The sequence below is a fragment of the Vibrio sp. 2134-1 genome (assembly GCF_033339495.1).
Window position 1 is genome coordinate 1 of the sequence record NZ_JAWOUS010000024.1, and the last position, 48,991, is coordinate 48,991.

The window sequence follows — 48,991 nt, forward strand, 5'->3', positions numbered from 1 at the left end:
TGAGTAGTTTTACAGGCAAAGCCGAAACGGATGATAACCACCTACTGAAGTAGGTGGTTTAGGGCTGAAAACAAAAAGGCTCCTAATTCAGGAGCCTTGTTTATTCTTAAATCTATCTGAGCATTTGTTACGCTTGCTTTGCAACAATCGCGCGCACGGCTTCTAGGTCTTCGGGCGTATCAACCCCTGCCGCTGGTGCTTCTTTCGCTACCGCCACATGAATTTTTTCACCGTACCAAAGCACTCGCAGTTGCTCAAGACACTCAATCTGCTCTAATGCACTTGGTGCCCAATTGACATACGTATTAATGAAACCAGCTCGATAAGCATAAATACCAATATGACGCATTAATGGGTTGGCAATGGTTTTGTCTTGTTTAGCAAAGTTATCGCGATCCCAAGGGATGGTTGCTCGACTAAAGTACAACGCATAGCCTTGCTCATCTGCGACAACTTTAACAGCGTTCGGGTTGAACACTTCCTCTTCCGAGTCTATTTCTACAGCTAACGTCGCCATCGGGGCTTCACACCCAGATAAGTTATCAGCAACCTGACGAATGATGGACGGCGGAATCAAAGGCTCATCCCCTTGCACATTAACAATAATGTGGTCTGACGGAATAGCCATCTTTTCAACAACTTCGGCAAGACGCTCCGTACCTGATTCGTGGTGGGGAGAGGTCATACAAACTTTACCACCAAATGACGAAACCGCTTTCGCAACACGCTCGTCATCAGTTGCAACGATGACATCTTCCGCACCCGCTTGTAGCGCTTGTTCATAAACCCACTGAACCATAGGCTTACCACCAATATCCGCTAGCGGTTTACCAGGCAAACGGCTCGATGCGTAGCGCGAAGGGATGACAACCGTAAAAGACATTAGCGTCCCTCATCCATGCTCATAGTGCGAGCTTCAGGCTCTAGCAGAACTGGAATACCCTCTTTGATCGGGTAAGCAAGGCGATCCAATTTGCAGATCAACTCTTGATTATCTTTATCGTACGTCAGCTTACCTTTGCAAACAGGGCAAGCTACAATCTCAAGTAGACGGTGATCCATAAGCCGCTTTAACCTCTTTTATTCTATTTAAAATTTGCTCTGCATCGTTTGACTCAAACTGGGCAGATACAGGCAGATACCACCAATTATCTTGCGCATAATGGCTGCACTTGACGGCATCTTTCTCGGTCATAATCACATTGGTCCCTTGTTGAGCCAATGCTTCTAATTCTTGTTGATCAAAGTCTTGATGGTCAGCAAAACCTTTTGTGACTTTAACATTTGCGTTCATCGAGTTTAGTGTATGAAAAAAACGCGGAGGATGCCCAATGCCCGCAAATGCGACCAGATCTCTCAACTCCGAGACATCCACATGTTGCTTAGTCTTAAGATTAATAGCTTTAGAGGGTGCTAAAGCCATTGCGATTTCGCCCGTATGCGCTTGACCGCCATTGGTGATGATAAAGTCGACTTCTTTAAGTCGCTCAATACCTTCACGTAAAGGACCTAATGGAATCAGGCTTTCATTCCCAAACCGGCGATTCCCATCCACAATCACTAACTCAATATCACGGCCTAACGCATAATGTTGTAATCCATCATCCGTAATTATGATATCCACATCCAAATCTAGCAGTGCTTTCACAGCATTTGAACGCACAGGATCTACCGCAACAGGTGCTCCCGTACGGCGATGAATCAACTTAGGTTCATCGCCACAATGCTTCGCTGGCGTATCTTCTTTTAGCACTAACGGATAGGCAGGAGCCTTTGCCCCATAACCACGAGAAACAACCCCCGGCTTAAAGCCCATTTGCTGTAGTTGCTCAACAAGCCACACAACAACTGGTGTTTTACCATTGCCACCAGCAGTGATATTGCCAACCACAACAACAGGTATAGGCGCATTATAAGCTTGCTTGCGGCCAGTTTGGTATTGCTTTCGCTTTGACTTGCTTATCGCTCCAAATAATAAACTCAGTGGCCACAAAAGCGGCCACAAGAGGTATTTTATTGGATGGTTTTCAAACCAGATTTTTTCAATCACCGCGCTTATTCACCAAACTGAATACGGTGCAATTGTGCATACGCACCATTTTTCTTAATAAGCTCAGCGTGGTTGCCACGTTCAATGATGGCACCATCATCAACCACAAGAATTTCATCGGCTTTCTCGATTGTGGATAAGCGGTGCGCTATTACAAGTACCGTTTTGTCTTTTTGCAGCTCATCAAGTGCAGCTTGAATAGCTCGCTCGGATTCGGTATCCAAAGCCGAAGTTGCCTCATCAAGAATCAGCACTGGAGCATCACGCAATAGAGCTCGCGCAATCGCAACACGTTGGCGTTGACCACCAGACAAGCTAGCACCATTTTCACCAATCATCGCATCTAGTCCGCCATCCATCTTACTGATGAACTCCATCGCATGCGCGAGTGTTGCCGCTTTCTCGATATCACTGCGCTCGTATTGGCCATCCGTTGCGTACGCAATATTGTTTGCTATCGTGTCATTAAACAAATGAACATTTTGCGATACTAGTGCAAATTGCTGACGTAAATTCTTTAGCTCGTAATCACGAATATCATGCCCATCTAATGTGATAGATCCACTGCCAACATCATAGAAGCGGTTGAACAAGTTCGCGATGGTACTTTTACCTGAGCCAGAACGGCCAACTAGCGCCACCGTTTTTCCTCTTGGAATATCGAAGCTGACATTTTCCAATGCTGGTTTTTCTGCGCCAGTGTAAGTAAAGCTTACGTTTTTAACCGAAACATCGCCATTTGCGCGTTCAACTGTCAACTTACCTTCGTTTTTCTCAGGCTCGAGGTCAATTAACGCGAAGAGCGTTTGGCTCGCGGCCATACCACGTTGGAACTGAGAAGTAACGTTAGTCAGCGCTTTAAGTGGGCGCATCAGACCAAACATTGCAGAGAAGACAACAGTAAATGTCCCTGGAGTCAACTGCTCTTTAATCGAATCAATACTTGCTAAATAAAGAACGGCAACAATTGCAAGTGATGCAATCATTTGGATGATAGGGTTAGCCGCCGCTTGAGCCGTCACCAACTTCATGCTTTGTTGACGCATTTGGTTGCTGACTTTTTCAAATCGTTTACGTTCGATGTCTTGGCCGCCATAGCTCAGCACAACTTTATGGCCTTTCAGCATCTGCTCTGCTGATGCAGTTACGTTACCCATCATGGTCTGCATATTTTTGGATATTTTTCTAAAACGTTTAGAAACAACACCAATACCCCATGCTACAACGGGAGCAACAGCAAACAGCACTAGCGACAATTGCCAGCTGTTGTAAAACATCAAGACTAACAGACCAATGATACTTGCGCCTTCACGGACAATGCTCACCAACGCTTGGCTAGTTGCCGCTGACACTTGCTCTGAGTCGTAGGTTATACGCGACAATAAATTGCCCGTCTTTTCCTTATCAAAGTAAGACACCGGCATATGCATAAAGTGATTGAACACCATGCGACGGACTTGCATAACTACGTTGCCAGATACCCAACTCAAACAGTAGGTGGAGACAAATCCACTTATGCCACGAATGAACATCATAGCAAAAATAATCAATGGAAGCGTGCGTAAAAAATCAGACTCAGCGTTCCCAAAACCTTCATCGAGTAGCGGTTTTAGCAAGGAAATCATATAAGTATCTGATATTGCATTAATAACTAATGCTAAAACAGCAACGATTAGGCCAGATTTATAAAGGCGTATAAATTGCCAGAGACGCTTAAACGTCTGCCAAGTCGTTTCATCAGTATTTGTTGACATAGAAGTGCTTTGTTTTCTTACATTAAGGCATTCATTCTACTCTGTTAGCGCTCATATGCCTATCCCTAGAACGTACACTAAGTTTGCTAACGTATAAGACTGCCACTTTTACCCAGTAGATCTCCAATGTGTCATTGGCTAACCTACTCTGACTCAACTGATATTCAATCTTAAATATGAAAATTGGGGGATCAAGCCTCATCGTGAAGCAAACTTGACCATCGTACCTGTTCATCTACTGATAAACATTAATAAATGTGTTATGTCCACTTAGAGAAAGTCTTTTAGTCTTTTATATTTCGCTCTATACTCTTGATATGTTCATTCTTATTTACAATAAAAAATATGCAAGTCATTCCCATTGTTCATTGCTTTGATAACAACTATGTTATTCCAGCTGCAGTAGCATTCTATTCTTTGCTTGAGAAATCAGATAAAAACTACAAATACCAGATATATGTCTTACATGAAGATATTACGCTGCTAAATCAAGAAAAATTAAAAAAAACCATACAAAAATTCAAAAACTCAGAGCTTATTTTCATTAATTTCGATGAAAATGTCGACTTTGAAAATGATTGGAAAAACATAAAGACAAAAGGTCATTACTCTAAAGCTATGTTTTACAAACTTAGTATTTCAAGTTTAATTAAAGAACATAAAAAAATGATCGTATCTGATGTCGATGTTATTTACTTAAATGACATTTCAAAAGATTTTATAGAATATAATAACAACGATGATAATAATTATATATCAGGGGTATTCTCTGTAGATAAGATCCTAAGCTATAATGATGTTTATAAAAAGAGTTTTTCTAATGAAGAGATTAGCCAACTGAAAATAGGTGCTGGATACTTTTTTATGAATGCCGATCTCATTAGAAAAGATAATTTAGAGAAAAGGTTTAAAGACTACCTCGAAAAAAACTCTCACAGATTAATACAGCCAGAACAAGACGTTCTAAACTTCTGTTGTCACCCTAGAGTTGGAAAATTACCCTTAAGAAACATGGTTTGTAACTATGTGTATAGTATGTATGACAGAAAAGAGTTTGTGGATGAGGTTAACTATACTAAAGAAGAATTATTGGATGCATATGATAATCCGATTCAACTCCATTACGCATCAAGAGTAAAACCATGGAACAAATTAGATTCTATAAAAGCTAACTTGTGGTTAGAATGTATACTTAAGACCGAGTTTTTCGAAGACTACTTTTCTAGCTTAGAGCAACTAGCCAGACCAAATGGTGAAAAGAAACTATTTAGTTTTACACTACCATTAAAAAAGAATAAAAAATTCAGGTTGGATATATTAAAAATAAAAAGCTAAAACTTACAGACCTAATTCGACATTAGGTCTTTTTATATTAGTTCCGCTACGCAGCATTTGCCTATACCAAGGCTCAAATGTATCGCTACGTTTGGTTTCTGAGCGCCAATTATCACGGTGAATAAAGAAGCTTACCTGACCACCCTCACCAGTATCAAGCCAAGTAACGCCAAGCTTTCGGTATGAAGCAACGACATTTTCCGCTGGCATTCCCCATCGATTGTTTTTTGCTAAAGAAGCAACTGCCACACTCGGGCTCACCGCCTCAATAAATCGAGGATTCGATGAACTTTTACTCCCGTGGTGAGGGACTAGCATCACATCGCTTTGTAACTTTCCGGGTTCTCTAAGCAAAATCCACTCGCTAATGGCCTCAATATCACCAGTAAAAAGCATACTAAAGTTAGAAATAGGGTCAGTAAGTCGTAATACACAGGAGTGCGGATTATACGCACGTTGAACAAGTGTAGGAGGCCAGAGCACTTCCATGTTTAATCCTTGCCATTTCCATTGGTCGCCTCTAGTGCAAGGCTCATATTCGATAAAGAATTGACTACTAAGTTTACGCTGTGGAGAAAAGGCATCTTCAATGAAAAAGCGGCCGCCTGCGTGATCATTATCGGAATGGCTTAGAATCAGTGTATCTATGCTTTCATAACCTCGTTGATGCAAAACCGGAGTGACGACCTGCTCTGCGATACTGCCGCTTTGCCATGCTTTACCAGTGTCATACAGCAACACCTTGTCGTCTTTTTCTACAACCACTGCAAGGCCATGACCTACATCTAATACATCGATACGCCAATGCGGTTCATACTCCGATGCAAGCTTGATACTAATAACGATGCCGAGTAACAAATACCACGCGTACTGAGACATGAACCGTTGAAATATTAAGCAAACCACTATCGCCATAACCAGCATTGTCATTTCCATGCTAATAGGTTGCCAAGAACCTATTGCGTACTGTATTGACGTGCTCAATGGCTGTAATGACCAGTCCACCAAATGCCACAGAGGCTTCGCTATCATTTCAAGAAACAAAGATGAGAACAGGGCTAGAAACATCAAAGGTACAACGATAAATCCGAACCAAGGAATAAATACCAAGTTGTAGGCTATTGAGGACAAACTAAAACCGGAGAAGAAATGGCCACTAACAGGTACGATTAAAGCGCTCAACATCAATTGAGTAAGCAATAACGCTTTTAATCGCGCTTTCCAACCTCCCCTTTGATGTCGAATCAAATTAATTGCGAACAATACCGCACAAACGGAGAGGTATGATAACCAAAAGCTCATGCTGTAGGATGCAAAAGGTTGGACAAGCAGTTGTAGAGATACTGCAAGCAAAAGAACTCGCCAAGAAGTCCAGTGCACCAGAGTATACTTCAGGAGAACGTAAACAACGCATACCGACACTGCTCGCGTAGTAGGCAGAGAGAAATCCGCTAACCAAGCGTAGGCAACAGCGAAGATCAGCCCATATAAGCTAGGTAACAACTGGTATTGGGGTAATAGATAACGAACGGTACCGCCCACGACTAGCCCAAAAGTAAACGCCATACCAATATGTAAACCAGAAATGGAGACCAAATGCAGTAAACCACTGTCCCTGAGCGCTTGCCAATCTTCCTTAGACAACCAAGAACGGTCAGCAAAAACTAACGCACTTATTAACGAGAAATGATGAAGGGAAGACACATCATCAGCGACATCGGCAATAATGGATTGACGCAGAGATACATTAGAACGAACAATCCACTTAGCATCTTTGTTAACAACCGCTCGGGCGATAATATTTTTACCCATCGCGTGCTTTTCAGCATCAAAGCCAGCTTCGTTGCGTAGACCTGTAATCGGCTTTAACAAGATGGATGTCGTAAACTCACTGTTAACATCGAGTGGAAAAGGCGTAATAAGACGGATTTTAGGTTTAAGAAAAGGTAACAGAGTTTGAGAATTTACCGCTTCTATAGCGACAATACCTTCATAACCGTGACTTATTTGCGTAAAAGGGCTGTCAACTTTACCAATTATGGTAATATTCTCCCCTGCTTGAAAAAGGGCTTGTCTCTGAGACTCCAATACATTGCCGTGGACGATGACAACCGTAAAGCCCGCAATTGCGCCTATGCTAATTAAGCCACGACGTAATTTGATTATTGAGCCAGTGGTTATTATTCCCAGCAGCAACCAACGCCAATCTGGTATTGTCGGCCACCAAGCCGACGAGATTACGCTCGCTACAAATAACGCCAAGGTCCAACTTTTTTCTGAGAGAGTCATGCTGTCCTATGCCTAGAAAGCTGATAAAACGCTTCATGCCAGATCATGAATTGATCAAACGCCAAAAAGCATTGAAGGTCTTCGGCAATGTGTTGTACAACCCGAACTTGTGGTGCTTAAACCGCCGCTCGGCATCAGGGGCTTTTGCTGTCGGGTTATTTATGGCTTTTGTTCCGCTGCCGAGCCAAATGATCATGGCCGCTGGCTTGGCCATTATGTTGGGTGTCAATCTGCCCCTCTCCGTCGCTTTGGTATGGATCAGCAACCCTATCACTATGCCTGTGCTATTTTACTTTGCGTACAAGCTAGGTGCTCTAGTGATGCGTCTTCCCCCGCAACCTTTTCACTTTGAACTATCGTGGGAATTCATCATGCAGCAAATGAGCACCATTGGACCTCCATTTCTATTGGGCTGCGCAATTTGTGGGGTTGTATCCGCGATTATTGGCTACTTCGGAATTCGAGGGCTTTGGCGCTACTCAGTGGTACGGAGCTGGCAAAAACGCAAAATAAGATAAGACCTTACTGCGTAAAAATCAGCATTTGAGCTATCAGTTGAGGGGCATCTAACAGTTAGAATGAAACGCGATGTTACTCAAGTCGGATAAATACAAAAAAGGACCGAATTCGGTCCTTTTTGTTTTCGCATATTGTAAAACAATCCGCTATTTAGAACTCAGTACAGCCGCCGGATTCAACCTTGCGGCACGCGAAGCAGGATACCACGTCGCAAGTAAACTAAGCACTATCGCCGTCACTGACACCAATGCCACATCTGGCCAGTGTAGTTGTGATGGTAAGAAGTCGACGAAGTAAATATCACCCGATAAAAACTGATGACCAATTAAGCTCTCTAACCCTTTAATTAACGGAGTCAGGTTTAACGCCACTAAGACACCGATAACACTGCCGACGAGACTACCAAATACACCAGAGAATACACCTTGCCAAACAAAGATCCGTTTGATTAGGCTATCTTTTGCTCCCATTGTTCGCAAAATTGCGATTTCCGCCGCTCGGTCTTTCACTGCCATCATCAACGTAGACACAATATTAAAACATGCCACGCCAATCACCAGTACCATCACCAAGTACATAATGGTGCGCACGAGCTGAATATCGCGATACAAAAAACCAAACTTTTGCTGCCAGCTTTTCAAATACACATAAACATCAACCATGCTACCAACCTCGCGAACAATAGAAGGCGCATTGAGAACATCGTCAGTTTTTAGTGAAATGCCAGTGACCCCTTCCCCTAATCTCGCGTATTGCTGAGCATCCGCTAATGGTACTAACGCTAGAGAGTGGTCGATTTGGCCATTCAATGTTAAGAACCCTGACACCTTCACGCGCACTCGCTTAGGAGCCTGCACTTTATTTGCGCCGCCTGTTTGCGGAATCATCAACGTAACGTAATCCCCCACGGCGACATTTAGCTCGTTTGCTACACCTCGTCCTAAGATCACTTGCTGCTGACCGGCATAAAAGTTTTGCCAAGCTTCTTGGTCAATAAAATTCGATAAGCTCGACACCGCTTGCTCGAAAGTAGGCTCTACACCACGAACTTCTATCGCTTTTAGCTTACTGCCTTTTTCTGCCAAGCCCGTAAAACGAACGTACGGTGCTGCCGCAACAACATGTTCATGTTTTAGAGCTTGATTCATCGTTTTGGTGTAGTCATGAAGTGGTCCATTAACACCTTCTAACTCTCCGTGTGGGATCACAGACAACACACGCGATTGCAGCTCGCGCTCAAAGCCATTCATTGCAGACAAACCGATAATGATCACAGCAACGCCAACCGCAATACCAATAGTCGAAGAAAGCGATATGAAAGACACCATCTTGTTGCGCTTTTTCGCTCGACTGAAGCGACCACCAATCATCAAAGCTAAAGAGGTAAACAAAACTAGCCCTCCGCAGATGCTGTATCATTCACAAAACGATCTACGAGCAAACCATCTTGCATGTGCATTTGACGATCCATTTTTGCTGCCAGCTCTTTGTCATGCGTGACAACCAAAAATGCAATGTTTGACTCTTTATTGAGCTCGCGCATCAAATCATAGATAGACAGTGCCGTATTGTGATCTAAGTTCCCCGTAGGTTCATCAGCCAAGACCAGATCAGGTTTATTCACCAATGCACGCGCAATCGCAACACGCTGACGCTCACCGCCCGATAACTCGGAGGGTCTATGTTGCATCCGATGACTCAAACCAACTTTATCTAACAGCGCTTTAGCCGCCTGTTTTGCATCCGCTACTTTAGCACCGCCAATCATCAGTGGCATCGCCACATTTTCAAGCGCAGTAAAGTCAGCCAACAAGTGATGAAACTGGTATACAAAACCAAGGTGCTTGTTGCGTAATGCCGCCTGTTTGTTCGAGCTCAAAGCTGATAGGTTTTGCCCTAGAAAATCAACTTCACCATGAGTTGCGTCATCTAACGCACCTAAAATATGCAATAAGGTACTTTTTCCCGAACCAGAAGAGCCAACAATAGAAACCAACTCCCCTTTGTCGATATCGAAACTTACGCCTTTCAACACTTCCGTATCTAACGAACCCTCTCGGTAGACTTTACGAATATCACGACATTCTAATAGCTTATTCATAGCGAAGTGCCTCAGCAGGTTTAACAGAAGATGCTCGATAAGAAGGATAAAGCGTAGCAGCAAGGCTAAGAGCAATCGCCAACACCACCACTAAAAGAATTTGCAGTGAATCAATCAAGATGGGTAGATGACCACCAAAGCTGAATAGCGCCACACCAGCAGATTCAAGAATCGCATTTAGATTAAGTGACAAGATCACGCCCGCAGCGCCACCAACAATCGCGCCAATTACACCACTGCTTGCACCTTGCACCATGAAAATGGTCATCACTTGAGATTGAGTCATGCCTTGAGTTTTCAATATTGCGACTTCTGATTGCTTCTCCATTACCACCATGATTAAAGCGGAGATAATATTGAATGCAGCGACACCCACAATTAGACCTAGCATAAGTCCCATCATGTTCTTTTCCATTTTCACCGCTTGGAAAAGCTCACCACGCTGTTCGCGCCAATCACTCCATTCCCATCCATCAGGCATGGGTTGGTCAGCAAAATCCGTCACCATAAATGGGTCAGAGAAAAAGACACGCCAACCAGAAACCGTGTCTTTAGGGAAACGCATCAGCTTAGATGCATCCGTCATGTTCACAATCATTAATTGACCATCAACGTCCGATCCCGTATTGAAAATGCCTGAGACAGTAAAGTTTCGCTGGCTAGGAATACGGCCAAGTGGGGTAAACTGCGTTGCGTTGGTCACCATCAAGCGCACTTTATCCCCGATTGAGACCTTTAGTGAACGCGCCAAACTGTGACCCAAAAATACATTGTAGTCACCTGCTTGAAGTGACGATAATCGTCCGGCAATCAAATGGTTGCTAATCGGATCGCCTTTCTTAGGTTCAATACCGATGAGGTAACCAGCCGTCAGCTGTGCAGAACTCTGAATAACAGCCTCTCCTCTAACGATAGGCTCCGGCTGAGATTCACTCGACATCGCTTGAACAAATGGAGGGGCAGACTCGGTCATAGGCGTTTTTCCATCGTGTTGCGAAACAACGGCATGAGGTAGCACACCTAAAATGCGTTCTTTTAACTGCGATTCAAACCCGTTCATCACAGAAAGAACCGTCACCAACGCCATTACACCGATCGTAATACCCGCCGTCGACATATAAGAAACAAATCGGCTGAACCTATCTCCAGAGCGTCCCCGAAGATACCTTAAGCCAATAAACAATGAGATAGGATGATACATATAAGACAAACCAACTGGTTGTTTTGATATAAAGCTTTAGCGGATTATCTTACCTTACTCTTCTCATTAAGAAGACAAGAGAATCGCTAAATTTGTCAACGACATGCAATAAGTCTGTATTTAGGGCAAAAAGTTCAAGGACAAATCGGCTAAACTTGATAACTTCATTCAGTTAGCGATAATCAGTGCCCTATTTCTCTTTGTTTGTTGAGTGAGCAAGGAGCGCTCGCTGGCAAAAGGATCGACTATATGACAGAGCAAGAATACTTTACCGTCCATCATAACCTCACCATCAACGTCGAAACGTTGAGTGCGGACTTTGCTTTGCCAGATGAAGAAACGTTTGTCTCCGAAATTCCAGCACCATTTATTGTCGCCAGTGAATTTAGTCACTTAGATATGTTGGCAGACAACGCGCGTCTAGAGCTGAAAAACAAAGAGTTAAAGCATGTGATCAACTTGCTTGATACGCAAAACGCGAAACTTAACCTCTTGTTGAGCTTTATGCTTTCACAACAAGATGACGCCTCCATTCGCTATCAAACGACGCAGTTTGGTGCTAGTCAACTCAGTTTCCGCTCAGATACAGCGTTAACTACTCAACAACTCGTTCGTGTTAAACTGTTCCTCGATCACCCTGCTGCGGCGATTTACTGTTACGCTCAAGTAGAAGAATGTGATGCTTCAGAGCAAGATTTCATTATCACGCTTAGATACAAGATGCTCCGAGAATCTGATCAAGATTTACTGATAAAGGCGGCACTGTATCAACAACAAAAACTTTTACGTCAGCGCTCGATGGAGCGAGATAAAAAATAATTCCTATGACAAAAGCAACGATTCTTTCCGTCACCAACCCTTCAGAGCGTGGCGACAAAAAACAGCTAGGTAATTTGCCGGGCGCAGCTCTACCTCTAGCCATTGCAGAGCTAGCCAAGCAGCATTCGAGTCACTCTCTACTCGTTGTGCCTGACCCGCAAATTGCTTTAAAACTTCAGGCAGAGATTGAGCAATTCACCGACCAAACGGTAAGCCTGTTCCCCGACTGGGAAACGCTGCCTTACGATAACTTTTCTCCGCATCAAGAAATCATCTCTGAACGTATCGCACGCCTATACCAACTGCCAAGTCAGCGTGATGGCATAACCATCGTCCCGGTCAGTACAGTATTGCAACGCCAATCGCCACGTGATTTTCTGTTGCAACACACTTTAATGGTGAAAACTGGTGATCGAATCTCGCTAGAGAAGTTACGTGTACAACTTGAAAATTCAGGCTACCGCCATGTAGATCAAGTATTTGGGCCAGGTGAATATGCAAGTCGTGGGTCTATTCTGGATCTCTTTCCTATGGGCAGCAATGACCCGTACCGCATCGACTTCTTTGATGATGAAATAGATACCATTCGCACGTTTGATCCAGAGAACCAACGCTCTATCGACGATATTCAGCAAATCCAATTGCTGCCTGCACATGAATTCCCAACCACTAAAGAAGCGATTGAAGATTTCCGTACACGTTGGCGTACCCAGTTCGACGCACGCCGCGAGCCTGAATCAATCTACATGCAAGTGACCAAAGGCACGTGGCCCGCTGGTATTGAGTATTGGCAGCCGCTGTTTTTTGACCATACCGAGACTTTATTTGAATATTTGCCAGAAGACTCTCAAGTCATCACATATGGTGATATCGAATCTGCGGTCGATACTTTCTTAACCGATGTCGAATATCGATACGACCAGAAAAAAGTTGATCCGCTGCGTCCTCTTTTGACTCCTGAACAGCTTTGGTTGAAAAAAGACGAACTTTTCAGTCAACTAAAACAGCTCCCTATCGCTCAATTGAGCCTAGATAAAGTGGTTAAGCGTGCCGGTCGTCAAAACCTACCCGTACAATCGTTAGCCGAGCTTGGCGTTCAGCAACAAAATAAAGAGCCGCTCTCGCGCCTTCGTCAGTTTAGTGAGCAATTCAGCGGAAAAATCGTTTTCTCGGTAGAGTCAGAAGGTCGTCGTGAAGCACTAACGGAGCTGTTGCAAGGCATCAAAGTTCGGCCAGTCGTACATGGCTCACTTTACCAAGCTCTAGACTCAGGTGATCGATTCAGCTTGATCTTAGGCGCAGCAGAGCATGGTTTCATTCACGAAGAGCTGAACTTCGCTCTGATCTGTGAAAGTGATCTACTCGGTGACCGTGTTATCCAGCGACGCCGCAAAGATAAAAAAGCCGTCAACAGTGACACCGTTATTCGCCACCTTGCGGAGTTAAAACCCGGTCAACCTGTGGTTCATATTGATCACGGTATTGGTCGCTACATCGGTTTACAAACACTTGAAGCCGGTGGCATGAAAACGGAATACGTCACCCTTGAGTATCAAAACGATGCCAAGCTCTACGTGCCAGTTTCATCACTGAATCTTATCAGCCGTTATTCTGGCGGCGCTGAAGAGAGTGCGCCACTGCATAAATTAGGTGGTGAAGCGTGGGCAAAAGCACGTCGTAAAGCGGCAGAAAAAGTGCGTGATGTCGCAGCAGAATTGCTGGATGTGTATGCTAAACGAGAATTAAAACCTGGCTTCAAATTTGAGCTAGATCGTGGGCAATACGCAACATTTAAAGCAACATTCCCGTTTGAAGAAACAGATGACCAAGCGATGGCCATCAATGCCGTATTGTCAGACATGTGCCAGGCAAAAGCGATGGATCGCTTAGTGTGTGGTGACGTGGGCTTTGGTAAAACGGAAGTCGCTATGCGCGCAGCATTTGTCGCAACGGATAACAGTAAACAGGTCGCCGTACTCGTACCAACAACCTTGCTTGCTCAGCAGCATTTCGAAAACTTCCGTGACCGTTTTGCCAACTTACCAATCCGAGTTGAAGTACTGTCTCGTTTTAAATCTGCCAAAGAACAAAAAGTCATTCTGCAAGACGTTGCCGATGGTAAAGTAGACATTGTCGTTGGTACGCATAAGCTGCTTTCGAGCGACATTAAATTCAAAGATTTAGGTTTGTTGATCGTTGATGAGGAACACCGCTTTGGGGTTCGTCAAAAAGAAAAAGTCAAAGCAATGCGTGCGGATGTGGACATTCTTACCCTCACCGCAACACCAATTCCACGCACACTGAATATGGCAATGAGTGGCATGCGAGACCTGTCGATCATCGCGACACCTCCTGCACGCCGTTTAGCCATTAAAACCTTTGTTCGACAAAAAGAAGAGCCAGTGGTCCGTGAAGCGGTACTGCGTGAAATTATGCGTGGTGGTCAGGTTTACTTCCTGCACAATCAGGTTGAAACCATTGAAAAAACGGCAGAAGACTTACAGAAACTCATCCCAGAGGCACGTATTACCGTGGCTCATGGTCAAATGCGCGAGCGCGAACTTGAGCGAATCATGAATGACTTCTACCATCAGCGCTTTAATGTGTTGGTGTGTACAACCATCATCGAAACCGGTATCGACGTACCAACGGCGAATACCATAATCATGGATCGTGCGGACAATCTTGGCTTGGCGCAGTTGCATCAACTACGTGGCCGTGTTGGACGTTCGCACCATCAAGCCTATGCTTACTTATTAACGCCACATCCAAAAGCCATGACCAAAGATGCCATCAAGCGTCTTGATGCGATTGCTTCACTGGAAGACTTAGGTGCTGGCTTTACGTTAGCAACCCACGATTTAGAAATCCGTGGTGCTGGTGAGCTGCTTGGTGATGAGCAAAGTGGGCAAATTCAATCCGTTGGTTTTACACTTTATATGGAAATGCTGGAACAAGCAGTGCAAGCATTAAAAGAAGGCAAGGAGCCATCTTTGGATGAGCTGCTTCGTGAGCAAACTGAAGTGGAAATGCGAATCCCAGCGCTCTTACCAGATGATTACATTCCGGATGTAAACACACGACTGTCGATGTACAAACGCATTGCGAGTGTCACAAGCAGTGATGAACTATCAGAGCTAAAAGTGGAACTGATTGATCGCTTTGGTCTGCTTCCAGACGCAACAAAGAACTTACTTGCCGTCTCAGAATTGAAAATTTCGGCTGGTAGTTTAAAAGCGAAAAAGATAGAAGCCCATGATAAAGGTGGATTTATCGAGTTTTACCCTGATGCTGACATAAATCCAGCGTATTTAGTTAAACTGCTGCAATCACAGCCGCAAAAATTTGCAATGGAAGGTCCAACTAAGTTCAAGTTTAGCGTACCATTGGTGGACCGACGTAAACGCATTCAGTTTGTTCAAGACTTACTGAATGATTTTAAACAGAATTTATTACCAACGAGCTAATAGTCGAATGAGAATACTGATCCCGTTATTGCTTCTATGTGTCTCAATGCCCTCTTGGGCACAGCGCCAATTTGATATTGAAGTGATCATTTTCAAGCGAGCAGTCGACGCTGAAAGCACAACAGAATCTTGGCCGAATCAACTGCCAAAAATCGATATGGAAAATGTCGGTAGCCTAGAGAGTGAATCCTACCGCCGCTCTAAAGGCGTGACGCTTTTGCCAAGTTCTTCTTTCCGTCTCAACGCGCAAGAAGCGGCACTAAATAATCATGCCGGCTTTAAAGTGCTTAAACACGTAGCCTGGCGTCAAGGTGACCGAGGTAAATCTAGCGCCCCAATTTTCCGCATCGTTGGCGGGCGAGATTTCTCTGATTCTTATCAAGCAGATGGCCGCCCAATCAATGGCAATAGTAATCAAACATTTTCCAGCGACGGTTACAGTGAAGAGACGGTCAATGGTCCTTTATATGAACTAGATGGTCGATTCCAAATATACGTACAGCATTACCTCTTCGCTGAAACAACACTAGATCTGCGCGAACCAAGTGTTAGAGAGGTGCGTTTTGAACCAACCTCAACTGAGCAATTGGCGGATGACTTAGGTGAAGTAGATGGTAACGTCCAAGTTGGTAACTTGGCAGAAATATCGCCGACAGTAACCGAAGAGAAATTCCTGAAGAGTTATCGAATGGATCAAAAACGTCGTATGCGTAGCAGCGAGACTCATTACCTAGATAACCCGTTGATGGGTATGATCATTCAAGTTCGTCGGGTTCGATAAGCACGAGCGGTTCGACAAAGCGCAGCAAAGCTGCGCTTTGTTTTTATCTGCTATACCTCAGTTATTCCTAACCAACGCAGAGCAAGGAAAATAGCTGCGTTCAAGTATAAATAGACAGCTTTCAATTTACTTACACTCAACATGGAAGTCGTATTAGTTCATGAGTCCAGACTTTGAAATCATTGCGCCCCGCTTAGCGCTCAAGCTCATCCCTGCTGAAGAAGCACATTCACTACAACGATTACTTGCAGAATCCCCTTCGCTGCACCAATGGCTTGACTGGTGTGATAAAAACGTCACATTGAAAACCGCGCAGGACTTTCTGTTGGCAACCCGTCTTAACTGGGTCAAAACTGAGGCTTTTGGTTTCGGTATCTATGAGCGGCAAAGTAACACTTTGGTTGGAATGGCAGCGGTTAATGAGTTATATCATACGTTTAATATGGCGAGTATTGGTTACTGGGTTGCCGACCGCTATCAACGGCAAGGTTATGCCCAAGAAGCCGTTAAAGCCTTAGCAGAATTCTGCTTCGCAAAGCTAAGTTTAACTCGACTAGAGATTGTTTGTGACCCCGACAACGAAGCTAGCCAAGCCTTAATTGAGTCCGTCGGTGCACAAAAAGAAGCCATCGCCAGAAACCGGTTTATTTTTCAGGGTAAGCCTAAAGATGGCGTTGTGTTCTCACTTTTACCGACAGATCTAACATAAACAAAAAGCCACCGACTTGCGGTGGCTTCTGCATTTTTTAAGATACAACACATCCACACAGAGTGGATTTAAAACCTTAGTGCAGCTTAAGGTTTGGACGCAGCACGCGATTAATGCGGCCGACGAGCATCATCAGACCGGTTTTGAATACACCGTGCAACGCCATTAGGTGCATGCGATACAATGAGATGTAAACGACACGAGCAATACGGCCTTCTACCATCATCGACCCTTTAGTTAGGTTCCCCATCAGACTACCAACGGTTGAGAAGCGACTTAGAGACACTAATGAACCGTGATCTTTATATACATAGTCTTTCAACTCGCGCCCGTTGATCTTCGCGACGATGTTACTAAATGCCTGGCTTGCCATTTGGTGTGCAGCTTGAGCGCGTGGCGGCACGAACGAACCGTCAGACTGGGTGCATTGTGCTAAGTCACCAATAACAAAGATGTCATCATCTCGTGTTGTCTGTAGTGTGTTTTTCACTACAAGCTGATTGATACGGTTCGTTTCTAAGCCAGCGATATCTTTAATAAAGTCTGGAGCTTTGATACCCGCAGCCCAAACCATGATTTGAGCTGGGATCTTCTCACCATCTTTTGTAGTAAGGCCATCTTTTTCAGCTTTAGTCACCATAGTGGCGGTGCGCACGTTTACGCCCAACTTCACCAACTCTTGATGAGCAGCAGAAGAAATACGTGGAGGTAACGCTGGTAAAATACGCTCACCTGCTTCAATCAGATTGACGTTCAACTTGCTAGAATCAAGATCACCGAAGCCATAAGTGCGCAGCTCTTTAACAGCATTATGTAACTCAGCTGATAGTTCAACGCCAGTTGCACCAGCACCAACAATCGCAATATCGACCGTACCGTTACCGTTTTTCGCGTGCAGCTTTAGGAACTCGTTGTTCATTTCTGTACGGAAACGGTGTGCTTGCTCAGGGCTGTCTAGGAAAATACAGTTTTCACGAACGCCAGGCGTGTTGAAGTCGTTTGATGTCGAGCCAATCGCCATCACTAGAATGTCGTATTCTAGCTCACGGCTTGGCATAAGAAGTTCACCGTGCTCGTCTTTAAGCTCACTTAAGATGATCACTTTACGTTCACGGTCGATGTCTTGAAGGCTACCCATTTGGAAGTCGAAGCTGTGGTTTTTTGCATGAGCTCGATAGCTCAGTGCATCTACTCCTTCGTCCAAAGAACCTGTAGCAACCTCATGCAATAATGGCTTCCACAAGTGGCTCGCTTTTCGATCGACTAGCGTAATTTGCGCACGGTTTTTGCGACCTAGAGTTCGACCAAGCTTAGTTGCCAACTCAAGACCACCTGCACCGCCGCCTACAACGATAATGCGTGTCACAATGATTTTCCTCTACAAAAATGAATATATGGGGTTCAGCTCGATGCATGACTCACAAACATTTGTGGCATCCATCCAACCGATGAATTCTTGGTTCTTAGAGGTGTCTCAATTACTTGGATTAAAAAACTGCCACTCACCTTGATTCTTTATCTATCAATGACTTGTCAGGGTTTGGCATGTTTATCTGGTACGCATACGACGCCAGAATTTTTTGGGCAAGTTTATTACTCGCTCTCAATTTTTTTTGATATTTATCAAATTATTTTAGTCCGGTTCATTATATAGAGACCAACTTTGAAGGCAACCAAAATCCGTATAACGAGTACGGATTGACTACTTTTCGACTACTCTACAACAAGGTGTTCGTGCTACATAGGAGGGAAGTAAGAAAACGGTAAGGAGAACACAATATTCAAAGCGTTAAACCAAGAAAATGTGCCTTTCAAAGAGACAGTGGCTCGGCATACTCAAGAGAAGGAATCGCAGCAAAGCAGCCGATAAAAACGCCGCTTTACTGTCTACACTCAACATTAATAAGTATTTTTAAATGCCTTTATCGCTTGTAAATGATGAGAGATTTTTTTGAACTTATGAGACTGAGTTTCATCCCAAATGATTTGATAGTGTTTTTCTAGCTCAGCTGCCGTTTTCGAATTGTCATGCACTTCATCATCTTTAGAGAGAATCACTAAGCAGTGAGCTTGATTTTTCGCTCGGAACTGATCAACACATTTTGTTGCGATATCTTCGTACTCTTCTGGACGATCGATTCGACCAGCCATCGTTTTTTCTGGGTGCAAGTTCGGGTTGAACATCACTTGCTTGATACCGCATAGAAAACCAATTCGCTCAGACCAGTAACCACCTAAACCAACCCCGCAGATTAACGGGTTTGGGTCATCAGATTGATCGATAACTTTAGACACTTCTTTTAACAAGTGTTGCATGTCGTGCTTTGGGTGAAGGGTGCTGTAATTGATAAAACGAACGTCGTCGTCGATAAATTGCAGTTGAAGAACTTTTTCGTGGTTACCCGGGCTTGTACTGTCAAAGCCGTGTAAGTAAATAATCATGTGTACCTCTCCCTGTGTGTATCTGGTACTTTTATTAAAACTACCACTATTTCCTTACTGTTAAAGGGGAAAATATCACGAGTTCTCAAAACAGTGATCTTCCATACACAATGAGCCTTTCAACTCATACGCACTGTTTAAGTATTGTTCATCTCCCCACAATTTATAGGCAAGTAGATACCAGAGCATCGCCATCACCAAGGTTCTTGGTTGCCAAGCTTTTACACCTCTCAGCCAAAGAGACACATCTTCGACACCTCGAATTTGGCAATACTGCTTTACCGCTTCTTCCACAGGCGAATTCGCGACCTGAATAGTTAAGGTCAAATCAAGCCTAGGGTCAGCAATCCCGGCATACTCCCAATCAATGACTTTCACCCCATTCTCTCCTCGCACTAGGTTGTAACACCCCAGATCGAAGTGACATAGGGCCAGCGGAACAGGTGCAACGTTCGGTTCCGTGCGCCACTTCATGTACAAAGCCTCAAACTCCGTCCCCACATACTGACCACCAAGCTCAAGCCAATAATGATCGATGCGAGAAATATATGAAAATGGAACCAAAGGAATTGCGCTTATCGGATATTGATGAATCTTCGCCGCAATGGATAATAAATTGCTTAGTGCTAAGCCTGACTCCGTCAGAGCCTCTCCTTCTATCCATTCCACCAGCAACCCTTGCTCATGAATAAAAACTGGCTTGGGGCCAATTTCCAATGAAGAGACTGCATTCAGCACTTGATATTCACTGTGACGAGAAATTGAAAAAGCCTTGCAGACATGACTGGTCGGTCGCCAGATGTATGCAAGGCCTTGAGAAGATTCCAACCGCCAACAACGGTTGGTGAGCCCCCCGGTAACAGTTTGTACTTTTACCGGAGGCTCCGTAAAGAAGCCATCGAGAGCGTTAAGACTCGGATCTAACTGTTTTGCTTGTTGCCAAGAAAACCATGCCATTGATGACTTCTCCACCCTGTTCGATTAAAGACCGAATAGGCTCTTAGATTGCGCTTTACGAATTTCAGTTTCATCCGCCCACTCAATCAAACCTGTTTCTAGGTCCATTAGGCGCATGGTCATCTTGTAGTATACATCTTTATCGCTACCTGCATTTTTCACAATGCTAGATAGGTTGCCGTAAAGCATGTATTGAGCACCAACCATTTTACCAAATTGGATAGCTGTGCTTTGGTTAACAAGCTCATCCGTGTTTTGGAAGTTAAGTTGTTCACGCACAGACTCAACACGATCCATATCAACAAAACGGAACTTACCTGAGTTCAACATCTTAGTAGAGATCGTGTCAGTAATGGATTCAGTGTCAATATGTTCACTGGTTTTGTTCTTAATTCGCTCAACAAAAACGATAGGACGTTGGTCACGAGTAATTGCTGCTACAGAGCCCGACATCATCATGCTATCCACCATTTCAGCCGCGATTTTTTGTAAATCTGTTGAGCCAAAATCGATAGTCGTGGTTTCTGTTGCTTGCGCATCGCCGTAAGAGACTTTGTTAGAACAGCCACCTAAAATGACGGCAAGACCTAAAAGAGCAATAATACTTTTTTTCATGAGAGTTCCTTAGTTTTTCAATACCAGCGCATCGTTAGCGCCGCAGCTTCGGCAGAGCCGTTAAGATTAATCGTCTTGTGCTTCTCTAATTTGCACACGGAATTTTGTGCCATTTGGATTCACAGTAACTTCAGATAACGTGACTTGCTCAAATCCTCGCACAATCATTTTTCGCCACGGACCAGGTTTGGTATTCACTTCTAAACCATTGTTGTCATACCAATAAAATCGGTAAAGAATGTGCTGATCACCTTTGTAATTGCTACTCAGCTGCACGACTCCTCGTGGGCGATCATCAACGTAAGTGGTGGTGATGTTGTCAACTAATAAGCGACTACCTAAAACGTTATCATTAAAAAATACTTTTTGCGTTTGGCCATCAATTCGAATACCAGCCGTGTTTTCGGCGCATCCAACTAAACCAATAGCCATTGCTAAACAAACAAGCCATGCTTTCATTACAGTCTCCCTAGCTGTTTATGCCACACGGTTGAGTGTGCTCCCTGACGAGATACCCATACCAATGTAGTCTGCTGTGCAGGCACTTCAAACTGATAGGTTTGATCACCCAAGTTTAAACTTTGTGTTCCCGGTTTCACGATTTTTGAAGCCGTTTTCACTTGCGCTGGCAATGTTTGCCAACTTCTCGTATCTGGCTGTTCGGTCAATGTGTTCCATACATTGAAAAGTATGTTGCCCACATCATCGCCTTTTTTCGCCGCCTCTTTTCGGATTCGATCTTTTGCCCAAACACGAAGAGCTTGACGGATCACTATTGTAGTAAGACGTTCATTAAGATCGTTTTGCGCCATCGCATTAACATCAGTCAGCGTACTGGAAGGCAATACCTGACCATTTAAAACAACATCGCTAAAACGTTGAGCACCTCGGTTCTGATAATAAGGAAGCGCCAACGAATAAATCGCGCCATTATCGCGACTGTCGTAAATTGGTAAATCAATACGCCACCCTTTCATCGCCTCAACAACACCCTGCTCATCAATAACGATGACTCGCCCTTGTGACTGAGTTAATCCAGAAGGTGCTTTACCATACCGCTTCTCTAGCATGCGCAAGTCTTCACGCATGCCCAGCTTCTTAGCAGCGTATAAGGTGCTTTCCACAACTTGCTTGTTGTCTGGCATTACAGCGAGTGCTCGTCGGTAATCAACATAAGCACTGTTTAAGTCTCGCGACGCTTCATATAACAAGCCAGAAAGATAGAACAGATAACCATTTTGTACCGCGCTTAGTTTTTTACCAGCATCAGGGTAGTTCGCTAACACACTGCCTAAATTGGCAGACATGCCTTGCTTGTTAAGGTCTTTCTCTGCTGCTTTTAGCTCTTTTTCACGCGCCTTTCTTGCCGCTTCCTGAACTTGATTAGCTCGACGCACTTCAACTAGTGCTCCTTCTAAATCGTTTTTCTGTAAGTAATTTAGTCCTAGATACAGGTGCAAAAAGCCAAGTTCGTAATCGGCGGGATGATAGTCTTGGAGATTGTCGTTCACTGCGAGAGAGCCGACGCTCGTTGCCGTGTCTGACACAGATATCGTCGCTCGATCTTGTTGGACACGTACGGCACGATCGCTGCTTTCTAGCGCATTCAAACTTGTCGGGTAATCTTCAGCAAGAAAAGAGATGCGACCTTTTTCAAAATTGCCAAGTATCTCGCCACCCACTTCACTTGATTGAAGTTGTTTTGCTTTGGCATATTCCCCTGCAACAACGGCTTGATAAACTTCTTGATTCTGGTTGCTGTAATGACTAAACAGATTGCCCGCAGATAAATTCGCGCAGCCAGAGGCCATTAAAGCCCAGCTCATCAGCCCTAACAGCTTTACACCTAGTTTCACATTTATCTCCACAAATGTGTCATTCGACAGGAAAAAGAAGTGGGTGAATCACCACCCACTTTTAAAAGCTTAGCTCAATACCATTGGACCTAGAGGGCGGCCGCCTAGTAGGTGCATGTGAATATGGTAAACCTCTTGGCCACCATGTGGATTACAATTAACGATCAGGCGATAGCCGTCTTCAGCAATACCTTCTTCTTTCGCTAACTTTCTAGCAACAGTGAACAAACGCCCCATCATTGCTTCATCTTCAGCTTCTACATCATTCGTTGTTGGGATCAGTTTATTCGGAATAATGAGAATATGGCTTGGTGTGCGAGGGTTAATGTCGCGAAACGCAGTCACCAAATCATCTTGATAAAGGATATCGGCAGGGATTTCCTTGCGAATAATTTTACTAAAGATCGTTTCTTCCGCCATGAGGACTCCATTTTATAAACGTAATTAGACCCCAATTAGTATGCGCCAACCAAAAGCGGAGCTCAATAAAAACAGTGTTCACTTAACATTATTAATCAAATGCTAATTAACGAAGCTTTTTTTGTCGTATGCGTCATAAAATGCGCGTCACAAACTGAATACAATCCAATGAATTTTGTTACTTTTTTAAGACAATTATTATTTTTATACCCAAGTAAACTCAAAAATGCTTGGGTAGCTTGTCTATTTTTGGGAGAGGAAGCTCACTTATGCGAGGTTCAGTTATTAAAAGGATGTATGCCGGCTTTGCACTGATCATCATCCTATTTGCCGTCACAATTGCCATTATGATGGGAGGAATGAGTGATATTCACGGAAAATTTGGCACGGTTTCTAAATCATCCCTACCGTTGGTATCGTTATCTAATCAAACCAGTGTTGAGCTGCTTTCTGCCGACAAATCATTTAAAGACTTCCTGACGACAGAGAATAAACAACGCATGGATGAAATGCGTCAGGAATTTGCTAGATCTCAACAGCGCTTCGAATCCACATTGGCTCAACTGAAAACCGCAAGCCAAACCTACCCTTCTCTTGCCGAACCGTTTTCACAGTTAAAAACGTTAGAGCAGAGCTATTTTACAGAAGCTCTAGAGGCCATGGACAACTACGAAGCAATGTTCGCGGCTCAAGAAGAAGTGCAAAAATCCTCACGCCGCTTCCAAAAACTGAATACCGAACTGTCGGTTGGTCTTAAAGAATATGTGGCAGATCAAACCAGCATTTCTGTCAAAGTCATGGCAAAGAGCTACTTTATCAAGTTAAAAGATGCCGAAGTAATTACCTCTGATGCCCTCGCCAGTTCCAACCCTGAGTTTGTTACGCAAGCCGTGGCTAAAAACCGCAAAGCAGTAACGCACTTGAATTACGCATTCCGCGGGTTGGTGACTCAGCTTCCTGAGCTAGAAAAAGCATTTGGCGAATCTGTAGAGCAATTTACTCGTGACGTCGGTATGCGTGGCGGTGTGCTAGACCAACATAATAATTACCTCAATGCTCGCGCCGCTTTGTATAACAATATCGCCAACCTAGCAAATAAAGTGGATTCAACCATGGCGATTCTTGAGCAATTTACGACAACCGCAACAGATAAGCTCAATGAATCATTGGCAGATGCAGGTGACATATATTCGGCGGGTGTAACGAAAGCCATCATCATTGGCGTTATTGTCGTTTTACTCGCGACAGCGATTGGCTACCACATCGCACAAAGCGTTCGCGAGCCGTTGACTCGTATTCTAAAAGTGTTAGAAGGCCTGACTGAAGGTGATATGACACAGCGTATCGACATTCGCTATAACAACGAATTCAGCCGTGTGAGTGGACACATTAACTCACTCGCCGACAACCTTCACGAGATCTTGGTGAAACTCAACGAAGCGTCAGAAAACCTATCGTCAACCGCGACAACCAACGAACGCACCTCTTCGCAAGCACAAATTAAATTGAGCTCTCAACGCGAACAAACGGCAAACGTCGCTACCGCGATGACAGAAATGTCCCATTCAGTGCAGGAAGTCGCGCAAAGTGCGCAATGCTCTCTAGAAATGGTGCAACGCGTCGAATCTGCCTCTGAAGAAGGCAGAAATGTTATGAGCAGTAATATCTCAACCATTAATCAACTAGAAACACGTTTGAACGAATCGGTTTCCGCAGTTTCTGAGCTACAAAAAATGAGTGGTCAAATTGGGTCTATCCTTGATGTGATCCGCAACATTGCGGAGCAAACCAACCTACTGGCATTGAACGCGGCAATTGAAGCGGCTCGCGCTGGTGAACAAGGTCGCGGCTTCGCGGTAGTGGCAGATGAAGTACGAGTACTCGCATCAAGAACGACTCAATCAACCACTGAAATTGAATCCATGATCAGTAATCTGCAAGCTAGCTCGCAATCGGCGAACCAAGTCATACAAAGCTGTATGAGCGATATGGAGATGTCGGTTGAGCAAGCATCAAAAGCGAACAGCTCAATGGAAGAGATCCAGGCGCTAATCATCGAAATCAGCCAAATGAGTACGCACATTTCACAAGCAGCAGCAGAGCAAAGTGAAACATCAACAGACATTGCTCGCAGCATTGAAGATATCAACAGTATCGCCGATGAAAGTTTCCAAGCCATGTCGAGTATCGCACAAACCAGTGAATCACTGACCCACTTGGCTCATCAGCAAAATGAATTGGTCCACCGCTTTAAGTTATAAATACTTTATAACTAAGAGCATTAATTAGTGCAATCAACTGTATAAGGGCGACTTTTTGTTAAGTCGCCCTTGTTTTTTGTCGGCCATGTCTACATATGATTAATAAGGCCAGCTCATCCCCTTGCACAACTCTTTTCGAGCGGCCTCATAAAAAGGAAAATCTATGGCTGTTCATGTTGGTATTATCGACCAAGACCCAGTGAGATTGGTCACTCCTCTATTAGATAATCGTACGCTAAGCACACATATCGTCTTCATCGGAGACAAGAGCCAGTTAGATATATTTGACCGACTGAGTGCCGTTTTAGATCAACGAGAAATTACTTCTGAATTTTTTGAAATTCCATCCGCTGTTAATACATCTCTGATCAAACAAGCAATTCAAAAATTGGCAAAAGACCTCCATGAACGCGGCGAAGATGTAAAATTGAACGCGAGCTGTGGTCTTCGTCATCGCTTGTTGTCGGTGTACGAAGTTTTCCGTACCTATCGCTGGCCAATTTTTGTGGTAGAGCCTAGTAGCGATAAGCTTTGTTGGTTATACCCTGATGGCAAAGAAGATACCCAAGTCGAAGATCACATTACGATTGCAGATTACCTCACTATCTTTGGTGCACGCGGCGAGTTTCACCACGTTGATTTACCACCTCTTCTTGATAAAAAATTGTATGAACTTGGTGAACGATGGGCCTCAAATGCGCTTGAGCTTGGGCCAGGTCTAGCAACACTTAACTACCTTGCAACCACATGCCGCAAAGAACAAAAGCTTGATGTCGAGCTCTCCGAAAAACAGCAGGGCTACCGTGAGCTCAACATGTTGCTTTCAGATTTAGTAGAAGCAGAAATCGCCACCTATGAGAATGGCGTTTTAACGTTTGCAGATGAAGATGCTCGACGCTTTTCAAACGGTGAGTGGTTAGAAACTTTGGTTCACAGCACCGTGAAGCAAATCCAAGACACCATGCCGACGATCCAAGATCGATCGTTAAATGTTCAGGTTTATCGCAAACTTGGTGAAAGTGAAGTACGCAATGAGTTAGATGTCGCAACAGTTGTAAACAATAAGTTGCACATCATCGAGTGCAAAACCAAAGGCATGAGAGATGACGGCGACGATACTTTATATAAGTTAGAATCGCTTCGCGATCTATTAGGTGGCTTACAAGCGCGCGCAATGTTGGTGAGCTTCCGTCCTCTTCGTCACAATGACATTACTCGTGCTGAAGACTTAGGGCTAGCCCTGATTGGCCCTGATGAGCTTAAAGATTTAAGAACGCACTTAACTGCTTGGTTTAAAGACGCGGGCGGTTCAGACGAGATATAGTGCCATTAAGAAAAGCTAAAATTCACAACGATAAAAAGCAGCATTAATGCTGCTTTTTTTATACCTAAATTTTAGCTGTACGCATTTCTATAACTAGAAAAAAACCAAAGGTTAGCCTCTGGTTTTTTCTGTTTGTTTAAATGCCAACTATAGGGGCTTAAAGCATTTTACGCGCTGCTTCTACAACCACTTTAATTGAACGCGCTTCCGTTTCTTTCAGAGTTGAATGATCTGGAATCTCTTTTTGTGTACGGTTGATGATAACACCTGCCACACAACCCGCTTTTAAACCAGAGCTCGCACACATTGTTAGCAGTGTTGCAGACTCCATCTCGAAGTTAAGTACGCCCATGTCTTGCCATTCTTGCATAGAGCCTTGGAAACGCTTAACAACACGACCAGAGAACGTATCGTAACGTTCTTGACCAGGGTAGAACGTGTCGCTTGATGCAGTCACACCCATGTGAACTGTAGCGCCAGACTCTTCTACCGCTGCTTTCATTGCGGTTGCTACTTCAAAGTCAGCAACTGCTGGGAATTCCATAGGAGCAAAGTGTAGGCTCGCACCGTCAAGACGAACTGACCCCGTCGTTACGATCATGTCACCCACGTTTACATGCGGTTGAATTGCACCCGTTGTACCAACACGTAGGAAAGTACGAACACCAAGCTGTGCCAATTCCTCAACTGCGATAGAGGTAGAAGGACCACCAATACCTGTAGAACAAACCACAACAGGTTTACCGTCTAGCTCTGCACGGTATAGCGTGTATTCACGATGGCTTGCTAGAAATACTGGATTTTCCATTTGTTCTGCGATTTTTTGAACACGCGCTGGGTCACCAGGAATGATCGCTAGAGTCGCACCATTAAGATCAGCTTCAGTAACACCTAAATGGAATACAGCTTGAGACATAAGTCGCTCCTTATTGTGGCTTATTTTATGAACAATAAGCTCATTAATCAGTTATTGGGTACAGATGCACTGTAGCGAACCTTTCACCAACATAGAGTGATCACAATCACAATGACAAAATGTAATGAAAATGAAATTTCAAACAAAACTGGTATTGATCACACTTTAGGGGGCATTAAGTCATTTTGTTGCATAGCAATGCGTGATTTCAAGGACGAGAAAAACGTCTGATCGCATCAGGTGAATACGGTTAAAAAAAGCCCGATACACGAATGCCTCGGGCTATTAATGAGTGGGATCATTGGTTAGGTCAGTTATTTGATCTGTTTGGACTCAAAACGAAGTAATCTCAACGCATTCAATGTCACCAGTGCTGTTGCACCACTGTCAGCTAATACTGCAACCCACAACCCAGTAACCCCAAGTAAACTTGTCACTAAGAATACACCTTTCAAACCTAGCGCTAACGCGACATTCTGACGAATGTTACTTAGCGTCGCACGCGACAGTTCTATCATGGCAGGTAGCTCAATCAACCGGTTGTGTGTTAACGCCGCATCAGCAGTCTCGAGCGCAACATCCGTACCGCCTCCCATCGCAATACCAATGCTCGAAGCTTTCATGGCTGGAGCATCATTGATACCGTCTCCCACCATCGCAACGGTATGTTGTTGTGATAGTTTCTCGACGTAATGCACCTTGTCTGCAGGTAACAAACTCGCTTTATAATCCAAGCCTATTCTATTTGCCATTGCTTCTGCACTTCTCGGGTTGTCACCCGTTAGCATCACCGACGTGACCCCAAGTTCCTTCAACATTGCGATGGCTTGCTGGGCATCTGAGCGCAATGTATCTTGCCATGCGATCACGCCAATGACCTCGTCATCGTAACGAACAATGACAACCGTTTTACCTTGTTGTTCCAACGTAACCACTTGCTCTTTGGCTTCTTGAGAAAGTGGAAAGTCTGCCTTTGAAGGCGTGACCACTTGGACCATTTTTCCATCGACGTAACCAGTGACACCAGAGCCTACTTGCGCGGTTTTATCCAACGCTTCAGGAATAGTAAGCCCCTGCTCTTGCACTTTGGTAACTAAAGAAACCGCTAGAGGATGACTTGAACCAACCTCGATTGACGCAGTTAGGCTAAGTAACTTGTCTTCATCCATATCAAAAGCAAAGACGTCGGTCACTTCTGGTTTACCTTGCGTCAGTGTCCCAGTTTTATCAAATGCGACAGACTCAACCTTGCCAAGCAACTCAAGCGCCGCTCCACCTTTGATCAATGCGCCCCGCTTAGCCGCTGCCGCCAAGCCAGAAGTGATCGCCGCAGGCGTTGAAATGACTAATGCACATGGACAAGCAATCAACAGCAGGGCGAGTCCTCGATAGATCCACGTTTCCCACGGTTGGGCAAATAGTAATGGCGGCGTAACGATAACCATCAGAGACACCAACATCATTAGTGGCGTATACCAACGGCTAAATTTATCAAGAAAGCGTTCTAATGGTGCCTTACGGGATTCTGCTTCTTCAATCAAATGAAGAATTCGATCTATCGCATTCTCGCCCTGACGGGAAGTCACCTGTAAACGAACCACTTTATCGACAACCACAGCCCCGGCCATCACTTTGCCACCGGTTTGATGTTCAACGGGAACAGATTCTCCCGTTAACGCACTTTCGTCAAAACTCGCAAGCGCATCTTGCAAAACACCGTCGGCAGGCAAACGACCTCCGGGTGCGACTTCTATGATATCCCCTGGTTTAAGCTGCGCAGCTGGTACTTCTTTGCGTTCACCATCAATAATTAAAATTGAATTTTCTGGGACTAAGTCCATTAACGCCTGGACACCGCTTCGCGCGCGAGATGATGCATATGCTTCTAACTTTTCACCAATAAGGAAAAGCAATAACACCATTGCGGCTTCGGCGGTTTCACCTAAATATAAAGCGCCGAGCGCCGCTACACTCATTAACGTTTCAATCGCAAAAGGCGTACCGCTACGCGCCAACTTAAATGCTTTGAGCGCGATTGGGTATAAACCAAGTAAACACGTCAAAGTGAATAACCAAGCGCTTATTTGAGGGTCGATCTTAGAAATTACTGCCGCAGTAGCCATTGCACCAGCAATCGAGAGAATTTGGATGTTGTCTCTTATGACGCCAAGCCAGCCTTTCTTTGTAGTGCTTGGTTTTGGAGCATCAAGTGAAGAGAGCGGGAAACCCGTTTTTTGGGCTGTCTGCTCTATCGTAGCTATCAGCTCTAGACCATCAAAATCGACGACCAGTTTTTCTGTTGCAAACAAAACCTTGGCTTGGCTGACGCCTTGTAAAGACGTAATGGCTTTCTCAAGCTTTTGCGCACAAGATGGGCAATCCATACCTGACACAAGCCAAGCGTTCCGAACGGAGGAATTACTCTCCCTTGTGGGATCGTCTTCCTCGCCTGTGTCAACGCTGCAGCCTCCTCCACTACAGCAAGAGCTTTCAGAAACATCAACACTGGCCTGAGAGATATTGAGCGAAGATTTTACTGGCGCACAGCATGACTCGCTTGCACCAAGCGGCACCGCAGTTTTGATTTTGCTAGATTGGCAACCTTGATGTTTTGTACACATAATTTTTTCCTTATTGGTATCGGTGATTTACCTATTGCTAAGGATAAACCTTAGAGTAAGCTCCAAGGTCAAGATAAATTTGTACAGTTCGGCGATAGAAAATAAAAAAGACGCCGAAGCGTCTTTCCAAACCAGTTTAAAAGCAATATTCCGTAAAGTTTAAACAGAGAGGTTAAACGGGATGCTTAAAACACTCATTTAATGTCATTCCTATGGCACGCAGCACGTCTCTTCTTGTGATAACACCAACCAACTTACCTTTGCCATCCACCACTGGATACATTTTCGGCTTTCCAACTTTCATCATGTCAGCCAGTTCAATTACTGACATTTCTGGAGAAACAGATAAGACATCATCATGCATACACTCTTGTACCGTATGTGTATCTTGGCAGTGATAACTTGCTTTCACCAACTTATCTAATAAGTCTTGCTCCGATAAAAACCCAACCACTTTTTCATTTTCATCAATGACAGGGCCACCTAGTGTGACACTTTGCATTACTTTGTTTAAAGCTGCCGAAAGTGACATATCTTTCGTGAAAGTCACCGCTTGCAACGTCATGTAATCTTTTACTTTTAATGAATGCATTCTTATCTCCTTAAGGGCATTTTATTGCGGCCTTTAGATAAGTGTCGCCTAATTTCCTGATTTTACTAAATGGAAAGGAGTAATTTTATTTATAGGCACAGCCTATTGAACTAAAACAAAATTAACTCACCGAACAACATTCACTGTATTTCGTTAAACGCAAGATTCAGCCAGGCTGATTTTTCTAGGCAAAATACAACAAAGCCAGTCAATTGACTGGCTTTGTTATTATGTAATTGTTGCGTTAGCTATGTTGGCGGCGCATGTTGTCTAAAATAATGCCAGTCGCCATCGCGACATTCAGTGATTCGGCACCGCCAAACGCCGGAATCGTGATCTTATCTGTCACGAATTTTGCTGCGGCTTCACGCACACCATGAGATTCGCTGCCCATCAACAAAATACCTTCAGCAGCGAAATCCGTTTTATGAACGCTCTCTCCTTCCAAAAACGCGCCATATACTGGCAATTTGGCGTGTTCCAAGTAACTTGGCAAATCCACCAAACTCACTTGTACGCGGCCAAAGCTGCCCATGGTCGCACTGATCGTTTTAGGATTATAAGGATCAGCACAATCTGTACTCGCAATAATGTGCTTGATGCCATACCAGTCTGCAACACGAATAATCGTACCTAGATTACCAGGGTCGGATACACCATCTAGCGCAATCATCAAGCCTTTCGCTTGAGGCTCTTTTACACTCGGAATTTCAACCACAGCAATGGCCGCATTATTGCTCACAAGCGTGCTCGCTTTGGTCAATTCATCAAGCGATGCTTCAACACAATCAAAACGATTTAGCGTACCAGCATTTTGTTCGAGAAATGCCGCTGTTGCAAAAACCTGCTTCACCTTCAATGAACTACTTGCTAGCTCTAGTACGTTCTTTTCACCCTGAACTAGGAATAAGCCATGCGCTTTACGCTGTTTCTTTTGACCTAAAGCACGAAGCAGTTTTAATTGGTTTTTTGAAATCATTAAAGTATCCCAGGTGAAAATGGTTATTCGGCGAGTGTACCCTAAACAATCTTCACGAAAGTTCGGTATCGAGCGGATGAGATTATAAATTATACCTAAATAACCTCAAGAAGCTTGATCATCAGAAGACGTTGAACACCAAGCGTAGCCAAAATAAAAGAAGGCTCAAAAACGAAAAAAGCCCTGCGATAACGCAGGGCTTTCAAAGGGTGGGACCCCAGCCACATCCCGGCACACAAGTCACACGCTGCGGCTGCTTCCTTCCGGACCTGACCGAGTTCACGAGCTATTGTTGCGAGAGGACCAGAGCCCCATAATTCTTTTCGAGAGGTCTTGCCTCAATCGATGGGGCGATTATTCAGTATCAGCTCTCATAATGCAAGAGCAAAAACCTTGAATTTCATCATTTCATTACCGTTTGAACAAAACTCGATCAATTCATTCCTTTATGATGAAACCGTGCAGTCACGATAAGAGGAGTCGTGCCGTGAGGACTGCTTACTCATGTACATGTCTTCATCAGCCAAATGCATCGCTTGCTCTAAGCTCATGTGCCGTTCCCTTTTTGCAGAGAAACCAATAGAGATACTTATAGACTCCAAATCACTACATAATTTGCCTTTCACATCGATTCTACTGAGCTCTCTCATTGCTCTAGTTAACTCGGCTTGCGTAGGATAACCCAGTAATATGAACTCATCCCCTCCAATTCGATAACATCTTCCCGACCAGACATAATGAATTTTTAGCGCCAGTAGTTGTAAAACTTCGTCCCCAGCGCGATGACCATAAGTGTCATTGATTCGTTTGAAATGATTAATGTCTAAGTAAAGTATGGATAGATCTTTGTTTACTCCTTTTCGATACTTTACTTGCAACGCACGACGATTCCTTAACCCTGTTAAGTTGTCAGTGTTCGATTGACGGTAAAGATAAAGCGAAACACAAATAGCAAACAATAATACAAAGATAAACACAGCTTGTGTTTGCGTCGCTAATCGAATCTCATATTCAAGTGCGGTACGCCAATCTGGGCGTACATCGTACTGAGCAATGATCTTATCAACTTCTAACATCGCTATCGCTCGACTGAAGAAAGGCGCAAGCATGGCTCCTTTTTCATTCGCGACCAATCCAACAGAGAGTTGTGACTCATAAAACTCGCCAATAGCGGTATCCTGCTCTATCGGAACCAATTCACTGAGACGTAAAAAATGATTGAGCATCGCCGTATCCATCGGAATGTAATCGACTTCTTCATTTAGTAGCCCCTGAATGAGCTCTTGTTGGGTACGATAACGTTTGAGTTCTTTTAGCGGTAACAGTTGCGTCATCATTTGATCGAAAAAGTCATCCTTAACTACGCCAATCCGCTCAGATATCAACTGTGAAACATGAGAGTATGTGCTCGGTTTGTAACCTAAACGCTTGACCATCACCGATGCTGGCGCGTAATGGGACTTTGGAAAGTAGCTAAATGCGCGCCGCTCACGGCTGACCGTTAACGGCGCCAAAATTTCGAAATTACCTTGGATAAACTCATGGTACATAGAACCCCAGCTTTCACCAGGCTCACTAATGATCAAGCAGTTTAAAGCCAAGATCTCACAGCTTCTCAGGACTACATCAGCCGTCATCCCTTCGACACTACCATCTGCGTTGTATACAACATATGGAAAGATAGATTCCAGCTTAATCCGTATTGGTTCATTAAAATCAAGGGGTAATAAACGAATAGAATCACGCAACGCTGCTCGCCTTAATTCAAATTGATACTGGGAAATTTCTTCGCGAAGCTGCTTTTGCACCGCTTCCCCGTGAATAAACGTAGCGAACGTGTCCAACTCTTCAAGATGATGATCTTTTTTACTGATGATGGATACGGGCTTTATCGAAATCTGATCATTGAGCATCTTGGCGTCAAACCCCTCCATCAGCATCGGCTTGAGCTGGTTAATGGCATCGACAACGCCATCCACAGCACCTGAACGTAGCAGTGTTACTGCTTGTTCGTGACCTTGATAAGAGATCTGTTCTAGCTCAGGGTAGTGTTGTTTAAGTAATTGGGCATAAACTGTATCTTTGGGGACGCCAACACGCGAAATGTCACTCAACGTCGAATCTTTTAAACCAAAGAGGTAGGTATATTCGATATTTGTTGGGCGGGAATAACTAAAACGTTGAGCACGTTCTTGTGTGTAAGTGATATTCGCAGCAAAGTCAGCTTCCCCATTCGCTACTGAATTTAGAATGGCATCAAAGCTGGAGTAGTTCACGTATTGAACGGTAAAGCCAAACTCCTTTGAAGCAGCATTGAAAAGAACACGAGTGACGACATCATCCGCTTCAGTCGCGACTTTATAATGAGCAATTAAAGGGGCTTCGGCTTTTACATTCAAACTCAAGAGGCAACATGCAAAAAGCAACAGTGTTCGAGCAAAAGTTGTCATGACAAACTTATCTTAAATCAACCACTTATATTGTGGTTATTATTATTGGAAGTGTAGTAAATATGAAATGAAGAACATATACTAATCTCCATTTTGTTCCACAACCAATTCGATACTCTGCCGCACATGTCACTTTTTACCTGACTAAAAACTCATAATTCAGCCTGTTCATCGCTACTACGTAAAATATAGTCAGTCATCCAAGCCGTCCCTAACAAACAGATCCAAACCACGAAAACAGGGTTTGGCACATCCGTGGTCGGGCTGACGACTAAAGCGGCAAAACCCACAGTCGGCAATGTCCAACATAATAATTTGCTCCAACGAATGGTATGTTGAAGCTTCGCAAGTGCTTCCATTGACGCTAACATTCCCGTCAAGCTTAACGCCATAAGAACGGCGTACGGTAGGCCTGCAATCCACAATGGGAGCAACAAAAACAACGGCCACCAGCTGTGTTTATTGGATGGCGTCCAATGCGCAGCCGACCACCACATCGCCATAACCGCAATGGTTTGAACCACTGTAACCCAAGCAGACCCATCCAGCTTACCGCCTTGCTGTGTGACCATAAGACCAACTTGCAGTGTAAGTACAATAAGACCAGCGGTGAGCAACACGCCTAAAGAGCTTCTACGAGAAAACACCACCATTAAAAGTGGGAAAAGGATCAAAACACCAACCGACAAAGCAATTGGCTGCATTGAGAGTGTCGCACCAAAAGCCATCATCGCGCCCAGTAATACTAGGCCAGCGAACCCACCTTGTGGCAGAACCCACAGCGCGGGGATCATAAGTGCAAGAACGGGAATGTCACCCTCGCTCAAACTCATCGCCCGAACGCAGACAACAGCGAGTAAGGTCGTAACGAAAAATTGAAGTGTCGATAAAATCATAGCGCCTCCTGGCTTCCCCACCTACTTGGTAACTCAACGGCAAAAACTGGGATTGAAAGTCGTTGAGAGGGTCTAGATTCAAGCTTAGCTTGCGTTTGCTTCATGCTGTTTAAGGCTCATCAACCAACGACACTAAAGAACAGAAAATGTAATTCTTCAAAGTGAGTCGCTGGCAACACAAGGGTTAAGAACCGTTAGCAATATACAAGTCCAATGGTTTACCATTCCTTAGTAATCCAAAATAGACACTTTTGAGTATGGACCAATTTTTAGCGCAAATCTTTGCTGTAATTCACCAAATTCCAAAAGGAAAAGTCTCCACCTATGGGGAAATTGCAAAAATGGCCGGTTATCCGGGCTATGCGAGACATGTTGGTAAAGCACTGGGTAACCTACCAGAAGGCAGCAAACTCCCCTGGTTTAGAGTGGTAAATAGCCAAGGAAAAATATCTTTAAAAGGCAGAGACTTAGAGCGACAAAAAAAGAAATTAGAAGCAGAAGGGATTGAAGTCTCGGAAGTTGGCAAAACTTCACTTAAAAAATACAAATGGCAGCCTTAAGCTGCCATTTTTTGTTCTCACTACGTCGTATTAACGTGTTCCAACTAGACGAATATCTAATTGGTGAGTTTGTGCTTCATCTGTAATAACACCGTTATGTGTGTCGCTGATAAAACGCAGCTTTCCATCTACCTCAATGCGAGCACGAACGCTGTAACGATGGTTTGGTTTGATTTCATTGCTGTCGTAACTCAACTCAAAAGAAAGAGGAACTTGCTTACCTTCCGTTTCGAATGTCTGTTTCGCCAACACTTTTGCTGGCGCATCCGCCAAGGACACATCTTCTAACGCAATAGTAACCACTGCGTTTGGTGGCAAGGCAATCCGCTCGCGATAAGCCACTGTACCTGTAATCGTCTTCATTGACGCTTCTGTAGATTCCATTTCTGTATTTTGAGAAGTTTGGCAACCCACTAACGCAGCCCCAAAGAGTAGAGAAGTAACAAGTAGTAGTGTTTTTTTCATATATTCCTCGAAAAGAGCATTAAACCGAGGCAATTATAGGTGTGGAATATAAAACTGTCTGCTTCCTGTCACTTTATTTGACAATAGTTTGACTGAGTTAGAATTTATCAAACAATTGATTTTGTTTCATAATTGGAACAATACTATTTCTAAGTTACTCAATAGTTCTTAACTATGCCACTTCACAAGAGTGAGGCTGTTGAGGTAACTTGGAATGAAAGACAACGGTGAGGAGACACAATGAGTAAACCACTACGAGAATTGCTCAGCCTACTACAACTCGAAAAATTAGAAGAAGGCTTGTTTCGTGGCCAAAGTGAAAACCTAGGTTTGCCTCAAGTTTATGGCGGTCAAGTAATTGGGCAAGCACTTTCTGCTGCGCGCTACACCGTTGAAGAAACACGCACGGTACACTCCTTCCATAGCTATTTTTTGTACCCTGGCGATCCAGAAAAACCTATTATTTATGATGTAGAAAATCTGAGAGATGGCCGTAGCTTTAGCACTAGACGCGTAAAGGCAATTCAAAATGGACGCCCTATTTTTTACCTAACCGCATCCTACCATGGCGATCAACCTGGGTTTGATCATCAAAAAGAAATGCCAGATATCCCTGGTCCAGAAAACTTTGCCTCAGAGAGTGAGCTCGCAAGCCATATTGCAGAATTTCTACCCAAACGCTTACGCAAAACATTTTGCGGGGAAAAGCCAATCGAAACTCGCCCCGTTACGGTTATCAACCCTTTGAAGCCCAAAAAAGCAGAACCCAAACAGTACCTTTGGATTCGTGCTAATGGTGAAATGCCAGAGAATCAGCTAATTCACCAGTACCTTCTGGCCTACGCATCCGATTGGGGATTCCTTGTAACAGCAATGCATCCACATGAAGTCTCATTAATGACGCCTAACTTTCAAGTGGCCACCATTGACCACTCTATCTGGTTCCATCGCCCGTTTAAGATGGATGAATGGCTTCTATATGCGATAGAGAGCCCAACGGCGAGCAATACTCGTGGGTTGGTCCGTGGCGAAATATACAACCAGCAAGGTCACTTAGTGGCGACCGCCGTGCAAGAAGGGGTGATGCGCTACACGAAATAGCTCGTGTTCGTTACACGAAAAAAGGAGTGCTGTTCCGCACTCCTTTTTTAATGGGTATCAAACGATGATTAATTTGGTTGATACTTCATGTTAACAACCGACCATTCGTAAAGTGATTTCGGGTAACCATATTCACCTTTCCCGTAAATGACATTTGGGTCGGCATAGAATCCACCTTTATTCGTTGCTAAAAATTCACGAACCCCACGACGGTAAGTAATCACAGGTGCAACTAACTCATACTCTACCTTTTCCATCTTCGAGTCATCAATTATTAAGAACCGAGTCATACGAATCGTGCTGCCGCTGGTGCAGTCCCCTGGGTCATCATAGTCAATTGCTTCAAAAGGCTTGAGATCATCTTCGAACAGCTCTGATGTACATCCATCAAATCGAGCTAAGTGTACCCACGCTCCTTTTATTAGAGTTTGGTCATCGTTACCCACCGGCTTGAATGCAAGTAGTGCAATCTTACCTTTGCCGTATAATTTCAATTCTTCGTCCGTTGGCTCACGCGCTGAACGAACGTTCATCAAACCAAACTCACTTTCTTCTAAGTTAGAAAACTCACGTGCATTTAGCGTGCTAAACAATACTGTTTGTTCAGTTTCAAGCAATGTATATTGATCCGCAACACCTTCATCTGCAAAGCTTAGATACAGCTGGACTTTCTTACTTTCCAACGCTTTGTAATCTCGAGATTCTCCTTCCGAAACGTCGAGAGAAATCCAACGTCTTTTTACTGGTGGGAGGTCAAGTAACGTCAGCTCTTCCTTATCAACATCTAATGAAGCGACTCCTTTAATTGTTGAGCTGGATATTTGATAGCTGCGGTTTCCTATTGGTGTACCAAAATCTAGCTTAACCTTTTTAAATGGTTCAAATTCCACCTTCATTGTAGAGGTACTTAAACCAGGGTGCTTCGCTTTGTTAATAGTGCCATTTACGACGATTGTTTTAGCTTTGTAGTTGCGTCCAGTAAGAGTAACCTCTACTTGGTACTCGCCTGCGTGCAGGATTTTCAAACGCCCCGTATCAGGGGAAACTAACTCGACCACAGGATCTTTTTGGTTAATAAGGCGGTAACTTGCCTTCGCAGTCCCACCACTCATCACTGGTGAGATAACACTACCAGCGGAGAATTCTACCGTTGGGTAAGTAACCGATACAGGGTTTGTGCCTTGTTTAATCGTGACCGAGAAACTACTTTCACCCGGATCCACTTTGTCGTCCCCCGCATCCGAAACAATAATTTTTGTGCTACCCGCGTTAAGAATTTGCATGGCACCCGTTTGGCTGTTTAAGGAAACCACATCTGTTGCTGCGTTGTCTGCAAATCGGTACGTAACTTCCCCAACCGTACCAGAGATTTTCGGCGCAACAAATGTTTGTCCAACCTTCCAAATCTCTTCCACATCGGATTGAACTTCAATTCGGCTCGGCGCACTCAAAATTGTCACGTAGACTTTTTGATCTGGACCAACGGTATAATTCGCGCTCTCTTTTCTGCGCACAGTTAGCGTCGCTTTACCCGCTTTATACACATGGAGACGTCCTTCACTAAAACCACCGACAACATCTGGTGCGGTGTTATCTACAATCTCAATTTGCTCGTCAGCACTCAAACCAAAATCACGGTGAAGATCAAAACTGTATTTGTTGCTGTATACAACGTCATAATCGTGCGTTGCCATGGGTTGGCCTTCAGCCTTTGCAACTTTAATGACAACATTAAATTGAATAGGTTGGTAGAACTCCCCACCATCGTCTTCAAACTTAAGGCCGTACTCACCCGCAGTCACTACCTCCAACTTGCCGTCAGTCATTCGTAAGCCATTAGGTAAGCTGCTAACTAGATTTACGTTACCTTTTTGCCCTTTAAACGCCAGAGGGATTGAAAGATTTGGTTGATAGGTAAGCGGCATTTCAATGTCTTTTATAACGGGATGAGGCGCACGATTAACTTCAAGATCAAAACGAGTTTTGCTTGCAGGATAATTACGCATATCATGCTCGTAAATTTCCACTTCAGCAGCACCAACACCTTTGATCAGTAATGCTTCACCATTTTCTGTTTTAGCAACAACGTCTTCACCACGAATGATTCTCAGCTCATAGTCACCGTAGGCGTTCGTCACCTTAGGGAAAATTCGTCCACCTTCCTCATAAGTTGTGACGATATCCGCTGCGCTGATTTCTTGACGCTTGCCTTGTTTTACATCCACAAAAAATTGCGCTGTTTGCTGTTTATCCAGAAACGCGTCGCTGTAAGTTGCTGTCGCTTCAACCGTTAATTGCCCAACATTATGAACAAGAAGCAAACCCGTTTCAGGGTCTAGCAACTCGGCCACCTTGCTGTCTGGTACGCTATTTATAATTTTGTAAGAAATACGTTGCGTTTGAGCTTTATCTAGACGCACTGGTTCTAACGTCAACCCTTCTCGATACTCGTCTTCAAGCAAAGCGAACTGTAATTGCCCCGGAGCTACTGCATGCAGTTTAACCGTAGCGCGAACTTGTTTCGGCAAGTAAAAGTCGTTACCTGAATCAGTAATCAGCACCGATGCCTGACCAACTGAACCTAATGAATATACCGAACCGTTCTCATCAACACGAATCAAGTTATGACCACTTTCTACCTCATAACTCAGTTCGCCTTTTTGGCCACGGACGATCAACGCTTTTCCTTCTGACTCAATCGCATTGAAATTCAGATCACTCACTGAAAGTTCAGTATTGATGCCTCGCTCTACAGTGACAGAAAATCTTGCTTCAGAAGATTCATAAGCAGAGCTACTATCTGTAGCAAGAATCGTCGCCGTTCCTGGGCGCAGAATTTGTAGTATTCCTGAGTCATTAATTTTCACGACATTTGGCGGATTAGAGTCAATGACTTGGTAAGATACCGACCCATGTACATTGCTCAGTTTTGCTTCAGTAACCGTTCCCACTCCTTCAAACTTCAACACCGTGTCTTCCACTTTTAATTGCGGACGGTTCTGCTTTGTTACCGTAGTTGGTGTCTTCGTATTGTTCGGCTTAGAGTCTCCCCCACCGCCACAGCCAGCGAGTAAAGCTGCGAGAAAAAGCAAATAGTAATTTCTGTTCATTTTTAGTAATACTTTGTTACATACAAGATGGGGCGATAATAATACGATGTTTTATTAATCACTATCCCCATTTTTGAGCACTTTATTACTTAAGTAATTGCTACTGTATTAATCCTAAAAACAAATACTCAAAAATAGCGACCAAATTACATGAAAACACAAAAAGCAAACGTTTAAATCAAACTCTTCCATTAATTTAGTAAAAATTAATATTCAATAAAATAAAACATGAAAAATAAAGAGAAAAAATTGCGTTATTTTTTCTTTCATTATGATGTATAGGATTAATGGACTGTAAAAACAAATGGTTAATGAAAAATAGAAGAGAGAATAAATATCGTTTATATTTATAAAAATCTGGTAGGAAATAGTTTTAAAAGCATAATCAAACTACCTTTTAACATTTAAAATACTAAAAGGTAGAATTAACATTAGATAGAATTCTTATAGGGCGAGTTATTTTAGGATTGGTAACTCTGTTGTGTATTTAATGGACTCCATAGCAAATGTTGAAGTCACATTAGATAGCCCTTTTACACTATTAACTAACCGCTTATAGAATTCGTCAAAACACTTCATATCTTTGACTAGTACTTTCATCATGTAGTCATACTCGCCAGCCATACGATAAAACTCCATTACCTCAGGAAAGTCACTCACAGTTGTAACAAAATGGTGATACCAACCTTCGGAATGATCAATCGTTTTTAACTGAACAAATGCAATGAAAGATAGCTCGAGCTTTTCTGCACTTAACAACGCCACGCGTTTTTCGATGTAGCCCTCTTCTTCCAACCTTTTCAAGCGCTTCCAGCATGGTGTTGTAGTAAGATTGACTCGCTCAGCCACGTCATTTAATGACAAGGTGCTGTCGGTTTGTAGTAAAACAAGCAGCTGCTTATCTATTCGATCTAAACTCATTTCTATAAAACCCATAAAATGTAGAAAATTTTTCTACAAAAATCTTTATTAAGAGTAACAATAGCAAAGTTTTTCTCGAAAATTATAGATAAATTATCCCTATCTAATACTTATCTATCGATTTCCCAAGGAGAGACGCCATGTGTACTGACCACAATTGGATCAACAATGCAGTGCGTAAAATTGAAGCAGACTTCCAACGTTCTGCTGATACTCACTTATTTAAACTCGAACTACCTTCTCTTGATGGTATCGATATCTATCTAAAAGATGAGAGTACGCACCCTACAGGCTCTCTTAAGCATCGATTGGCGCGCTCATTGTTTCTTTATGCTATTTGTAATGGATGGATTGGTCCTGAAACCACTGTAATCGAGGCGTCCTCAGGCAGCACTGCCGTTTCGGAAGCGTATTTTGCTCGCTTGCTTGGCTTACCGTTCATTGCTGTTATGCCGAAAACCACCGCACGTAAAAAGATTGAACAAATTGAGTTTTACGGTGGTAAAGCGCATCTTGTAGAGCGCTCAGATCAGATTTATGACGAGTCTCGACGCTTGGCTCAAGAGCTAAATGGTCACTACATGGACCAGTTTACTTATGCTGAACGTGCTACTGACTGGCGCGGTAACAACAACATCGCGAACTCTATCTTTAGCCAAATGGAGTTAGAAGATCACCCGATTCCTAGTTGGGTAGTGATGAGCCCTGGAACAGGCGGCACATCAGCAACCATTGGCCGTTTTATTCGTTACCAAAAATACGACACCAAGCTTTGCGTGGTAGACCCTGAAAACTCAGTGTTTTACGACGCTTTCCAGTCAGGAAATCACTCATTGAAAGGTGATACTGGCAGCAAAATTGAAGGTATCGGGCGACCACGTGTCGAACCAAGCTTTATTGCTGGTGTCATTGATGAAATGCGCAAAATTCCAGACGCAGCCAGTGTGGCAACTGCCCATTGGGTATCTCAGCTGATTGGGCGTAAAGTCGGCGCATCAACAGGCACCAATCTTTACGGTGTGCTGCAATTGGCTTGTGAGATGAAACAACGCGGTGAGAAGGGTTCTATCGTGACGCTTCTATGTGATTCTGGAGAGCGTTACCTAGATACGTATTATGACTTAACATGGGTAAAAGAGAACATCGGCGATATTCAACCTTACTTAGCTCAACTCGAAGTCATTCAAACAAAAGGTTGCGTTGAGCCAGCTTGTTGCGGCTCAACTAACGCTTAACGTGCAAACTGGACTTTAAAAAGCAGCCCAACTTCATGCGGGCTGTTTTTATCGCTGGGTTTTACTTTTTCTGGCGCGCTTCAAACGCAGCCAATTGTTCTGGCGTTGCCGCTGGTTGATGATTTTGTTTCCACTCATCGTAAGTCATGCCGTAAACACGTTCGCGAGCGTCATCAATATCTAAATCCAAACCGAGATTTTCAGCCTCAGATTTATACCATTTACTAAAGCAGTTGCGACAGAAGCCCGCAAGGATCATCAGGTCGATGTTTTGTACGTCTTTGTTGGCATCTAAATGCGCCAATAAACGGCGAAATGTCGCCGCGTCTAACTTATCTTGTTCTTCTTGAGTCAAGTTTTTGTATTTGAATTCAGCCACTTTCCTTTCCTTCTCTCTTATTTAACTAGCTTTCGTCACCATATCTAGTTAGTCGGTAGTCATGAGTAAGAAGTATGCTTTAGCGCAACAATTCCCATTCTAAAATCACTACCTTTGATAAAAGCTGATATGATAATTACCATCCATCCTATTGATTAAATTAACATTTAAACAAATCATTACAACGGTCTTTTACCAAGGTTATCGTCTAGTTATGAAAAACTCCATTCTATTATTGTCTGCCTTGACCATTAGCGTGCCAACTTTAGCTGCTCAAGAACAAGCTCATCAATCTTATTTTTATCTGGGTACTGGTAACGTTGGTTTTGATACACCGTACTTCGGCTCGGATAGAGACAATGAGTGGTCAACACCACATATCACAGTTGGCTGGGGTTACCATGTAAACCAATACCTCGCGTTTGAAGGGGTTCTGCGCTATTCACAAAATGAACTTAAGAACGATGCTCTAAAAACTGACTTAGATCTTCACTATTACCAAGCAGGTATGTCTGCTGTTGTAACAAGTGATAACTTAGGCGATACGCCGCTGTCACTGTTTGGTCGCGTAACTGCGCTTGGCACTCAAGCCGAAATGTACGTACCAAACGAACAAAAAGTCACAGATGACTCAGGCGCACTATTCAACATCGGTGCTGGCGTCCATTGGGATATGAGTACAGATATCTGGTTACGCGCAGAGTACATTTATAATGTCGCAGATATGGGTTTTGAAGATTTTTACGACAGCTACGAAGGTGTACAAATCAGCCTAGGGAAACGCTTCTAACATTAGATAGCACCAAGTTTCCATAATTGAAAAACAAAGAAGCCGAGAGTTTTGCCTCGGCTTCTTTTAGATTCTATAGTATGTCGTCATTTACTGAACAGAGAACGTTTCTGTTGCCTCTTTGTTCACATGGTTGCTTGGTTGACCAGCATCGAGAGAATGCAAAATACCATCTTGACGATCTTTTAATGCATTCGTCAACGTTGGAAGTGCGGTAGTTGCTAGCAACGCCATAACACCTGCAACTAAAACCATTTCGACCATGTAACTACCACGTACTTTTTTCAAGGAAACACCTCAATAATAATAGGCATAGGCTGCTTTCCTAGCATTAAACCTAACAAGACCCAACATTCAGTCAAAACGATGAGCGAGTCCTGTGCCCCTCGAAGAAGTGGCGAAATAATAAACAAAAATAATCATTAAATCTATAAGTAATCACTATCTATATAAAAAAACACCGAACAAAAATTGCCCGGCGTTTTCAATCAAAGCTTTACGTGCTACTGCTAGGGGTGGGCAACACGGCCCTTCGTATCATGGCTAATTGCTTTGTTTAACTCTGCTTCTACATGACCTGGTGCTTGTGTTTTCGCCGAAATCAATCGGTACATTGCCGGGATAACAAACAAGGTCACCAATGTCGCAAACCCCATCCCGAAAAAGATAACCGTACCCACGGCAATACGGCTCTCATAACCCGCCCCTGTCGATACGATCAACGGAATTGCGCCAGCAAGTGTGGTAAACGCAGTCATCAAGATTGGACGTAGACGTCGCGCGGCAGCATCAATGATCGCTTTTTCAAACCCAACGCCACGATCACGTAGCTGATTGGCAAATTCTACGATCAAAATACCGTTTTTCGTCACCATACCAATCAACATGATCATGCCGATCTGACTATAAATGTTCATACCTTGGCCCATAATAACCAAACCAAGAAAGCCACCAAAGACACCCATCGGCACCGTAAACATGACCACTAACGGGTTTACGAAGCTTTCAAACTGAGCCGCCAACACGAGATACGCCACTAGCAGTGCCAATGCAAACACAACAGCAACACTCGCTTGGTTCTCTTTAAAGTCTTTCGACTCCCCCGAATAACTCACCGAAATGTCACCCGGTAAGTTGTCGATGGCTTCCTGGTCTAGGTAATTCAGCGCATCTCCTAATGTATAACCTTCCGACAGGTTGGCAGTAATAGTGATGGACTTCTGTTTGTTGTAGTGAGAAAGACGAATAGAGGCCGCCACTTCTTCAATTTTTGTGACCGCATCTAACGTCACTAGCTGACCGCTATTCGTGCGCAGATAAATCTGACTTAAATCTGCAGCATTATTAAAGCTATTTTCATCACCGCGAAGATACACATCGTACTCTTCGCCACGCTCAACATAAGTCGTTTCGCTTTTACCACCGAGCATGATTTCTAGGGTGTCAGAAATGTCTTTAACACTGACTCCTAGCTCTGCGGCACGCTGTCGGTCAACTGTAACCAATAACTCAGGCGTTTTTTCCGAGTAATCTATCTCTGCTCCTTCCATCATTGGTGATTCTTCTGCTTTGTTCTTTAGCATTTCAGCCCAAACAACGAGCTCATCGTAATCAGAGCCGCCTAATACGAACTGAACTGGCTCACTCGAACCACCTTGGAAACCTGGCATAAATGGGAACACTCGAACATCTGGGATACCTGCCAATTCTTTCCGTACTTTGTTAAGGGCTTGCTGAGCCGTGATATCACGTTCGTTCCAATCTTCTAGAATCATGATCACAAAGCCTGTCTGGTCTCCTGCCTGGCCACCAAACGCTGGCGTTTGGATGCTGAATGACTTCAGATAACCTTGCCCTAGTAATGGCATCAATCGGTCTTCGACAATATCCATATTGGCTGACATACGATTGTATGACGTAGCATCTGCACCGCGCACAAACGCAAATATCACACCGCGATCTTCTTGTGGGGTCAGCTGGGCCGGTACCTGATTCATCAAGAAATAGCTACCGCCCAAACAAGCTAGAATCACCAGCGGAGCAGCCCAACGTACTTTCAATGCGCCTTTCAATAATGCGCGATAGCCACTCTCAAGCTTGCTAAACAAGCGATCAACCGCTTCATTGAATCGATTTGGTTTTACATTCGCTTTCAAAATCTGACTACCTAATACAGGAGTCAGCGTCAGGGCAATCAAAGAGGAGAATATGACCGACATAGCCAGCAATACAGAAAACTCTGTAAATAGTAGACCTACCATGCCATCCATAAAGGAGATCGGTAAGAACACCATCACCAGCACTAATGTTGTTGCTATAACAGCAAAACCAACCTCTCTTGTGCCTTTATATGCGGCGAGTAATGGCGATTCACCGCGTTCAATATGGTGGAAGATATTCTCTACAACCACAATTGCGTCATCCACCACCAAACCAATCGATAATATCAACGCCATCAAGGTGATCAAGTTGATAGAAAACCCAAAGTAGTACGCGGCAATAAACGAAGAAATCAGAGAAACAGGTACCGTAACCGCAGGAATTAAGGTTGCACGAGCTTGGCCGATGAAAATGTACAACACCAAAATCACCAAGCCGCCCGTGATAAATAGCGTGCTGTACACCTCTTCGATTGAACGCTCGATAAATACTGTCGCGTCGTAATCTATCGCAAGACGTGTACCTTCTGGTAAGAACTTCTGGATGTTATCGACTTCAAAACGAACCAGCTTAGCAACCTCTAACGGGTTTGCGTCTGACTGCGGTACCACACCAAGACTGATGTTTACTACACCATCGCTTTTGAAGGTTGAGTTTTCGTTTTCTGCACCAATGAAGACATCTGCTACATCTTTTAAATAGATAGGTGTATTGTCGCTTGCGCGTTTAATGACAAGATATTGAAAATCTTCAGGCGTGTTATAAGTACGAGCCGTACGCACGGACATTACCGTTGAGTCGTTACGAACTTCACCACCTGGGCTTTCTAGGTTCTCACTTCGCAAAGCTGATGTAATGTCCGAAGCTGTAACTGAACGTCCAGCCATTAGTTCAGGCTTAAGCTTCACGTACATTACCTTGTACAAACCACCGGAGAGATCAATGGAGCTAACCCCAGAGATCAGGCTAAAGCGGTCCATCAATACACGTTCGGCATAATCCGTTAATTGAGTACGGTCCATCTCTGCAGAACTGAGATTGATGTAGAGCGACGCCTCTCCCGAGCCATTGTTCTTATAAACAATAGGGTCATCCGCTTCATCAGGTAGCGAGCGCTGAGCACGAGCCACGGCATCCCGCACGTCGCTTACACCTGTATTGAGATCGTAACCTAACTCAAACGTGATCGTGATACGCGACATGCTGTTACGAGTAGTGGAGCTAATTTCATCAACTCCACTGATCCCAGAAAGCTGGTCTTCCAAAACGGAGGTAATTTGGCTTTCAATAATAGTCGCCGATGCACCCTCATAACGCGTACTGATAGAAACGACTGGGCTTTCTATATCAGGCATTTCACGAACGGCTAATTTGGTGAATGACACAAAGCCAAACACACACAACAGCATGCTCAGAACCAACGCCGCGACAGGGCGTTTAACTGAAACGTCGGACAGTAACATTAGTTTTCTTCCTCATCCGATTCACTGTCATTGCGTGTCACATCCGTGGTGTTCGCTTTTAGTGGCGCGACAATTTCTTTCACTTCGACACCATCACGCATGTTAACAATGCCTTGAACCACAATCTTGTCACCAATCTCAACACCAGATTCGATCACCACCTCGTTACTAACACGAGCACCTAGCGACACTTCTCGACGAGTAGCTTTGTTGTTTTCATCAATTACATATACAAAACGTTTAGTTCCGGAGTATTCAAGCGCTTGAACAGGAATGATTGGCGCCTTAATAGCAGGAAATGCTAGTGAAGCGTTCATCAACATGCCCGGCTTCAATTGATTTTCTGGGTTATCAAACTCAATACGCACGCGAAGATTCAGTGTTTCGGCGCTGATACGCGTATCAATACCTGTGACTTGACCAGTAAAGATCTGGCTACCCCATGCACTGGTTTTAGCGATGACTTCCATACCAATAGAAAGCATCGATAAATAGCGCTCCGGTACTTGCAAATCCAGTTCCATGACGGAAAGATCATCCAACGTCAAAAGTTCAGTACCCGCACTGACCATTTTGCCGCGGCTAAAATCGATAAAACCAACAGTGCCAGAAAATGGAGCAGTAATATGGAGATCAGCTAAATTGGCTTGAGCAGCATCTAGCCTCGCTTGTGCTATTTCAACACTGGCTTTTTGTGCATCGATTTCAGTTTGAGTAATCGCATTCCGCTTAACCAAACGTTGGAACTCTTTTAACTTACGCTGTTCATCTTTTAGATACGCCTTTGCCTCAATCAAAGCGGCTTGAGCCTTATCGTCATCTAACTTAATTAATAACTGGTCTTGCTGGACATTTTGATTCGCTTTAACAGCGATTTGATTCACTTTGCCGGCGACTTCCGATGCGACAACCACAGACTCCGCTGCCTTTAATTTGCCGATAAGAGTTAAGGATTGATTGATCTCGTGCGTTTCTACTTGTTCAGTCACAACAGTAACCGCTGAGCCTCCTCGCATCGCAGCGCAAACCGATGGAGAACTCAGTAATATAGAAAGCGTTAAAACAGATAACGATAACGTGGCTTTCATGCTCATGATATTGACTTCTAAACGAATAAACTTATGTCATTAAACTGCTTACAGTTTATCAGTAGATACGGTGTTTAACGTCAAGTAGTGTAAATTCAAGTAAAAAGCGCGCTTCTCTTCTGTTCAAAGGACAAACAAAACGCTGACTTTCTACCATCTTTGCCCAAAAAGACAGCATTCAACGTAAAAACGTAAGAAAAACGCTTTACAGCCTGAGCGAGTTTGCTATGATTCGCTCCGCACTTGGGAGATGAGTTGGGAAAACATCTTACTAAGTATAAAAATCCTCTGGAGGGGTTCCCGAGTGGCCAAAGGGAGCAGACTGTAAATCTGCCGGCACTGCCTTCGATGGTTCGAATCCGTCC

The 48,991-nt window shown here is 43.9% G+C and carries 40 protein-coding genes, 1 tRNA gene and 1 other RNA gene; 13 read left to right on the top strand and 29 right to left on the bottom strand.

Annotated elements, in window-relative coordinates:
- Positions 1-127: 127 nt before the first annotated feature.
- Genes kdsB through msbA form a run of 4 tightly spaced genes read right to left on the bottom strand, consistent with a single transcriptional unit; the run spans position 128 to position 3,804 of the window.
- A complete protein-coding gene (gene kdsB / locus R7R78_RS20505) occupies positions 128-883 on the bottom strand; it encodes a 3-deoxy-manno-octulosonate cytidylyltransferase (protein ID WP_005378450.1) in 756 nt (251 codons plus the stop codon).
- Positions 883-1,062 carry a Trm112 family protein gene (locus R7R78_RS20510; RefSeq protein ID WP_005378451.1) on the bottom strand — a complete coding sequence of 60 codons (180 nt, stop codon included), beginning with the start codon at positions 1,060-1,062 and terminating at the stop codon, positions 883-885. The genes kdsB and R7R78_RS20510 overlap by 1 nt, the downstream gene beginning before the upstream one ends.
- Positions 1,043-2,050 carry a tetraacyldisaccharide 4'-kinase gene (gene lpxK / locus R7R78_RS20515; RefSeq protein ID WP_225474186.1) on the bottom strand — a complete coding sequence of 336 codons (1,008 nt, stop codon included), beginning with the start codon at positions 2,048-2,050 and terminating at the stop codon, positions 1,043-1,045. The genes R7R78_RS20510 and lpxK overlap by 20 nt, the downstream gene beginning before the upstream one ends.
- 5 nt (positions 2,051-2,055) lie before the next feature.
- The gene (msbA, locus tag R7R78_RS20520) at positions 2,056-3,804 is read right to left on the bottom strand and encodes a lipid A ABC transporter ATP-binding protein/permease MsbA (RefSeq protein WP_225474187.1); all 1,749 of its coding nucleotides are present in this window, start codon (positions 3,802-3,804) and stop codon (positions 2,056-2,058) included.
- 345 nt (positions 3,805-4,149) lie between these two features.
- On the opposite strand from msbA, the gene R7R78_RS20525 reads away from it, so the two are divergent.
- Positions 4,150-5,139 carry a glycosyltransferase family 8 protein gene (locus R7R78_RS20525; RefSeq protein WP_104978932.1) on the top strand — a complete coding sequence of 330 codons (990 nt, stop codon included), beginning with the start codon at positions 4,150-4,152 and terminating at the stop codon, positions 5,137-5,139.
- A 3-nt stretch (positions 5,140-5,142) separates the two neighbouring features.
- Here the strand turns inward: R7R78_RS20525 and R7R78_RS20530 are convergent, their stop codons facing one another.
- Positions 5,143-7,428 carry a DNA internalization-related competence protein ComEC/Rec2 gene (locus tag R7R78_RS20530; RefSeq protein ID WP_225474188.1) on the bottom strand — a complete coding sequence of 762 codons (2,286 nt, stop codon included), beginning with the start codon at positions 7,426-7,428 and terminating at the stop codon, positions 5,143-5,145.
- Between the two features lie 8 nt (positions 7,429-7,436).
- On the opposite strand from R7R78_RS20530, the gene R7R78_RS20535 reads away from it, so the two are divergent.
- Entirely contained in the window at positions 7,437-7,946 is a 510-nt protein-coding gene (locus R7R78_RS20535; protein WP_005387834.1) for a DUF2062 domain-containing protein, read from the top strand.
- Positions 7,947-8,093: 147 nt separating this feature from the next.
- Here R7R78_RS20535 and lolE read toward each other — a convergent pair whose 3' ends face one another.
- The 3 genes from lolE to lolC are packed head-to-tail and all read right to left on the bottom strand — an operon-like array spanning position 8,094 to position 11,249.
- A complete protein-coding gene (gene lolE / locus R7R78_RS20540) occupies positions 8,094-9,338 on the bottom strand; it encodes a lipoprotein-releasing ABC transporter permease subunit LolE (RefSeq protein WP_025766930.1) in 1,245 nt (414 codons plus the stop codon).
- A 2-nt stretch (positions 9,339-9,340) separates the two neighbouring features.
- Positions 9,341-10,048: a lipoprotein-releasing ABC transporter ATP-binding protein LolD gene (lolD, locus tag R7R78_RS20545; RefSeq protein WP_206954020.1), complete on the bottom strand. Its 708-nt coding sequence runs from the start codon at positions 10,046-10,048 to the stop codon at positions 9,341-9,343.
- Positions 10,041-11,249 (bottom strand): lipoprotein-releasing ABC transporter permease subunit LolC, encoded by a 1,209-nt coding sequence (gene lolC / locus R7R78_RS20550; RefSeq protein ID WP_031778997.1) that lies wholly within the window; start codon positions 11,247-11,249, stop codon positions 10,041-10,043. Before lolC ends, lolD begins: the two co-directional genes overlap by 8 nt.
- Before the next feature lie 249 nt (positions 11,250-11,498).
- Between lolC and R7R78_RS20555 the strand changes: the two genes are divergently transcribed.
- The 4 genes from R7R78_RS20555 (at position 11,499) to R7R78_RS20570 (ending at position 17,025) form a co-directional block, all read left to right on the top strand.
- Complete coding sequence (locus R7R78_RS20555; RefSeq protein ID WP_054576371.1) at positions 11,499-12,068, top strand: hypothetical protein; 570 nt, start codon at positions 11,499-11,501, stop codon at positions 12,066-12,068.
- A gap of 5 nt (positions 12,069-12,073) precedes the next feature.
- Entirely contained in the window at positions 12,074-15,535 is a 3,462-nt protein-coding gene (mfd, locus tag R7R78_RS20560; RefSeq protein ID WP_132936528.1) for a transcription-repair coupling factor, read from the top strand.
- A 7-nt stretch (positions 15,536-15,542) separates the two neighbouring features.
- The gene (locus R7R78_RS20565) at positions 15,543-16,316 is read left to right on the top strand and encodes a peptidoglycan binding protein CsiV (RefSeq protein WP_005387825.1); all 774 of its coding nucleotides are present in this window, start codon (positions 15,543-15,545) and stop codon (positions 16,314-16,316) included.
- Positions 16,317-16,476: 160 nt separating this feature from the next.
- Positions 16,477-17,025 (top strand): GNAT family N-acetyltransferase, encoded by a 549-nt coding sequence (locus R7R78_RS20570; RefSeq protein WP_005387823.1) that lies wholly within the window; start codon positions 16,477-16,479, stop codon positions 17,023-17,025.
- 76 nt (positions 17,026-17,101) lie between these two features.
- Here the strand turns inward: R7R78_RS20570 and R7R78_RS20575 are convergent, their stop codons facing one another.
- The 7 genes from R7R78_RS20575 to hinT form a co-directional block, all read right to left on the bottom strand.
- Entirely contained in the window at positions 17,102-18,391 is a 1,290-nt protein-coding gene (locus R7R78_RS20575) for an NAD(P)/FAD-dependent oxidoreductase (protein ID WP_005378463.1), read from the bottom strand.
- Between the two features lie 533 nt (positions 18,392-18,924).
- On the bottom strand, positions 18,925-19,467 hold the full coding sequence (gene ycfP, locus R7R78_RS20580) for an alpha/beta hydrolase YcfP (RefSeq protein WP_005378464.1): 543 nt from the start codon (positions 19,465-19,467) through the stop codon (positions 18,925-18,927).
- Between the two features lie 75 nt (positions 19,468-19,542).
- Positions 19,543-20,424 carry a thiamine kinase gene (thiK, locus tag R7R78_RS20585; protein WP_149191934.1) on the bottom strand — a complete coding sequence of 294 codons (882 nt, stop codon included), beginning with the start codon at positions 20,422-20,424 and terminating at the stop codon, positions 19,543-19,545.
- Between the two features lie 24 nt (positions 20,425-20,448).
- Positions 20,449-21,039 (bottom strand): penicillin-binding protein activator LpoB, encoded by a 591-nt coding sequence (gene lpoB, locus R7R78_RS20590; protein WP_005378467.1) that lies wholly within the window; start codon positions 21,037-21,039, stop codon positions 20,449-20,451.
- Positions 21,040-21,105: 66 nt separating this feature from the next.
- On the bottom strand, positions 21,106-21,498 hold the full coding sequence (locus R7R78_RS20595) for a YcfL family protein (protein WP_005378469.1): 393 nt from the start codon (positions 21,496-21,498) through the stop codon (positions 21,106-21,108).
- The gene (locus tag R7R78_RS20600; protein WP_025766940.1) at positions 21,498-22,895 is read right to left on the bottom strand and encodes a COG3014 family protein; all 1,398 of its coding nucleotides are present in this window, start codon (positions 22,893-22,895) and stop codon (positions 21,498-21,500) included. The genes R7R78_RS20595 and R7R78_RS20600 overlap by 1 nt, the downstream gene beginning before the upstream one ends.
- A gap of 69 nt (positions 22,896-22,964) precedes the next feature.
- A complete protein-coding gene (hinT, locus tag R7R78_RS20605; protein ID WP_005378473.1) occupies positions 22,965-23,315 on the bottom strand; it encodes a purine nucleoside phosphoramidase in 351 nt (116 codons plus the stop codon).
- Between the two features lie 269 nt (positions 23,316-23,584).
- Between hinT and R7R78_RS20610 the strand changes: the two genes are divergently transcribed.
- Together R7R78_RS20610 and R7R78_RS20615 are read left to right on the top strand one after the other, a co-directional pair.
- Positions 23,585-25,576 (top strand): methyl-accepting chemotaxis protein, encoded by a 1,992-nt coding sequence (locus R7R78_RS20610; RefSeq protein ID WP_225474189.1) that lies wholly within the window; start codon positions 23,585-23,587, stop codon positions 25,574-25,576.
- A 163-nt stretch (positions 25,577-25,739) separates the two neighbouring features.
- Complete coding sequence (locus R7R78_RS20615; protein WP_005378476.1) at positions 25,740-26,900, top strand: DUF1887 family protein; 1,161 nt, start codon at positions 25,740-25,742, stop codon at positions 26,898-26,900.
- A 157-nt stretch (positions 26,901-27,057) separates the two neighbouring features.
- Here the strand turns inward: R7R78_RS20615 and udp are convergent, their stop codons facing one another.
- From udp to R7R78_RS20650, 7 genes are all read right to left on the bottom strand, one after another.
- Positions 27,058-27,816, bottom strand: coding sequence for a uridine phosphorylase (udp, locus tag R7R78_RS20620; RefSeq protein ID WP_005378479.1), 759 nt, complete (start codon positions 27,814-27,816; stop codon positions 27,058-27,060).
- A gap of 314 nt (positions 27,817-28,130) precedes the next feature.
- Entirely contained in the window at positions 28,131-30,437 is a 2,307-nt protein-coding gene (locus tag R7R78_RS20625; protein WP_017820006.1) for a zinc/cadmium/mercury/lead-transporting ATPase, read from the bottom strand.
- 172 nt (positions 30,438-30,609) lie between these two features.
- Positions 30,610-31,029: a CBS domain-containing protein gene (locus R7R78_RS20630; protein ID WP_005378483.1), complete on the bottom strand. Its 420-nt coding sequence runs from the start codon at positions 31,027-31,029 to the stop codon at positions 30,610-30,612.
- Positions 31,030-31,273: 244 nt separating this feature from the next.
- Positions 31,274-32,008, bottom strand: coding sequence for an RNA methyltransferase (locus tag R7R78_RS20635; RefSeq protein ID WP_005378485.1), 735 nt, complete (start codon positions 32,006-32,008; stop codon positions 31,274-31,276).
- Positions 32,009-32,220: 212 nt separating this feature from the next.
- Positions 32,221-32,317: signal recognition particle sRNA small type (gene ffs / locus R7R78_RS20640), an RNA gene on the bottom strand.
- 137 nt (positions 32,318-32,454) lie between these two features.
- A complete protein-coding gene (locus R7R78_RS20645) occupies positions 32,455-34,458 on the bottom strand; it encodes a GGDEF domain-containing protein (protein WP_132936524.1) in 2,004 nt (667 codons plus the stop codon).
- Positions 34,459-34,610: 152 nt separating this feature from the next.
- Positions 34,611-35,354 carry a hypothetical protein gene (locus tag R7R78_RS20650; RefSeq protein ID WP_005389942.1) on the bottom strand — a complete coding sequence of 248 codons (744 nt, stop codon included), beginning with the start codon at positions 35,352-35,354 and terminating at the stop codon, positions 34,611-34,613.
- A gap of 257 nt (positions 35,355-35,611) precedes the next feature.
- Between R7R78_RS20650 and R7R78_RS20655 the strand changes: the two genes are divergently transcribed.
- Positions 35,612-35,914, top strand: coding sequence for a DNA base-flipping protein (locus R7R78_RS20655; RefSeq protein ID WP_005378570.1), 303 nt, complete (start codon positions 35,612-35,614; stop codon positions 35,912-35,914).
- A gap of 30 nt (positions 35,915-35,944) precedes the next feature.
- Here R7R78_RS20655 and R7R78_RS20660 read toward each other — a convergent pair whose 3' ends face one another.
- Positions 35,945-36,379 carry a YbaY family lipoprotein gene (locus R7R78_RS20660; RefSeq protein ID WP_005378572.1) on the bottom strand — a complete coding sequence of 145 codons (435 nt, stop codon included), beginning with the start codon at positions 36,377-36,379 and terminating at the stop codon, positions 35,945-35,947.
- Positions 36,380-36,619: 240 nt separating this feature from the next.
- Between R7R78_RS20660 and tesB the strand changes: the two genes are divergently transcribed.
- Entirely contained in the window at positions 36,620-37,480 is an 861-nt protein-coding gene (gene tesB, locus R7R78_RS20665) for an acyl-CoA thioesterase II (RefSeq protein ID WP_005378575.1), read from the top strand.
- Positions 37,481-37,548: 68 nt separating this feature from the next.
- Here the strand turns inward: tesB and R7R78_RS20670 are convergent, their stop codons facing one another.
- Together R7R78_RS20670 and R7R78_RS20675 are read right to left on the bottom strand one after the other, a co-directional pair.
- Positions 37,549-40,590 carry a cadherin repeat domain-containing protein gene (locus R7R78_RS20670; protein WP_225474190.1) on the bottom strand — a complete coding sequence of 1,014 codons (3,042 nt, stop codon included), beginning with the start codon at positions 40,588-40,590 and terminating at the stop codon, positions 37,549-37,551.
- A 456-nt stretch (positions 40,591-41,046) separates the two neighbouring features.
- A complete protein-coding gene (locus tag R7R78_RS20675; RefSeq protein WP_137281817.1) occupies positions 41,047-41,511 on the bottom strand; it encodes an Lrp/AsnC family transcriptional regulator in 465 nt (154 codons plus the stop codon).
- A 140-nt stretch (positions 41,512-41,651) separates the two neighbouring features.
- On the opposite strand from R7R78_RS20675, the gene R7R78_RS20680 reads away from it, so the two are divergent.
- A complete protein-coding gene (locus R7R78_RS20680) occupies positions 41,652-42,746 on the top strand; it encodes a PLP-dependent cysteine synthase family protein (protein WP_222716715.1) in 1,095 nt (364 codons plus the stop codon).
- Between the two features lie 61 nt (positions 42,747-42,807).
- On the opposite strand, the gene R7R78_RS20685 is transcribed toward R7R78_RS20680, so the two are convergent.
- Complete coding sequence (locus R7R78_RS20685; RefSeq protein ID WP_005378586.1) at positions 42,808-43,125, bottom strand: DUF1244 domain-containing protein; 318 nt, start codon at positions 43,123-43,125, stop codon at positions 42,808-42,810.
- A gap of 214 nt (positions 43,126-43,339) precedes the next feature.
- Here R7R78_RS20685 and R7R78_RS20690 point away from each other — a divergent pair, with 214 nt between their 5' ends.
- A complete protein-coding gene (locus R7R78_RS20690; protein ID WP_158157364.1) occupies positions 43,340-43,915 on the top strand; it encodes a porin family protein in 576 nt (191 codons plus the stop codon).
- Between the two features lie 90 nt (positions 43,916-44,005).
- Here R7R78_RS20690 and R7R78_RS20695 read toward each other — a convergent pair whose 3' ends face one another.
- From R7R78_RS20695 to R7R78_RS20705, 3 genes are all read right to left on the bottom strand, one after another.
- On the bottom strand, positions 44,006-44,203 hold the full coding sequence (locus tag R7R78_RS20695; protein WP_031781369.1) for a type II secretion system protein: 198 nt from the start codon (positions 44,201-44,203) through the stop codon (positions 44,006-44,008).
- Positions 44,204-44,424: 221 nt separating this feature from the next.
- Positions 44,425-47,538 (bottom strand): multidrug efflux RND transporter permease subunit VmeF, encoded by a 3,114-nt coding sequence (gene vmeF / locus R7R78_RS20700; RefSeq protein ID WP_213874664.1) that lies wholly within the window; start codon positions 47,536-47,538, stop codon positions 44,425-44,427.
- Positions 47,538-48,632 (bottom strand): efflux RND transporter periplasmic adaptor subunit, encoded by a 1,095-nt coding sequence (locus tag R7R78_RS20705; protein ID WP_213874663.1) that lies wholly within the window; start codon positions 48,630-48,632, stop codon positions 47,538-47,540. The genes vmeF and R7R78_RS20705 overlap by 1 nt, the downstream gene beginning before the upstream one ends.
- Positions 48,633-48,924: 292 nt before the next feature.
- Between R7R78_RS20705 and R7R78_RS20710 the strand changes: the two genes are divergently transcribed.
- A tRNA-Tyr gene (locus R7R78_RS20710) sits at positions 48,925-48,991 on the top strand.

Excerpts from the sequence above, each read along its gene's own strand:
- kdsB (WP_005378450.1), bottom strand. The coding sequence starts at position 883 with ATGTCTTTTACGGTTGTCATCCCTTCGCGCTACGCATCGAGCCGTTTG.
- R7R78_RS20510 (WP_005378451.1), bottom strand. The coding sequence starts at position 1,062 with ATGGATCACCGTCTACTTGAGATTGTAGCTTGCCCTGTTTGCAAAGGT.
- msbA (WP_225474187.1), bottom strand. The coding sequence starts at position 3,804 with ATGTCAACAAATACTGATGAAACGACTTGGCAGACGTTTAAGCGTCTC.
- R7R78_RS20525 (WP_104978932.1), top strand. The coding sequence starts at position 4,150 with ATGCAAGTCATTCCCATTGTTCATTGCTTTGATAACAACTATGTTATT.
- R7R78_RS20530 (WP_225474188.1), bottom strand. The coding sequence starts at position 7,428 with ATGACTCTCTCAGAAAAAAGTTGGACCTTGGCGTTATTTGTAGCGAGC.
- R7R78_RS20535 (WP_005387834.1), top strand. The coding sequence starts at position 7,437 with ATGCCTAGAAAGCTGATAAAACGCTTCATGCCAGATCATGAATTGATC.
- lolD (WP_206954020.1), bottom strand. The coding sequence starts at position 10,048 with ATGAATAAGCTATTAGAATGTCGTGATATTCGTAAAGTCTACCGAGAG.
- lolC (WP_031778997.1), bottom strand. The coding sequence starts at position 11,249 with ATGTATCATCCTATCTCATTGTTTATTGGCTTAAGGTATCTTCGGGGA.
- R7R78_RS20555 (WP_054576371.1), top strand. The coding sequence starts at position 11,499 with ATGACAGAGCAAGAATACTTTACCGTCCATCATAACCTCACCATCAAC.
- mfd (WP_132936528.1), top strand. The coding sequence starts at position 12,074 with ATGACAAAAGCAACGATTCTTTCCGTCACCAACCCTTCAGAGCGTGGC.
- R7R78_RS20565 (WP_005387825.1), top strand. The coding sequence starts at position 15,543 with ATGAGAATACTGATCCCGTTATTGCTTCTATGTGTCTCAATGCCCTCT.
- R7R78_RS20570 (WP_005387823.1), top strand. The coding sequence starts at position 16,477 with ATGAGTCCAGACTTTGAAATCATTGCGCCCCGCTTAGCGCTCAAGCTC.
- ycfP (WP_005378464.1), bottom strand. The coding sequence starts at position 19,467 with ATGATTATTTACTTACACGGCTTTGACAGTACAAGCCCGGGTAACCAC.
- thiK (WP_149191934.1), bottom strand. The coding sequence starts at position 20,424 with ATGGCATGGTTTTCTTGGCAACAAGCAAAACAGTTAGATCCGAGTCTT.
- lpoB (WP_005378467.1), bottom strand. The coding sequence starts at position 21,039 with ATGAAAAAAAGTATTATTGCTCTTTTAGGTCTTGCCGTCATTTTAGGT.
- R7R78_RS20595 (WP_005378469.1), bottom strand. The coding sequence starts at position 21,498 with ATGAAAGCATGGCTTGTTTGTTTAGCAATGGCTATTGGTTTAGTTGGA.
- hinT (WP_005378473.1), bottom strand. The coding sequence starts at position 23,315 with ATGGCGGAAGAAACGATCTTTAGTAAAATTATTCGCAAGGAAATCCCT.
- R7R78_RS20610 (WP_225474189.1), top strand. The coding sequence starts at position 23,585 with ATGCGAGGTTCAGTTATTAAAAGGATGTATGCCGGCTTTGCACTGATC.
- R7R78_RS20615 (WP_005378476.1), top strand. The coding sequence starts at position 25,740 with ATGGCTGTTCATGTTGGTATTATCGACCAAGACCCAGTGAGATTGGTC.
- udp (WP_005378479.1), bottom strand. The coding sequence starts at position 27,816 with ATGTCTCAAGCTGTATTCCATTTAGGTGTTACTGAAGCTGATCTTAAT.
- R7R78_RS20625 (WP_017820006.1), bottom strand. The coding sequence starts at position 30,437 with ATGTGTACAAAACATCAAGGTTGCCAATCTAGCAAAATCAAAACTGCG.
- R7R78_RS20630 (WP_005378483.1), bottom strand. The coding sequence starts at position 31,029 with ATGCATTCATTAAAAGTAAAAGATTACATGACGTTGCAAGCGGTGACT.
- R7R78_RS20635 (WP_005378485.1), bottom strand. The coding sequence starts at position 32,008 with ATGATTTCAAAAAACCAATTAAAACTGCTTCGTGCTTTAGGTCAAAAG.
- R7R78_RS20645 (WP_132936524.1), bottom strand. The coding sequence starts at position 34,458 with ATGACAACTTTTGCTCGAACACTGTTGCTTTTTGCATGTTGCCTCTTG.
- R7R78_RS20650 (WP_005389942.1), bottom strand. The coding sequence starts at position 35,354 with ATGATTTTATCGACACTTCAATTTTTCGTTACGACCTTACTCGCTGTT.
- R7R78_RS20655 (WP_005378570.1), top strand. The coding sequence starts at position 35,612 with ATGGACCAATTTTTAGCGCAAATCTTTGCTGTAATTCACCAAATTCCA.
- R7R78_RS20660 (WP_005378572.1), bottom strand. The coding sequence starts at position 36,379 with ATGAAAAAAACACTACTACTTGTTACTTCTCTACTCTTTGGGGCTGCG.
- tesB (WP_005378575.1), top strand. The coding sequence starts at position 36,620 with ATGAGTAAACCACTACGAGAATTGCTCAGCCTACTACAACTCGAAAAA.
- R7R78_RS20670 (WP_225474190.1), bottom strand. The coding sequence starts at position 40,590 with ATGAACAGAAATTACTATTTGCTTTTTCTCGCAGCTTTACTCGCTGGC.
- R7R78_RS20675 (WP_137281817.1), bottom strand. The coding sequence starts at position 41,511 with ATGAGTTTAGATCGAATAGATAAGCAGCTGCTTGTTTTACTACAAACC.
- R7R78_RS20680 (WP_222716715.1), top strand. The coding sequence starts at position 41,652 with ATGTGTACTGACCACAATTGGATCAACAATGCAGTGCGTAAAATTGAA.
- R7R78_RS20690 (WP_158157364.1), top strand. The coding sequence starts at position 43,340 with ATGAAAAACTCCATTCTATTATTGTCTGCCTTGACCATTAGCGTGCCA.
- vmeF (WP_213874664.1), bottom strand. The coding sequence starts at position 47,538 with ATGTTACTGTCCGACGTTTCAGTTAAACGCCCTGTCGCGGCGTTGGTT.
- R7R78_RS20705 (WP_213874663.1), bottom strand. The coding sequence starts at position 48,632 with ATGAGCATGAAAGCCACGTTATCGTTATCTGTTTTAACGCTTTCTATA.